Here is a 57,671-nt window from a genome sequence, read left to right on the forward strand (position 1 = left end):
GGTTCTTGCGTACTTAACGTGCTAAAATGTTAGAATGTTTATTTAGCGTTTAAGTAAAATTAATTATGAAAAGAGTCCTTACTCAACTATTAAATTTGCCTGATGTAGTGGTAGAATCAAGTCTACAAGAGGGTTATGTCTTAATTTTATCAGTAAGTAAAAAGACTAAAAGCGCAGTATGTCCGCAGTGCGGTAACTCGTCACAACATTTACACCAGAATCAAAATTACTTAGTAAAAGATTTACCGATGGGAGATAAAGAAGTAATATTAAATGTAAATAGACGAAGATTTAAATGTAAAACATGCCGAAAAACGTTTAATGAAAAGCTTGATTTTGTAGGAGCGAGAAAGACATATACGCATCGATACGCGGAAAATATTGTTAAACAACTTATTAGTAGTAATGTAAGTAACGTGGCGGAAAATAATGGATTAACCGATGAAGAAGTTAATTCGATGCTTGAAGATATAGCTAAAAATGTATTACCAATAAATCTAAATAATTTGAGGAGGTTAGGAATTGATGAAATAAGTTTAGTAAAAGGGCAAGGAAAATATATTGTTGTACTTGTAGATATAGATTCAGGACGATTAATAGGGTTAGTAAAAGAAAGAAAACAATTTGAAATAGAAAATGTTATGAAAAGTTGGGGAGAACAAGTTTTAGAACGGATAGAAGAAGTTAGTATGGATATGACGTTGCATTCCACCTGGAAAAATGGGGCAGCCTTGTTATTAAAATTTTGGGTATCACGAGATATCTCGTTCTGAAGGCTGCCCCATTTTTTTTGGAGAGACCCGTGACCGGAAATTATAAAAGCTTAATCAATAAGATTTGCCCAAACGCAGTCGTTACGGTCGATAGGTTCCATGTTACCAAAATGATACATGAAGAATTAAACCAAGCTAGAATAGCAGAAAAGAAAACAGCATTAGAGCTAAACGTTAAGGATAGAGAAAAAGTTTTTGATAGTTTAAAAGGGAATAAATTTACAATTTTAAAAGCAGAAAATAATCTGACAGATAAACAAAAAGAAAAATTAGATACAATTAGAGAAGCATCTCCTTTAATAGCAATAATGCATTCATTGAAAGAAGAATTTAAGGATTTATTTGATACGAGTGAAGATTCAGGAACAGGAATATTAGGGCTACTCGATTGGTTAGAAAAAGCTGAACCTTATTATCAGAAAAGTGTTAAGACAGCAAAGTCTGCCGGGGGAGTACTCCCCCGGCGAGCTTTGCAATTAAGCGGTGGTTTGGAGAAGTAGCCGGATACTTTGAAAGAAAAACTACTAACGGTGTAGTAGAAGGAATTAATAATAAATTGAAGCTAATAAAACGAAATGGATTTGGCTTTAAAAATTTTCGTAATTTTGAAATTCGAGTTTTACTTTCTTGGCATTATAATGTTAATTTAGCACGTTAAGTACGCAAGAGCCGCTTCTGGTTGTTCTAGCTTAACCATTAAATAATCTCTACGCACTAATAGATAAGAATAGTATTCTATTCTCAACTAAAATGCTACAATTATAGATTATAAGAAAAACGATAATGAAAAATTATGGCACTTCGACAACCGCAATTTAGTAAAGAAGAATTTGCAAGACTGGGTGATGAGATTTACGAACGCGATATTTATCCGCAGCTTCAACCCGGTAGTGCAGGTAAAATAGTTGCTGTAGATATTTCTACAGGCGCCTGGGAAATAGATGATGATGAAATTTCAGCTTGTAATCGTCTTGAAAAACGTTACCCAAATGCACAGATTTGGATTGTACGAGTTGGTTCTCGGTATGTTCGCCGATTTGGCGCCAGTCGCAGTCAAAAAAGAAAAACAACATGATTATTGGAAAAGTTAATGCGGACTATGAGCCAATTATTCGCGTTGAGATTCATGGTTCTAATGGAAGGATTGACGAGCAAGATGCAGTTATAGATACAGGTTTTGATGGTTGGCTTTCTTTACCTCCAAATATTATCACAGCGTTAGGACTAAATTGGAAAAGACGCGGACGGGCATTATTGGCTGATGGTAGCGAAAGTATTTTTGATATGTACGAAGCAACGGTAGTTTGGGATGGACAACTTTTAACAATTCCAATTGATGAAGCTGACTCCGATCCACTTGTTGGAATGTCGTTGATGGAAGGTTATGAGTTAAACATACAGGTTATTGATGGAGGTATGGTGAGGCTGATGAAGCTCAACGCTTGATATCGTTACACACAAACGCTCTTTGATGTTACCCCTTCAGAGCGCGAATACATTACCACTACTTTCTTCAAAAAAAGGTTCTTGTGTCATGCTTGTTTTTCCCTTTCTTGTGCGTCCTTATAATGTTGTTTAATCAAGTCGATGTCAGGTTGTGGGGTTTTTATCCCTTGCGTTGATTTTTTCTGAAAAGCATGTAGAACATAGCGGGTATAAGCGTAGTTACAGATTCGGCAATTAATATTACATGCAAAAATGTAAGTGCAAGATATATGCTACTCCAAATTAACCACTAAAAAGCCATCTTTGGGATAAATTCTATATTCTGGATGCTCGCGTTCAGCATAAATTAGATGATTATTCTTAATGCTCCCGTTCCATACTGCGACTATAATGCGATTGCGGGCTAGTTTCTGAAGACACCCCAGAGGGTTAAGCTTGAGGGAAACATCAAACAAAATTTCCAGATGTTCCAAGAAAATTACTTCATTATCATCATGAGCTACTATTTGCTTTAATAATTCTTCGGCTTTTAGCGCGCGTTGCCGTTGCGTCAACTCTAAAAGGCGCCGACTCAATTCAAGATTAACATTGATATATCCACTATTAGTAGTCTCGGCTATCTGCTGGAAGTTGATTTGCGAAGTATTTTGGTGTGGAATAATTATTAATCGATAGTACTGTTCTGCTGCTTGAGAGAAGTAACTAGCAAGTTGAGTTATTGTCTGTTGCTGAGACTCCGATGAAGCAACTTCTTTACTTATTGCTATATCTTCCTGTTGCAGTTGCGTTTCTATCTCAACTAAGCTTAATTCTTTATGACCCGTTTCTCTATAATTATCGTCGCAAATTTCTGCATAAGTACAGTAACTACAATTAGCATGAGATGGCGCCGCTGTATAATGCCCGTCTAAAATTTGCTGTACCAAAATTTCCGCTTCTTGTGCTGTACTTTCTAATTCCGCAGTGGTAAAGGTATGTAAATAATTGTGACGTAAATAGGCAATATGGGCAGTTTTACTATTTGTTGCTTTTGCGTAAGCCCAAAGTTGAAAACGGTGATATTTTGGGTTTATCTCTTGGTCGGTTTTAAAGTCTAATACCCAATCTTCTCCCAATACATCAACAATACCATTCAGAGTTAAACCTCCAATATTTAATGTTACTTGCTTTTCTCCTTGCCCTTTTTGAAACACAGCAAAATCCGCTACCTCATCAAATTGCTGTGCTAACCGTAAAGCTTCTTCTACATCCTCTCTTCGCAATGTTGTATCAAAACTTGCCAAAATATTAATATCACGAATATCACGTTCTAAGGCTAAGTGGGTTAAAATTCCTACTTTTCCTGACTCATCGAGTGCGTTTTGTTGTAACTCTTGTGCTAATTGTTGCCAGTTACTAGTATCTTGGAAGAATGCTTTTTCAGCACTAATTGGGTCACGAAGCAGTATTTGCAAGACTTGAGACATTGACGAATGCGATATTTGCTCGTAAAGCTTTATAGGCAAAGTATTTAATGCTTCATCTAACCATTCCGAAGCTCGCAAAACTCCTTCATACTTATCAATAACAGTAAAGTCAGCAGGTACACCCGCAGCTTCAGGATGTTCGCGACAAATTCGCATTGCTAAAGCGTGAATAGTGCTAATTTGCGCTGCTTCTAATTCTGCCAATACATCTGGATGATGTGGAAGTTGCTTTGAGACAGTAGCACGAATGCGCGCGCGTAATTCGGAAGCTGCTTTTTCTGTAAAGGTAACTGCCACTATTTCTAATGGAGAAAGTTCATGCACTTGCAAATGATGAAGATACCGTTCAGCTAGCATATGAGTTTTGCCAGTTCCCGCTCCTGCTGTCACTGCCACACTACCCGACGCAGAAGCTGCTTTTTGCTGTTGTATAGTTAAACTCATGAGTTGCCTCCTTTACGACTTTGACGTACACCTTTACGACAAACTAAGTCGTAAGCACAATAACGACAAGCATCTTGGTTAATATCCGGTTCGACTGGGTAATATCCTTTCTGCAAATAATTCTTAATTTTTTCAGCAATAGCTTGGAGAGTTTCTTCACTTGGCTGTTTTTTAGAAAGCTTTTCCCCTTTAGTTAGCGAGTAATAGTAAGCATCCTGTACAGTTTCCCCAGGAAATAAATTTGTACTAGCAACATGAGCATATAAAGACATTTGAATATCTATATTCGCTTTGCCAAATTCATCTTTGACACCAGGTGGCGCCTGGGAACTGGTTTTGTAATCTAATAGTACTAAGCCTTGAGGTGTACGGTCGATTCTATCAATACTTCCCGTCACTGTTAAACCAAACCATTGGGCAGTAAACTTGGTTTCTGGTTGTAATATTTGTGCTTCTTGCTTTATAAAATCTGGCTGAGAACAAGCATAATTCAAAATCTGAAGATGCTCAGTTCTACGTGCTTCCCAAGCTGATAATACAGGTAGTTGACAATCTTGCTCTGCTTGTAAAAACGCTGCTTCTAAATTAGTTGTGATTTGGGTTAAATCTGTTACACCTAATACAGCCAATTCTAAACTACGGTGATAAAGATTACCTCTAAGTAATGCGCTCAGTTCTAATTCAGCTTCTTCCAATTCCTGTAATCTCAATACTTTATTCGCAAACCATTTAAAAGCACACTGACCGGCATCTGTAAGTTGAGATGCACTAAATACTCGTGTTCCAGGGTCTAACGGTAAACCAATAACTCCATCGTACTCATCATAAGCTTCTGCTCCAGAGCGACGTTTTTCTACTTGCCAAGCGTGAAAAGCATGTGGTAAAACATCATCGGAATCATCTGAGAGTACACTATTTTGTCGTAAATAAATTCGCCGTGCTTCTTCAAAACTCGCAACGGGTTTTGGTGGCGCCTCAAGAGCGTTTATTCCCAACTGCGTCAGATAAGGACTTGGTATTGTAGCGTCTTTTAGCATCTGCGGATAAGAAAAAATTATCCTCTCCGTGGGAATTTGCAGTAAAGCATAAAATGAAATAGCTTCTCGTCGCGCGCTGGTTGCTGCATCTTCTAACTTTAACCCTTGCTGACGTAGTTGTTTACGTTCATAAAAATCCAACATTGGGTCATCTTGTATTGGCGCCGGTAAAATACCTTCAACTGCACCCAAAACAAAAACATATTTATATGTGGCGCCGAATAAAGAAAGCGGTGTATGTAACTCCACACCTCCTCTACCCGGTTGAGCAGGAACTGTTAATAAAGCTAAAGTACCAATAATATCAGCCGCAAATTCTTCTAAGCTAATAACCTCGTCTTCTGGTTTTGCTAAATCTACTAAAGCATCCTGAAATTTATAATAAGCAACAATTTCCTTTGCCCAACGTCCGGCGCAGGAGCGAATTTGATATTTATTAAGAACATCTTGTATCTTCTCTACCCAATTGGCACGGGTATCTTCATAACACCAATCTAAAAGCGCAAGGTTAACACCCAGATTTTGCCATTCTAAAAGTTTTGAGGGATGCTGCTTTCTAGCTTCCTGCCATACGTTTGTGGATAAAGCAGTACATAAAGGATGGCTCAACAGTTTTGCTGTAGACTCAAATGGAAATTTCTCTTGAATAACTTCTAATAGTAACTGTACCCAGGCGCCTAACCGAGTTGCATTTAAAGGCACTCCATAGAACGCGCGCACGGGTAAGTTATATTCCTGTGCCACATCTAGTACTTTAGAACCATAAAAAGCATCATCTCTAGCAACCAATACAATTTCGTTTGCTGGTGTTCCCTCATGAAGAAGACTTTTAACTCGTGCTAAAACACCGCGCACCTCTGCTTCTATGTGTGGGTAAATATGAGCCGTAACTGCTGCATGTTCACTTGTACCTTGAAGAAAGCACGCTTGTAGCTGTTCGCCAACTGTTAAAGGTGCTTCTTTCCATTCCTGTATTTCCCAACCTTGTTTTTGCAGCCAGCTAGCAGCTTTTTGATTCTCACTAAAAATATTAGATTCATTACAAGGTAGTAACATCACACTACCATCACCTGAAATCGCGTCTAAAAAATGTAGTTGGTCAACACGAGGATTAAAATAACCATATACAAGCAAACTTTGGCGCCTAATCTTAACTTGACTAGCTTGCCAGAAAACGGATGCCGAATCAACTATTCCCTGTTCTCGAAGTAAATTAGTATAATTTTTAGCTAAAGCAGCTATTTGCTTAGTCCGGAAACTGCCTACTTTCGCCACCACATCTGTATCAATTCCAGCCCGTAAAATAGCTTTTAGCCCACTATCTAAAGCGCGCTTCGTTGCTTCAATATCTGTAGTTTCTATAACATTATTCACAGCAACGCTAAGTAAGCGGGAAGATTGTAGTAAAGGAGCGATACGCAAGCTATTATCTCTTAAAATATGTTCAGCAAGAGCTTCTAAGCTGTAGTGAGATACTTTTAAAGTTCGCGCGGCTTGAGGTGATGAGGTAATTACCCTAAAATTAGAATCGCTCTTCTGTTGCTGACATAATCTTTGAGATGAGACAAGATAAAGGTATCGCTTCATTTAAGTGCGGTTATCATTTTCATTACTATGGCTCAGTATTAAGTTCGTAACTTGGCGTAATTACAATAAATACTTTATACCTACTGTAAATCATATACTTACATATATAAGTAGATAAAATAACAATATTAATTTAATTTTTATCACAAGTCTTGACAATGTTTATAAGTATTAACACTGATAAAATGATTAAATTGATTTCAATACTGCAAGCGATAGAATTGAATCCCCCCGAACTCGCGGGGGCTAGCTTATATCTTGCACCTAGAACAGAAACCGGGCTTCTTGCCAAAAATATTGGTATAAAACGTTGATTTTTCGTGATTGTTGCCCGGTTTCTTTGAGCTTATTGCAAATGGTGCATTCCGGTAAGCTAGGGAGATCAGTTATTACATTAAAAGGACACAAAAATGACGATTCAAAAAATTACAGAATTAAAAGGCGCCTCATCATTACCTGGAAACTTTGGCTTACCTTTATTAGGAGACGCTTTTGGACTGTTCGCAGGGGAAGAATTATTCTACTGGAAAAAATTACGGCGCTACGGTAATATGTTTAAAACAAGTGTTTTAGGTAAAAAGTATGCGTTTTTAATTGGCCCGGAAGCTAACTCTCTCGTGTTTAAAGAACAAGCAGATTGTCTTTCATCGCGTTTAGGTTGGTGGTTTTTAGAGCCAATATTTGGTAATGGACTTTTGATGCAAGACGGCGCCGAACATGCTGCTGCACGTAGGTTGATGTATCCAGCGTTTCACTCCAAAACAGTAACTACTTATTTTGATGTTATCAACTCAACAGTCCAAGAATATATTAAAGATTGGGGTACGCGCGGTGTTATTCCCTTGGCATCCGATTTTCGTAAACTGACTTTAATTGTTGCTAGTCGTTTATTTTTGGGCACGCAAACTATTGAGGAAGTTGAAAAAACATGTAATTGGTTTACACAACTTGTAGCGGGCAAACTAGCTATAGTACGTTGGGATAATCCTTTCACTTTATATGGTCGCTCTCAAAATGCACGCCGTAAATTACACGAATATTTACTTCAAACTATTAACACGCGCCGAAATGGTTCAAAAGAATATTCGGATGTTCTTGCTTTATTAATGAACGCGGTTGGTGAAGATGGTGTACGTTTGAGTGATTCAGAAATAATAGAGCAAACTTTATTATTGCTCGTAGCTGGACATGAAACAACAGCGAACTTAATATCTTGGGTGCTGTTTGAATTGGGTTCTCACCCAGAGTGGATAAACAAACTGCGTCAGGAATTAACTCAGGTTGCTGGTAATGAACTTAAAGTTGAACACCTAAAGCAACTTACGCAAATGACCAATGTACTGAAGGAAATAGAACGTTTATACCCTCCGCTTTACGGTATTCCACGCGGAGTGCTTAAAGATATCGAATATAAGGGTTTTCATATTCCGGCAGGTTGGGTTGTTGTTGTATCGCCAATGCTAACTCATCGTATGGAGTTTATATACTCGAACCCAGACTCTTTCGACCCTGACCGTTTTGCTTTTCCACGAGAAGAAGATAAAAAATATCCTTTTGCTTTGGCTGGTTTTGGTCATGGACCTCACAGTTGCTTGGGTTTTCAGTTTGCTCAAATGGAAATGAAAATTATTTTGAGCCAACTGTTGTATCAATATGATTGGTCAGTTACACCGGAGTATGAGAAAATTACTCCTGTTTTGGCGCCTTCTAAATTCTTGAACAAACTACGCGCTCATATTAAGTTACGGTGATAAGCGTTCAATTTTCCAACTACCGTCTTCTTCATTAAGAGTGTAACGTAAGCGGTCATGTAAACGACTTGGGCGCCCTTGCCAAAATTCAATTTCATAAGGAATAACTCGTAAACCTCCCCAATGCGAGGGACGTGGAACATAAGAGTCTAAATATTTACTTTCTAATTCTTTCAAACGCTGTTCTAATACTTCGCGGTTTTCTATAACTTCGCTTTGCTCTGATGCCCAGGCACCGAGACGACTCGATCTTGGACGACTGTAATAATACGTATCTGATTCTGTATCTGATACTTTCTCTACATGCCCGCATATTCGTACTTGACGTTCGAGTTCTGCCCACCAAAACACCAGTGCTGCTTGGGGATTTTCTGCTAGTTCTTGCCCTTTATGGCTGTTATAGTTTGTATAAAAAACAAAACCTCGTGCGTCAAAGTCTTTTAATAGTACTATTCGTGCTGATGGTTGACCTTCTTGTGTGGTGGTCGCAAGTGTCATTGCGTTGGGTTCTGGAAGTTGGGAAGAGCGCGCTTCGTCGAACCATCGTTTAAACTGTACAAATGGGTTGGTGTCTACGTCATTTTCTTGGAGACCTTGTAAGGTATAGTCTTTGCGTAGGTCTGCTATGCTTTTATCCATCAACTGCACTCCTTTTGGCTTGACTTATTATAGGTTTTGTGGTTTGCGTTTGCCTAAAAGAATTTTTCATAGCTAAATTACTATGCACCGTTCAGCAACATTTAAAAATTTACTATTTTATGGTCTGAGCGGTCCTATTATCGCTCTCAATGTTTGGATACTGTCACAACTGTTCAATTTTTTCCAGCACCCTATCACTATTTTGAGTGTTGCTGCTATTCTGGCTTTTTTGCTCAATTACCTTGTCAACTTTTTTGAACGCGCGTATTTGAGCCGCACGCAAGCTGTTACTCTCGTTTTGCTGGTTACTTTGATGGTTTTTGTGATACTAGGAGTGACACTAGTACCAGTCATAATTGACCAAGCTACACAATTATTGAACAAAATACCCAACTTATTGACTACTAGCCAATCAAACTTGCTTTTTTTAGAGAAATTAGCCAGGGAACGGCGTTTACCTCTAGATTTTACCGTTGTTAGCAAGCAGATTAATGCCAATATCCAAATTTATATTCAAAATATAGTACAGCAGGTAGCTTCTGGTGCAGTAGGCTTTGCTTCTTCGATTGTGTTATGGATATTAGATTTTATACTAGTTATTGTGCTGGCTTTTTACATGTTGCTCTATGGTGACACTGTTTGGTTTGGTTTATCTAGTCTCTTACCCGATAATATCCGTGAACCCCTGACTAAATCGATACAACTCAATTTTCACTATTTTTTTCTCAGTCAAATTTTGCTAGCTTTGTTTATCACTGCTTGTCTGATCCCCATTTTTCTTGTACTCAAGGTGCCTTTTGCTTTGTTGTTTGCAATTGTCATTGGTATCTCTCAATTAGTTCCTGTAATTGGAGCTACGTTAGGAATTGGATTAGTCACAGTGCTGGTACTGCTGCAAAACTGGAGTCTTGGACTTCAAGTCGGACTTGCTTCGGTTATTATGCAGCAAGTTAAAGATAACTTTTTGGCGCCGAGATTAATCGGTAATTTTATTGGCTTAAATCCACTCTGGATTTTTGTGGCAATATTAATGGGTTTTGAAATCGCTGGACTTTTCGGAACTATTGTCGCTATCCCTATCGCTGGTACAATTAAGGGCACATATGACACTTTCAAAGCTAGCAAACTCCAAGATCAGTAATTTTTGTATATGTGCTTATTTTAACCAGTATTTAGACAAAGCTTAAAGTTCAGTCAGTATTTACAAAATAAAAGTATAAAATTTAACAAATACTTAAATGTCAATATATCATAAAATACTTGCCTGAAAAAAACTTTTCTTATAAGATTTTGGCTGTAAGCATGTAATACTTGTACCGTTAGTTAACGAAGGCGTTTACGGCGCCAATATTAAGATAAAACGAGAAAATATAGTTTGTACTAATTAATGGATGCCTCCGAGCTATTAGAGACAATTACACAACTCATTCACCAAGCAGAGTCCGGGGACATAGACCCTTGGGATGTGAAGGTGATTGATGTAATAGACCGTTTTCTCGAACTAATGGCTACTGTAGCAACGCGAGGATATGAAACCGACTTGTCTACATCAGGACAAGCATTTCTATCTGCTTCGATGTTGGTATTATTCAAAGCCAATACTTTAACGCAATTGCAAGCGGTCGAAGAAGAACCAGAACCTGAAGACGGTGAATTTGCAGACGAAGAAAACGTATTTTTAAGAACTGCTCGATTACCATTAGAGCGTGCGTTACGTCGTCGTTCTGCTGCAATGCCTCCATCGAAACGTCGCGTTACACTTCCAGAACTTATCGAACAGCTACATGTAATGGCTGAACAGCTTAAAAAAGTTCAGCTACACAGAGAAGTCAAGGCGCCTCGAAGCATTCGCAACACAGGTAATAACGTGCGAACAATGCGGCAAGCATTGGATTTAGCACACCAAGAAAACTTGACGGAAGTCGCTCTTGAACTTGAACAGCTATTATATCATTCGGCAAGTGAGCTATCGTTAGACAAGGAGTGGATGGATTTAGAACAACTTGTCGCGCTTTGGCTTCACGCACAGCCCAATAAAACTTTATCAGGTCATCATTCACCGAACAGCGAGACAGTCGGGGTGTTTTGGGCATTGTTACTACTGTCTGCCCAGTCCAAGGTGGAGTTATATCAAGAAGAATTTTACACTGATATCAAAATTCGATTACTCACAGATGCTAGTACGAATAAACCATTGGATGCCGCCGTGTAGAGACGTTACATGTAACGTCTCTACGTCGCATTCCAAAATTTTGATACATGAATCACCAAAATCTGGGTAAATTGGATAGATGACCTAATTAATCGTCATCATATTTACACTTATGGTTAGATAAAGCGCTTGAGTACCGTTATCCGTGCTTTTCAGGATGACTTAGAGTAGAAATAAACAGATGATTAAGTTTCACGAACATCAAAGTAAACAAGCTTGTGGCTGAGGAATAACGAGGGAAAAACACATTATGAAGGCGATGATTCTTGCAGCAGGTAAAGGTACACGTGTGCGTCCTATTACCTACACCACTCCCAAACCGATGATTCCCATTTTGCAAAAACCTGTAATGGAATTTTTGCTGGAACTATTACGGCAACACGGATTTGACCAAATTATGGTCAACGTTAGCCATTTAGCAGAGGAAATCGAAAGTTACTTCCGGGACGGTCAAAAGTTTGGCGTTCAAATCGCTTATTCTTTTGAAGGTAAAATTGCTGATGGTAATTTAATTGGAGAAGCGGTTGGTTCAGCCGGAGGAATGAAACGTATCCAAGACTTCTCGCCGTTTTTTGATGATACATTTGTTGTATTATGCGGTGATGCCTTAATTGACTTAGATTTAACCGAAGCTGTTAAATGGCACCGTTCTAAGGGTTCAATCGCGACTATTATCACTAAGACAGTTCCTCGTGAAGAGGTTTCTAGTTATGGTGTGGTTGTAACTGAAGAAGACGGTCGCATTAAAGCTTTCCAAGAAAAACCTTCGGTCTCTGAAGCACTTAGCACCAACATCAACACAGGTATTTATATCTTTGAACCAGAAGTTTTAAATTATATCCCATCTGGGGTTGAATATGATATTGGTGGACAGTTATTTCCTAAATTAGTAGAAATCGGCGCCCCATTTTTCGCGAAACCAATGGACTTTGAATGGGTTGACATTGGTAAAGTACCTGATTACTGGCGCGCGATTCGCGGTGTACTATTAGGAGAAATTAAAAACGTCCAAATTCCAGGTCATGAAGTGGCACCTGGTATTTACACTGGGTTAAACGTCGCAATTAACTGGGATAAAGTAGATATTACAGGCCCAGTCTACATTGGTGGTATGACCAAAATTGAAGACGGCGCCAAAATTATTGGCCCTGCAATGATTGGCCCCAACTGCTGGATTTGCAGTGGTGCCACCGTTGATAATAGCGTTATTTTTGAATGGTCACGCTTGGGACCAGGTGTTCGCTTAGTTGATAAACTAGTGTTTGGTCGCTACTGTGTCGATAAAACTGGTGCCACCATCGATGTTCAAGAAGCACAGTTAGACTGGTTAATCACCGACGCACGTCAAGACCCCCCAGTTCAAACTCCTGTAGAACATCAAGCTATCGCTGAATTATTAGAAACAAAACCAGGTTAATTTAAAGAAACCGGGTTTTTGTAGAAACCCGGTTTCTTCCTGTGCATTAAAGCTATATCCTGTGGTATTTCTATATCCGCAATGCTTATATTTTTACTGAATATATATTTTTCAATTGTTTTTATACTGACAAGCACAACATTAATCAACTGACATTTTACTTGGTTTATAGTTTCAGAAACTGACATAATACGTGCGTTCAAATTCAATACTGCTTTGTAGAGAATTTTGATCCCCCCAACAAGAACGATGATTTTGGGGGCTAAGATTTGTTTCCTTTCTTGTTCCCCCCGAACTTGCGTTCTTGTTAGGGGGATTAAATCGTACAAAGCTACTTATAAAAATAATTTATTAGTAGGGAAAATAAAATGAAATTACATACAAACGCCAAGTTGAATTTATTTATAATCCTTACAGCAGCGATTATAATCATATCAATTACACTCTCGCCATTCAATTCTGCCACTGCCACGCGCAATGTTAACTTATATCAAAAAGCTCAACAGGCTCAGTTAGAGTTCTTAAAAAAGCTTGAACCTCTTGTTAATATCGATTCTGGAACAGGTTATGCAGACGGAATTACAAAGGTTGAAGATATTGTAATTGAACACTTAAAATCAATAGGCGCCGAAATTGAAATAACGAAAGCAACTACAGGTGTTGGAAGAAACATTATTGCAACAATCCAAGGAAATGGTAAAAGTAATAATAGAAATATATTACTCCTTGCTCATTCCGATACTGTATTTAAAGAAGGAACCGCAGCCAAACGTCCATTTAAAATTGTAGCAGGAAAAGCTTATGGGGCAGGAGTAATGGACGACAAGGGAGGAATTCTGCTTGGTATTGAAGCACTTAAAATCTTAAAAGAAGTAAATTTTAACAATTTTGGCAAAATTACTTTTTTAATCAACCCCGATGAAGAAAAAGGTTCTAAAGGTTCGCGAGATTTAATTAAGCAAATAGCGAAACAGCATGATTATGCTCTAGTTTTAGAATTTGGTTCCCCACAAGATAAAGTTACATCATGGCGAAAAGGAATTGGTAACTATGGATTTGAGGTGAAAGGAAAAGCTGCCCATGCAGGCGCCGAACCTGAAAAAGGATGTAATGCTTTACTCGAAGCAGCTCATCAAAGCTTACAAATGAGGAATCTTAGCAACCCAAGCAAACAAACAACGGTCAATTTTACTTTGTTTCAAGCAGGTGAGCGCGCCAATATCATTCCAGACTCAGCAAAAGTTCAGGCAGATGTGCGCGTATTAGAAGCAGTTGAATTCGATAGGTTAGAGCGCGACTTTACAAAGATATCCCAAAAGAAACTTCTGCCTTGTACTCAAATTAAAGTTGTTGCAGAACGAGGACGACCACCTTTTCCACCTAACTCGAAAACCGATGCGCTAGTTAAAAAAGCCCAAGCTATTTATAAAGAAATTCAACTTAATCTTGGAGTCGAAGGTAGTGGTGGGGGTACAGATGGTAACTATGCTGCTGCGGTCGGTACTGCAACTCTTGATGCGCTTGGTCCTGTCGGAGGTGGCGCGCATGGTGTTGATGAATACATCGATTTAGAACGTATTGCACCCCGCATTTACTTGTTAACAAAACTTATGATGGATTTGGGAGCAAATTGAACAAGATAATATTTAAGGACGGTAGAATCCGTCCTATAAAGATTTATTTGTATAGTATATTACTACTTTATTTAAGCAGCCTAGTTATCCTAATGTCATACTCACTAGCTTTTGGATACTCACTTCTAGCTTTATCGAATGCCACTACATCAACTATTGACCTCGATTCCGCATCAATTTCGTAGCGCGTACTGCCAAAACGCGCATCGTTGCTTTTGTAATCAGTAAATTCTTTAACATCAACGAACACCTCGTAGGTATGAACCATGTTTCTACCTCGCACTTGTGTAATGAAAATTAGGAATAAATTCAGTATATGAAGATTTGATGATAGAGAGTTATCTATAAGGTAAATAAGAATAATTCTTTATAACAGTTAAAGTCCTACTTACTCAACTTAAACTAATGAAACATTTTATTAATTGTTCTATTTGCACAATAAATTACGAGAATATGCCAAAAATGATTATTAAAGCACAATTTCCAATATTAAGATTAACAACAAAATGTAAAGTTATGTATAGTAATCAAATACTTATGTTTAGCAATTATAATTGATTGCAACAACTTGATCCCCCCCAACCCCCCTTGATAAGGGGGGCTTTAAATCTTCTTCCCCCCGAACTCGCGTTCTTGTTAGGGGAAATCAAAATCTTACGAAGACAGGTAAGTATATCTACTCAAGCTTTGTTCATAAGTTTGTAACAACCTTTGTGACTCAGCCAAAGTAATACGCTTTTCTTCTAGTGCTTTTTCACAGCGCTGGCGAATGTTTTCCACCATGTCCTCAGAGTCATACTGTACGTAGCTAACGACCTCGCTCATGGTGTCACCTTTGACAACATGTTCGATTTGATAGCCTTTTGGTGTTAGCTGAATGTGAACGGTGTTTGTGTCGCCAAACAAGTTGTGTAAGTTACCCATAATTTCTTGATAGGCGCCATTTAGGAACATGCCAAGATAATAAGGCTCGCCTTGTTTAAATGGATGTAACTCTAATACAGGTTTAACATCGCGTAAATCGATAAAGTTGTCGATTTTTCCATCGCTGTCGCAAGTTAAATCTGCCAATATCCCCCGTCGCGTTGGTTCTTCTCCCAAACGATGTATGGGCATAATGGGAAATAATTGGTCTATTGCCCAACAATCTGGCGCCGACTGAAACACCGAAAAATTGACGTAATAAATGGAAGCCATTATTTGTTCGAGGTCTTCCAATTCATCGGGAACGTACTCATGCTGCCGAGTCAAATAAAGTATTTTATGGCAACATGCCCAGAACAAACGTTCGGCTTTGGCGCGTTCAGTGAGGCTAAAAATTCCCAACTTAAAGCGGCTAATAGCTTCATCTTTAAACTGGGTAGCGTCGTGATAAAGTTCTTGATAATTATCGTTGTTGATTGATTGGTAAGTTTCCCAAAGATAGTTAATAATGTGGGACTCACCTTCTTTTGGAGGTTCGGGTTGTTCGTGGGGGACTTCGCACGTACTAAGAACATCAAAAATCAACACTGACTGATGCGACGCAATTGCACGTCCACTTTCACTAATTAATGTTGGTACTCCTATACCACGCTCGCTACAGGTATCTTTTAACTCTGCAACAATATCATTGGCATAGTTTTGCATGTTGTAGTTTTTCGAGGCGTAGAAGTTCGTTTGCGAGCCATCGTAGTCTACACCTAAACCACCACCAACATCGAGATACTTCATGTTGGCGCCGAGTGCTGCTAGTTCTACGTAAATTTGACTAGCTTCTTGAATGGCATCTTTTATTACATGGATGGCTGAGATTTGTGAGCCAATATGAAAGTGTAAAAGCTGTAAAGAATCTAACAAATCTGCCGCACGTAGTTTATCAACAGCTTGGATAATTTCGGGGATGCTTAAACCAAATTTAGCACGGTCGCCCGATGAAGTTCCCCAACGTCCCATTCCTTGCGTACTAAGTTTTGCGCGTATACCTAAAATTGGTTTAATACCCAACTGAAGATTCGCTTCGATAACTAGGTCAACTTCTTCAACTTGTTCAAGCACAATAATTGGAGTTTGCCCAAGTTTGATTGCCAGCATTGCGGTTTCAACGTACTCGCGGTCTTTATAACCGTTACACACTAATAAGGCGCCTGGAGTATCAAGTAATGCTAAAGCAATCATTAACTCTGGTTTAGAGCCAGCTTCTAAACCAAACTGATGGGGTTTGCCGAACTTGACTAAATCTTCAATGAGATGTCGCTGTTGGTTGCATTTGACTGGGAATACACCACGGTATACACCTGGATAATTATAGCGGGCAATTGCTTTAGCAAAACAAGCATTAAGACGCTCGATTCGGTCTTCCAAAATATCAGAGAATCGAATCAGTAACGGTAAACCAAGATTACGCTGCTTGAGTGCATTAACCAAATCATATAAATCTAGCGAACCACCTCTGTCACCTTTGGGGGAAACCGTAATATGACCAGCAGCGTTAATCGAAAAATAAGGCTGTCCCCATCCGTCAATGCGATATAAATCTTCGCTATCTTCAATAGTCCAATGACGACGGGGGGTATTTGGCGTACTACTCGTTAAAAGCAACTGTTTTTGCTTATTGTTTGAATTATGACTCAATGCAGCTTTTTTACCGTTGGACGGAGGTTTCAACACCTCATCAGTCGTAGCAGTTGACTCAACACCCATTTTTTACTAAACCTCTATATTCACCCACGAAACTACAATTTAGCAAAATTCCACGCTATGTCCCGCACCATAAAGAAGATTAACAAAAGATTAAGAGGCGCCTGTTGGTAAAGGGTTGCATGTTTTTCCTTTTCCCCTTTCCGCTTTCGCCTTTACCCGATAAACTTTTATTGGTCAGTTGAATCACGATTACCCATATTTGAGGAGTACAACTTTGGAGCGCACATTCTTAGCAATTAAACCCGATGGCGTACAGCGTAAGCTTGTTGGCGAAATTATCCGCCGCTTTGAAACAAAGGGTTTTACCCTTGTTGCGCTGAAGTTCATGAATGTTAGTCGCGAATTAGCTCAAGCGCATTACGATGTTCACCGCGAACGCCCTTTCTTTGCAAGCTTGATAGATTTTATTACCTCTGGCCCAGTTGTCGCGATGGTATGGGAAGGTGATGGTGTTATTGCCTCTGCCCGCAAACTTATTGGCGCCACCAACCCTCTCAACTCTGAGCCAGGTACTATTAGGGGTGACTTTGGTGTAAATACTGGTCGTAACATCATCCACGGTTCCGATGCTCCTGAAACCGCAAAAAACGAAATCGCTCTATGGTTTAAAGAAGAAGAACTAGTCAACTGGGCGCCTGAAATTAAAGGTTGGTTGTACGAATAAATCAAGTTAGGAGTTAGGAATTAGGAGTTAGGAGTTAGGAGTGCTGAGTGCTGAGTGCTGAGTGCTGAATGCTGAATGCTGAGTGCTGAGTGCTGAGGAACGGAGGAACGGAGGAACGGAGTTGGAGTTGGAGTTGGGAGTTATGAGTTATGAGTGCAAATGAGTAAAATGTAAATTTGTGTCATGCTGAGGAACGTTAACGCAGTTTTCCCGTTATCCGGAGGATATCCCGAAGGGTAGGGTAGCATCTTAAAGATTTTGACGCTTTTATAAAAGTAAAACTCTAACCCGTTTTAAAGTGAAAGAACTTAAAGATTCTTCGCTGCACTCAGAATGACACTTCTAATCCGTTTTCTATATAACCCCTAACCCCTAACTCCTAACTCCTAACTCCTAACTCCTAACTTTTACTCTGCAACTTCCTGTTTCTTCAATTCAGGCGCCGTTAAAACTTCTTCTACTACCTCTGGTTCGTTACGTTTAGAGAATCCCCACATTAGAATAACTGCAATTGCGCTAATTACAATCCACTGTGGAGGAACAAGCGATTCGTTAATGACTTTGAGAAGTAAGCGTAAACCCACAAATGCCACGGTGATATAACCAGCATCTTCTAAATGAGTAAACTCATCCAACCAGCGAATAAATAAACCTGCCATGAAACGCAGGGTGATAACGCCAATGGTAGTACCTGTTAAAACTAACCAGGTTTCCTGACTTACGGCAATAGCTGTTGTAACGCTGTCTAATGAGAACGCTAAATCAGTAAGCGCAATTACGGGAATAAGCCGTAAAACTGAACTAAACTTGGGACCGTGATGCTGATTTTCTTCATCTTCCTCTGACGTAAAATGCTGGAAAACTAACCACAGCAAGTAAGAGGCGCCGATTAATTCAAACTGCCAATACTTTTGTACCCAAGTAGCTGTAAGCAGCAGTGTGATACGAAGCACATAAGCTATCACCAAGCCATAGTTAAGAGCTTCTTTCTCTTTTTCCTTATCGTCAAGCCCTTGGGCAATAGCTGCAAGTGCAATAGCGTTATCAGCAGAAAGTACTGCCTCTAAAAATATCAGCAGTAACAGCACGATAGATGCTTCTACGCTGAAATGAAATTGGAGGTTATCAAAAATTCGGTCTAACATTACAGTTTCTTGAGTTGAAATAAAAAATTAACACTTAGGGCGAAATTTATATAAATAGCGCTGAAAAAATGCTACTCTCTTCCAGCTTAACCTGTGGTAGCAAAATTATGACATGCGGTTTCTACCATACTTACATGAAGACGCTCCGGTAGAGACGCGATTAATCGCGTCTCTACTTCTTAAATCTTTGTTAATTAATTAGTTTTGTTGAACCTATTTTTAGGCTGTGTAGCTTCAGCCAATGTATAAATTTACTCAGTAATAAAATAGTAATTCGTAACTTTAAGTGGCGTTAAATATATGTAGAATAAGCTTTATTAAAAAATATTACACCAAAATTAAGTTGTTAAAAATGGTAACAAATATAACTTTAAGATGATTGGGAATCGTTAGATATTTCTAAGTACGATTGTTGGTACATTTAACGGCACTGTGCTTGGTAAGGAGTGGCAATGGAATTGCTCTTGCGCTGGAATATATTAATTATCATGGGATTTTTATTATCGGGAGTTCCCACCGCACTTGTGGGAGCGCAAACTCAAAAGCAGCTACCACCCCCGAACTGTAAAGACCCCCAAACAACAAGGGATATGATTGAGTGTGGCGAACGCACCTACAAAGAAGCAAGTAAAAAGCTCAGTTCCATAAATAAACAGTTGCTGGACAAGGTAAGTGTTAGTCAAAGAAAGCGTTTGGTCGCATCACACCAAAACTGGTTGAAGCATCGCGATACATTCTGCGCGTTTGAGGCAGGAATGTATGAAGGTGGAACACTTGAACCAACGACACGAATTAATTGTTACGCACGCATGACAAACGAGCGAAGTCAAGAACTCAATACTTGGCTAATTGAATTAAATCGACGCTAGTTTTTAGTGATTTTAACTCGCCCTAAATACATCAGCTTTAAAGCTATTTGGGGCGCCATTAACTACACAAAAGTTCACCCAACCAATTCTCGACTTGCAAGCGCAGACGGCAAGCAGCACCATCGTTACTGTTTTGTGAGGTTGGTAGCTTCTCTAAAGCACGACGATAATCGGCAATAGCCCAATTCCAATCACCCCAAAGATGATAGGTTCGTCCACGCTCTGCGAAAATGTGACCCTCGTATTGGTCAAATATCAACGCGCATTCAAAATTATCTGTCGCTTCTTCATATCGTCCCAAGTCACGTAGCGTAATTCCACGGTTTATCCAAGCACGCGCATAGCTAGGATTTAAGTCTAATGCTTTGTCGTAATCATCGAGTGCTGCCGCTAAATCACCAATGGCAGCGTAATAGTTCGCACGGTTATTATAAGCACTGGCTAAATTGGGGTTAAGCTCAATTGCTGTGTTATAGTCGCAAATAGCCTTTTGTCTTTCGCCACATTGATAATAAATTAATCCCCGATTATTATAATCAATCGCGTTTTCAGGGTGGCGCTGTAAAAGTAAACTTAACAGTGATATGGCTTCGCGGTAGTCCCCTAGTTTCGCAGAACGCAGCGCACAAGAACGTAAGTTCCCATCTCCCACATAGAAGTTGTCGTTACTCGATGTTTCTTGATGTCGAACCTGGTTTTTCGTACTGGCAACAAACTGGTTGGAGTAGTGTTGCTCATCGTCAGATGCGAGAAAAGTGTGAGTATTCATGTCTTCCTGCCTGTGGTGCTGCTTTGATTGTTGTTGGTTTGTATCGGTACTGCCCCTGTATCAAGAATGAATCTGGTGAAAGTGTACGAGGAGGAAGTATCTTTTTAGAACAGTCACTGCGAATTGACGCGCGTTCATGCTCTAATTCAATTAATGGTCGAATCTATTAATAGATACTTCGTCCCCTGGTTCAATTCCAGAAAAAGTAAACCTCAATCTGCCAGACTAGGCAAGTGGTGAGAGTTACAGGTTGCTAAAATCCACCTATTGGATGTATTCGAGCAATTACTCTACAGGGCTTTTTAACATTCAGGGTTAAAAGTCGCCTTTCAACCCCTTCGCTTTTATAGTTCCCACCTATAAGCTGGTAGTCTCAATTTTCTGTTAAATAGTTTCTATTTGTTTATTAAGTTTTCATAAATTTTTCTTATGTCAGGAACTTCTTATCCCAGCGCACCCGACTTAACTCAAGACGACTATATTGTTCTAGGTTTAGCAACATGCTTCGTCAAAGAAGATGGTGAAGTCCATCAAGTCGAAGTTATCGAACCAATACCATCAGCAGCATTAGAAGCACTAGTTAAAGGAATTCCCACTTCATATAAATTTGCCTGTGGAACAACCCTAGGAAGTATTATAAGCGGCAGTAACTTTCAAATTCCAAGAGAATTTCCCGAAACAGCTCAATTGAGTGATGAATTTGAGCAAAGAGTCTTCTCTGCTGCACGTACTTACAAACGACGCGAAAGTGCTAAATCTCTTATTCCTGAAGGTACATGTTACCAAGACTTTCAGTACTCCATCGACCGTAAGCGTGTACTAAACGCTGCACGAGTTGTCACAAAAGACGATAACGTTAAACAGCATCCAAATACCCACAAAATCCTCTGACTTGTAAGGGCGGGTTAACCCATATCCTAGTTAATAATAAAGATTTAGCTAAACCCGCCCCTTACACCAATATATATAGGAACTATCATGCTTAAACTATATGCAGGTGCCCGCAGTCGCGCATCAATCGTCCAGTGGTATCTTGAAGAATTGAGTGTTCCTTATGAGCTAGTCATGCTCGACATGGCAACAGGAGAACATCGTCAAGATGCTTTTTTAGCTATCAACCCATTTGGCAAAGTCCCAGCAATAGTAGACGGTGACTTTAAACTATGGGAGTCAGGCGCCATTTTAATGTACCTTGCCGAAAAACACGCAGGAATTACATCAGTAGAAACACGTGCAGTACTTAATCAATGGGTATTATTTGGTAATTCAACTTTGGCAACAGGAGTTTTTATCGAAGCAAGCAGAGAAAAAGAAATGCCGCGTTTGATGACGGCACTTAATAACATGTTCGAGAAGCAACCTTTTATTATGGGTGACGAATTTACGGTTGCGGATGTCGCTGTTGGCTCTATCCTTTGTTACATTCCAATAATGCTACAACTCGATTTAAGTGCCTACCCAGCAGTACTTGATTATATGAAGCGCATGACCGAACGCGATGGCTTTAAAAAAAGTATTGGCGCCCGCTAGGCAACGGATGATAAACGGATGTAACGGATAAGTTGTTTGTGACATCCGTTACATCCGTTCTATCCGTTGCCAAGGTGGTCTTCTATTAGAGATGCAATATCAGTGGGTTTAACTTGGCTGTATTTTTTATTACCAAGTTGTACAATACAGTTAGGCGCCTTGGAGCATTTCTTTAAACAGCCAGTGCTTTGAATTTTAACTTTATTTCGCACTTCAGATACTTGCTGTTGTGATAGCTTAGTTTTACTAAGGGTTTTTTCTATCTTTGATAATAATTCTTTGGCGCCTCGTTTACGACAACCAGAACCTTGACATACCAAAATTTTGGCTTTTTTTGGACATTCAGGGTTATGAGTTGTGTGGTCGGGTGATTTATTTATAGCGCAGACAGGTAAAGGTGTGACATCATATGCTTTGAGCTTGATATCACCTGTACGTGTATGTAATTTACTATAGCCGATGACGCGAATGTGGGCGCCTGGTATTAAAGAACCAAAAAGTGCTTTTCGTAATTCTTTAGGAAGTTTGATTTTCAAATTTCCGGCTGTAAGTGCGGTAACGGCGTTACACTTGGTTAAAGCAAATTGTAGATATTTGAATTTTTTGGGATGTTTGTCTGCGAAACCCAGAAATTCACCTTCAATGTCAAATTCTGATAGTTTGAGATAGTTGTTACCCATTTGTGGTGGTTGGTAATTGGTAGGTAATGCGTAATCAATAGACAAATTAAGACTGTACATGTACAGTCTCTACATTTTTAATTTACTCGTCTTGCTTCGTAGGTTTGAGGAATTTTGAGAGGTTCGGCTAAATTTGAAATCTCTAATTCCCAACCGTTTGCTAAGGTGAAAACTTTACCTGCTTCTGAATCGATTTGTTTGACAACTTCTTCCTCTAGGTCTTTTTTGGGAACGTAGACTGTCAACTTGCCAGCAGAATTTTCACGCAACATTACTTTCATCTATTTGCCTCTTTATCTGGATTTTTTTCAATCAGTTCAAGTTCCTTTTTTTTACAGCCAACGACAAAGCCTGACTGTAAAAAATGCACTGCGTATATATATGAGCTTTGCAGAAATGTACCTATACTAACGACGTATCCAATTTCTCCCTTTTTGGCAAGAACAGTACCAATTTCTTGACCGGGAAAGGTTCCATCGTTTTTTAGAAGCTTACGAGTACGAACTTTGTCGCCAATATCAAATTCTGGTGGCGAATGTAGTTCCATTTCATCAGATTGTTGCATAGCTTTATACCTCTATTTACGTGCTAAATTCAACAGTTCTTGCGTAGTTAGGCTACGTTTTTTGTGAGTTGATTCTTGCCGTACAGCGTCTAATACTGTTTGAGTTTCTTCATGATTTAGGACAATGCCATGCTGTTTTAGCACGTTCATTAGTAAATGCCGTCCAGAATGCTTGCCAACAACTAGGCGCCGTTCCCAACCAACTTCTTCTGGTGCAAACGGTTCATAAGTGCTGGGGTTTTGTAATACACCGTGGGCGTGAATTCCTGACTCGTGAGCAAAGGTATTGTCACCCACAATTGCTTTCCAAGGTGGAACGTTGCAACCAGATGCTTTTGCAACTAATCGGGAAAGTTCTAACAGTCGGCGTGTATCTATACCCAAGTCAATGCCGTGCAAACGTTTGAGTGCCATGACGACTTCTTCTAATGCAGCATTACCAGCACGCTCACCCAACCCATTTACGGTAGTGTTAATTGATGTTGCACCAGCTTTGACACCTACGAGTGCATTTGCTGTTGCTAGTCCAAAGTCATTGTGGGTGTGCATTTCCACAGGAATCTGCAAACCTGTAACAAGTTTTTTAACACGTGTGCAGGTACTAAAAGGGTCGAGTATTCCTACTGTGTCGCAAAATCTAAATCGTCTGGCGCCCCATTCTTGAGCATATAATGCAACATCTTGAAGGAAGCATTCATCAGCCCTAGAAGAATCTTCACCACCGACGGCAACCCATAGTCCGTTATCAACAGCATAGCTGATAGAATTTCTGAGTTGGTGTAACGTTGTACGCCATTGTCCCTGAAATTTAGCTGCTATTTGAACTCCAGAAACAGGTATAGATATGTGAACTCGATGCAATCCGCACTTTATCGAAGCTTGAATATCAGAAATAACTGCACGGTTCCAGCCAAGCAGTTTAGCTTTTAAGCCAGAATCTAATATTGCACGAATTGCATAGGTTTCTTCCTGACCCATTGCCGGAATACCGACTTCTAGCTCATGAACACCGATTGCATCTAAAAACTTAGCAATCGCAACTTTTTCTTGCAAATTAAACGCAACGCCAGCAGCTTGTTCGCCATCACGCAGCGTAGTGTCGTTGATCGAGATTTGGTTCATCTAATAAATACCTAATACAATTAACTAACGCATAAACTAGTGCATAATTTTGATGATTTTAATAATTTACACATTTATACATATTCCTACTGCTATTAATTTTCCTTCGCTAAAGTCTTTATATAACTTTTGCCTAGTAATAATAATTTATCTGTATACTAACCGACCATAAAGCTAACTATTTATGAATCATTTTTACTTTAATATATTGCAATTTTACTGATTAGCATGTATCAACTTAAAATTCTATAAACTCACTTTATGTAAGTATAAAAAATCACATATATATTTATAACACTTGCTTTTCTAACCAATCAAAAATACGTGCTAATTCTTCAATATTAACCAATCCATATTGCCAAAGTAACATCGGAAAAGGTGCATTTTTTGACTCTGGATGCTTTAGAACTACTGAAATATCATCTGTTGAAAGGTTAATTTCGTTTTGCAAAAAATGAATTAATTTTGTGTCACTATTACAACTTATCATACTTAACTAAACTCCTCTAATTGCCTCCCACTAACTATTGACCTGACAAAAAGTTATAGGCGCCAACATTGTTCAAGCCAATCAATTAAATCAGCTCGATTCGCAAAAAACTGCATCAAAGTGCTACGGACAAGAATAGCTGTAAGGACGCTGTTAATATGCACTCGTAACGAACCATCGTCTGGACACCAGCAAGCAATTGTTAACTCTTGTAAGCGATGATAAATTTGCCAACGTTCTGCAAACGGAATGTTGATAATTTGCAGCTTTTGATTTCCTAAATGATTAATAAGAAACATGTCTGATTTGGGAGCTATGTGCTAGTTTTATGCTTATATCAGGCGCCTTGAACTAGCTAGCTGAGGACATGCGTGTTAAATTTATTGAACTAATTAATAATGTACTCAACTGCCCAAACATATATATAAATATAGACTTAACAAAACTTAAAAATCTTTCTTAGGGTAGGGGCACGAGCATTTATAGGGTAAGGGACTAGATTTTTTGGGATAAGGGATAAGTATTTTTGCACTCAATCTCAAAGTCAGAACCGCCTAAAATCATCATCTTTGAGCCAATTCGTTCTTAAAATGAACTTGTACTCACACATAATCAAGCAATACAAATAAGTAAAGTTTTGTATATCTAGCCACTCTTCGCCATCATATAGCGATATTGACTAGAACATATGATTTCTTTAGGTTGTTTTCAGAAACCAAGAAACCCGGTTTCTTTTTAAAGAAACCCGGTTTCTGTAATTTTTTTAACAATAAAATGCTACGAGATGATAAAATCAAGCAGTTTATCGACAAAAATTAAAAACTAAAAGGGCTGTGTGAAAATGGCAGAACAAAAAAAACCTGCGTCTCGAAAAGTTTCCTCTACGTCTAAACTTTCTTCGGCACAAAAGCGTCCGTTGGCAAGAAGAACATCAAGTGCCTCGAAGGTTTCCTCGACGGGGAAAAAAACGCACATAGCACAAGTTGCTTCTGCCTCAAATGCTTCAGATGATGAATTAGTAACAGCAACAGTTGAAGACACAACTTCTGCAACTGAGACTACAACCCAAAAAGACTCGACCCCAACTCAGGAACCTGTAGCAAAAAAGGCGCCTGCAACTAAAGCAATAGGGATGTTTTTACAAGACCCTAGCTTGCCAAAACTAAGAGGTAACTATAAATTTCCTCTAAACAAAGATTATTTAATAGCAACAGGTTCAAGTCGATTTACGATTCGAGATACCAATGAAGATGGGCAACCAGTTTTTGCTAGTCCTGATTGGTCAAAACAAGAGGACTTATCGTTTGAGCATTTCGAGCAAAACGGTTTAGTAGATAACCCAGCATTCCATCAGGTAAATGTATTTGGTGTATTAAGTCGTACCTTAGATTTAGTAGAAGAAGAAGTTGGCCATCCCATAGTTTGGAAAGATGGTGGGCCTCTTATTATTCGTCCTCATGCATTTGAAGGGATGAACGCATATTATGACCCAATGAATCCTTCGCTAAATTTTGGCTACTTTAATTCTCCCTTCCGACGGGCGCCAGTTTGGACATGTTTATCGCACGATATTGTTTCGCACGAATTAGGACACGCGATTTTAGATACCTTCCGTCCTCTATATTTATATAGTAGTGATATTGATGCATCGGCATTACATGAATCTTTTGCTGATATCTTAGCAATGTTCGCAGCACTGCAATATCCAAGTGTAGTTGAATATATATATAGAGAAACAGGTGGTGATATGCGCCATCCTAGTTTAATTACTCGACTGGCAGAGGAATTTGGTGTAGGTATTTTTGGTGCAGGTGTACCTTATTTACGTTCTGCACTCGAAGGAGCAAAATATGCTGCTGACACACCTAAAGAACCGCATGTACGTTCAACAATTTGGACTGCTGCGATTTACGAAATCATGCAAAAACTCGTCGAAGCTATACAACCAAATGTTTCTGACGATACAGCATCCGGGTTTGCAGGATTTATCACTGCACTTGTCAAAGCTACGCACGTATTAAAAGGAATGCTCATTCGTGCGCTGCATTACACTCCACCAACTTCGTTATCAATGCCAATGTTGGCACGATTAATATACGAAGCTGACGCGCGTGTTTATCCTACTGACAGCAAATTTAGAGATATTGCGAAAGAAGTATTTACAGCGCGCAACTTGTGGAATGAAAAAATAGATTTGAAGGCGCCTGATATTGGTAATGTATTTAAAGACTTACACTCCGGCGCCGATACACGCGCATTAATGCGGGCACTTGTTCATAACGCTCCAGCATTACGTATACCAGAAAATGCCTCACGTTTTCTCAAACCACGTTTAATTACTACCACCCGTCGTATAGACAAAGTAAAAGAAGGCAAAGAAACCACAATCAAAGAAATTACAGAACACTACCTTGAATATACTTATGAATATTCACAAATGGTGTCAGATTTTCTCTCAGGTGGCATGAGCGCATTTACCGTCTACGGTGGTGGAACTTTAGTAATGGATGAAAACTGGAACGCCATTTGTCTCGCAGCTTACCCAGAACCAATACAAGAAGACCCAGCAGGCGCCGAAGGAGGCAAAGCCGCATGGAAACGTGTGCGCTCCGAGTTCGATAAAATACACGGAGGCAGCATTCAACGCACACTAGCATCCAAAGACGAAAACCGCAGTCTTAAAGACCGTCCCGTCGTTCCCGGTTGCCCATTTGTAATTCAATCAACATCAACAGGAGGATACCGACTAGTCCGTCGTTGTTGCAACCTACACGAACACATCAAAGGCATTTCAGTAACTCAAAATGGACTAGCTGACTTATAAACAGTTTAATTTTAATCTTCATCTTGTGGAACGGGCATCCTGCCCGTTCTTTTACATAATTAGCTCATATTTTAGCCTACGAAGCAATTTGAGTAAGTAGTTCTGCAAGACGCGCGCTTTGGGATAAGTATGGGCAGTGTCCACTTGGAAACTCTATTGCTTCAACTCCCAAGCGTTTGCGTGCTGCGTATTTAGACCAAGCAGGAGAAATTACCCTATCTTCAGTGCAAACAATATATGATGACTCCACATCTGGTAGAGCTTGTAGAGGAAAAATCTCTGTTAAATGTGCAGATGATAAATGATTTCGCAATTTAGATACACCTAAACGCGCAACCTCTGGTTCACAGTCGTGAAAGAGAAATTCCATTGCCACTGCTTCATTTTCTAGTAAGCTCTTTTCCAACGAACCCGAATTAAATATATCAGGTTCATCGCGTATCTGCTCAAATTTACTTGAATAAGGCGTCTCAAAACCAGCTGCCTTCCACATATCAGGCACAACATCCTCATACATTTGCTCAATTACGCTCATTCCTGGATATGGTATCAAAGCACCAAGATATACAAGTTTCCGAACTCGACGCTGTGCTGCCACCAATGGAATAACAGTACCAGCCATTGATGCTCCCACAAGTATTACATCATCCTCGTTTGATGGGAGCGCTTGAACTGCAACTTCTGCATAGTCTAACAAAGTAGCTTCGGGGTTTTCAATTGGCAAATCCATTGCTACCGAAAAATGACCCTTTGCTTCTAATTGCGGAATTAGCAAATCCCAAGACCAGGCGCCTTGAAAAGCTGCATGAACTAAACAAAAAACACTCATATGATTTTTAACTTTTATATTTAAGCGATTGCTTAAATATAAATTAGCACATCAAAACAGATGGTCAACCAAATCAAAATTAGGAACCTTTCCGTAATACCGCTAGCACATACTGTAGATATGAGTAATAAAAATCACGCTTACTTAGGAAGTATAAAATGCAAGTTCGTACACAAACAGTATCTAAATTTTCTTGGCGCCAGTTGGTTTTAGTCGCATTAGGAGTTTGTTCATTATCATTACCACTGGTTCAAACAGTTGATGCAAGCCAGCCAAAAAAGGTACGTAACTACTGCCAAAAGCAAGAAAGTATGTTTTTATCAGTCGAGACAAAGAGCTTTTGGGTAAATATTTGTGGTGGTGACTTAGCACACACTTACGTTGGTGTAAATAAAAAGACTGGTAAATCTATACGTTTACCTCTTAAAGATGTTGACCAGCAAGGTCGCTACTTTGAAGCTGTTAGTGAACCCTATACATATATACTGGCAGATTCTACTAAAGGTAAAAATTTGACCGTAAGTAAAGGAACTCGTGAACTGTTGCGTGAACCCGTTTTGAGAGGTTGGTAATTTCAAAGCTACATGATTTTCCTAGAGGATATATTAATGTAATTTATCCTCTAGGAATTTTGGAATATGAAACAAAGTATCAAGTCAGTAACATCATATCTAATCTAACTCCTATCCGCAGGGTAAATCAGTGTTTTTTATACTGGGTTATTAATTATACCTAAGAATGGTGCGAGAATTAAGCAGTTTGATTTTTCGTGAAATTAAAACTTTTAATCTACAACGCCTGTTCTTTTGAGAGCATTCATCAATTCCTGCATAAACTCAACAAAAGCGTGAACTTTAGCAGATAAATGGCGCCTTTGTGGGTAAACAATAGAAATGGGAGAACCTGGTAGTGCATAATGCTGTAAAATAGGTTTTAGTTTTCCTTCTGCTATGGTGCCTGCTGCAACATAGTTATATAGTTGTGCAATACCAACTCCAGCAATAGCAGTTGCCAAAATTGCCTCACCGTTATCTAAACGAATATTACCTTCTACTGCTAATGAGATTTCTTCCCCATCCTGTTGTAATCGCCAATCATAACTTTTCCCTGTCCAAGCTGAGATAAAGTTGATGCAGTTGTGGTTATGCAAATCTGCAATTGTTGTGGGTGTTCCGTATTTTTGCAGATAGTTAGGCGCCGCGCAAACGATAAATTTTGCAGTTGCTAATCGCTGCATAATCAAACGGTTATCTTTTCCAATACCAATTCGCACTACCGCATCAATACTCTCTTCAATCAAATCTACCATGCGATTAGTTAGAGATACATCGACTTTTAAATCGGGATATTGAGCAAGAAAACGAGGCAAAGCGGGAATGATATGTAATCGTGCCAATTCGCTGCTTAAATCTATACGCAAAGTTCCAGTGGGGGTAGTTAGCGAACGCTTAACTTCTAATTCGGCTTCTTCTAGTTCTGCCAATATTTGCCGACAGCGATTATAGAAAGCCTCCCCATCCGCCGTAAGGGTAATGCTGCGGGTAGTGCGATTCATCAATCTAATACCCATATCTTCTTCCAGCCGTAGAACAGCTTTACTTACGGTGGAAGGAGACGTACCAAGTTGTCGTGCAGCTTCAGAAAAGCTCAGGTACTGGGCAGCACGGACAAAAATGACAAGACTATTTAGTTTATCCATATTTCCTATTATAACTCATTTGTGAAGTTGATTCACAAATATTATGAAACCTAGGTACTTTTTATCTTTAACTCCACAGATTACATTAGGTTCAACAACGAGTTGAGGACAGCGAGATGAAGAAGTTACTAACCACTATGACAATATTTAGCAGCCTTTTATTATTACCTGGAAACCGAGGAGCGGTTGCCGAACCTACTGTAAAGGTGCCAGTTTCCTCTTCAACAGAAGTATCCTCCTCTAACAAGGGTTTGCGATCAATGGGATTCTTTAATATTGCGATTTCAACTCCCGACATTAACGCAAGTGTCGATTGGTACCAGCGTGTCCTAGGCTTTCGCAAAGTTTCCCAATCAAATTTATCAAATGGCGTATCTATTGCCATGATTGAGCGTAACGGCATGGTTATCGAATTTTTGAAAGTTCCAAATCAAAAACCCATGCCCATGTTAAATCAAGACCCACCTAAGCATTTACAGTTTCTCGGTATCAAAAATTTTGTGCTGTGGGTTGATGATATGGACGCAACAGTTCGCGAGTTGAAATCCAAAAATGTGAGCTTCGTTTGGGAAGCACGCACACTACCAGAAGTTGGCACGCGGGTTTCGATGATTCGCGATAACAACGGTAATCTTGTTACGTTTTGGGAGCGTCGTGGCTCTGTTTGGCAGTCTCTCAATCGCCCTTAATTAATTTAAAACATCAATTTTTCAGAAAACATTACGTAAACGCAGGAGTTAATAATATGATGCGTCAACCTTTTAAATCTTCAGGTTTTTCTAATTTACGTCGGAAATTGCTGTTTGGGGGTACAACGGCTTTAGGTGCAATGGCTGTTACGGGAAATAAGGCTTCGGGACAACCATCAACGCAACCCGATCCAATTGTGGCAGAAAAACCAGCTAACCAAATTTCTCAATCTCCTGGTAGACTTGCTGGAAAAGTTGCCCTAATTACAGGCGCCGCTAGAGGCATTGGTAGAGCTTGTGCGGTGTTAATGGCACAGCAAGGAGCAGATATTATTGCTTGTGATATTGCCCAACAAATAAAATCAGTTCCTTACCCATTGAGTAAGATGCAAGATTTGCAAGAAACCGCACGATTAGTACAAGCAACAGGTCGTCGGTGTTTAGCATTACAAGCAGATGTTCGCAGCCGTGAGCAAGTTCAAGAAGTTGTCGAGCGTGGCATTGCTGCATTTGGAAAAATTGATATTTTGGTTGCCAACGCAGGAGTTTTATCATTCAATAGTATCGAGAAAGCTACCGAAGAGGAATGGCGTGATATGTTAGATATCAACGTCATGGGAGTTGGAAATTCTATACACGCAATCGTTCCTCATTTGCTCAGTCGTAAGTCGGGTAGAATTATTGTTATTGCTTCAGATGCTGGACGAAGAGGAATTCCTGGTGTGGCGCCTTACGTTGCAACCAAATGGGCAGTTATTGGTTTAGTAAAGTCTGTAGCCCAGGAATTAGCAAAAAGCAATATTACAGTCAACGCTATTTCTCCAGGACTTACCAAAACGGGGATGTCCCAGAACCCCGCCACATTTCGCTTTTTCCGTCCCGACTTAGCCAACCCAAAGGTTGAAGATGTAATTCCTGCTGTCACCAAAATTAATACCGAGAATAACGAACTTCCTATTCCTTGGCTTGAACCTGAAGATATTGCGTCTGGTGTTTTATTTCTGGCCTCTGATGAAGGACGATATGTAACTGGCGCCGCACTCGACATCACTGCTGGTAAAAATTCTCACTACACTGCTTAAAAAGTTGTTACGACTTCAGCTAGAATCACTATGCTTAAAATTAACTTAGTTAAATTGGCGACCGCGCTCACACTGACTTTCTCAATTCAAAGTATTCCAACTATTGGCGCCAATTTAGTAACTCAAGCACAAACGCGCGCGTCAGGTCAAGTTTCAAGTAACCCATTACGGGGTTTTGCTCTAGCAAACATTGCCATATCTACCCCAAACCAAGACAGAATGATTACTTGGTACAGAGAAGTTTTAGGATTTCGTTTGGTTGAGAAAACAGAGGGTGCTGGTGGCATTAAACTAGCAATCATGGAAAAAGATGGCGTTCAACTTGATTTAATCCAACCCCCCAAAATTCAACTATTAATCAAACCTCAAGCTCCACCAATGCATTTAGAAACTCCAGGAATTAGAAACCTTGTGTTTTGGGTAGACGACCTAAAAGCAGCAGAGGCAAGTCTAAAGGCAAAAAAAGTCTCGTTACTATTTGAGAGCTTCTACGTTGAAGGAATCAAAACAACTATCTCTGCTTTTCGAGACCCAGATGGTAATCTTGTCGCACTGTGGCAAAAGCGATAGTAATTTATAACTTATATCCAAAAATCCGAAAAAGTATGGCACTTACACGCACTACGCTTGCAACTGGATATTTACAAAAGATGGTACAACAGTCTCCAGAATTAGAGGCACATATACTGACTCAAACAGAGTTGCAAAAATCGATTCAACAAACGCTACAACAACGTCTCTCGCATGATAATATTTGGATTTTTGCCTACGGTTCTTTAATTTGGAATCCAATTTTGAAATATAGCGAGCGCATTACGGGAAAAATTTATGGTTGGCATCGTCGCTTCTGTTTACGGATGCCAGTCGGACGGGGAACACCAGAACAACCTGGACTTACACTTGCGCTAGAGAAGGGTGGTAGCTGTTGTGGAGTGGCTTATCGCATCACCAAAGAACATCTCGACTCAGAACTACTGTTATTATGGCAACGAGAAATGGTGGTTGGTTCTTATATTCCTCGCTGGGTAAAAGTATTTGCAGATGATAAGGAATTAGAGGCAATTGCTTTTACTGTTAACCGAAAACATCCACTTTACGCACCTAATCTTTCGCTAGTACAGATAGCTGCTGTAGTTTCCACCGCAAAAGGAGAATTAGGGTCTTGTGCCGATTATCTATTACAAACTATAGAAGGGTTATCTGGGTGTAACATCACTGATCGGAATTTGGTTATGGTGCGCTCTGGATTGAAAATGGCGCCTGTTAAAATATCTTGAGAAAACACTGTTGGTTGTGGCTGTGGAGTTTGAGACACAACAGTTGGTAATGATTGTTGCACTGGTATAGTAGGCGCCACAGGTACCTGTTGTGTTTGCAGTGCCCGCATCATTTCTCTGGCATTTGAATAACGGTCGCGTGAAAAAGGCTGTATTGCTTTATCAATAATTGCTGCAAACGATGGTGTGACATTCCAAGCAAAGTTTCGCCAGACAATTTCCCCTGTAGTAGGGTTCGTCGGTAACTCCTGCAGTAGTTTACCTGTAAGTAAATAAATAGCTGTTAAAGCTAGACTATATATATCGCTGGAAAATACTGGCCTTCCTACCGATTGTTCCATTGGCATAAAACCAGGTGTACCGATAACTATTGACTGTGCTGAATTACCAGAAGCTGTCACAGTCGTACCCATCGTTTCTTTAACGGCGCCGAAGTCAATTAAAATTGGTTTACTATCTGAACTACGAATCAAAATATTATCAGGCTTGATATCACGATGCACCATGCCTCTAGCATGAACATAATCAAGCACAGGCAAAATATTAATCAAAATTTCTTTAACCGTACTTTCACTCAGTGCCCCTTGTTGCTGCAACTGCGTAAGTGTTTGCCCTTGTATATATTCTTGTACTAAATAAAATTGTCCATTCTCAACAAAGTAAGCATACAATGCTGGTATTTGATGGCTACCTTCACCTAATTCTTCTAAAATAGCGGCTTCCCGTTGAAAGCGCTCTTGCACCAATTGGTAAATTTGAGGATTATTAGCAACAGGTTTAAGTTGCTTAATCACACACCGACGACCCGATGGCATCTGAGTATCTTCTGCTAAAAAAGTTTCTCCAAATCCCCCATCGCCTAGCACGCGCAAAACCTTATAGCGATTGTTTAATAGCGTTGGCGTAATCATACGTGTTACCCAGAAGCTCATATCAACAATAACTACACTGCCTTCTAAGTGAATTCCGGTAATATAGTAAAGTTTTTACATATGTTCGTAGTTGGCGCCAATCTACCTGCGGTACACTGCGTGAACAAACTTTTTTAACACGTTAAAAGAAAAGTACGGTTAGATTATTGGTTACTGCTAGCTGTCATCTAGTTACAAATGTTTCTCTAACATGGGCAGTATAATTGGCGCCGTCAGTAGTTTTTACAATCACGCTCCCATTAAGTTGGTCGTAGTTCGTCAATTCACCTTTGGCTTTTACGGCGCCATTAAGTTTCCGAACTTCTACATCGCAACCAATCAAATCACTCACATCACCGTCTATTTCTACTTGTAACAATGAGATATCGTTACTAGATTGATTATCTTCTAGGTTTTGTTCGGTATTTTGATGAGTATCCTGAAACTCTTGTTTCACCGGCTCTTCATTGCTCTGTTGGTTATCTTCTTGGAATTCTGTAACTAGTTCCTCTTGAGAGCTAATTGTATATAAAGTGACACGATTATCACGGTTAGATGTAACAGTAGAAATTAGGCGCCTAGATTCCATGCGGTTAAGTTCGTTATAAACAAGGCGCTCTTCTTCTTTAGTCATTCCCATAAGTTCAATAATTTCTTGTCCGCTTAAACCGTTTTTGTTAACACGCAATACAGCAAGTATTTGGTCACGCAGTTTATCTTGCTCGTTAATTAGTTCTTGGTCAGTACGTGCATAGGAGTTGTTTTCAGGGTTAAATTCCAGCTTGAGAAGTTGTCCCTCTATGTCACGAGGAAAAACTGTAAGCAACCGACCTGGGTCTGCTGGGTCAATAACTAAACTTTTACCACCGTTTGGAGAGGGTTTGGGGATATGGTCAATAATCCAAGTACCCCAAGTAGCCGCAACAATAGAGGATGAGCCACGTAATTTAGCAACACCCATTGCGTCTTTGTTTTTATTCGTATGGTGAATCAAAATGCCCGCACAGTTAAAACGATTTAGAACAGTTTTGAGATTGTAAATAATATTGGCAAATTCTGCGGAGTTTTCGCTAATTCGAGAATTTGTGCTGATTGATTTTAAAGAGTCAATAATTACTAAGTCAGGTTGAAAATCTTCCATCGTCAGTTCGAGTTCGTACAGTTGGTCAACTTTCCAGTCGCTGACAACAAATAAATTCTCCCCGTCCCCGTTTCTAAATCCACGTCTTAAAAGTTTTGCTTTAGTAGAACGAACTGTTTCATCATTAGATATAACCAAAACCTTACCACGTTCACATTTAAACCCAAGAAAATCATCTTCACCTGTGGCAATTGCAAAAGCCGCATCAATCGCCATCAACGTTTTACCACTCTTAGGCGCCCCACCAAGCACAATCAATTCTCCGCGCGGTAGTAGTTCAGGAATCAGCCAAGATAAACTTTCTGACTCAAGTTCGAGTAACTCATCGAACGAGTAAACTTTTAGGCGCCTCGGCTGAGTTTTTTGTTCTGTTTCTTTAACTAAAGATTCAAGCTCTTTCTTCGTAATTTTGTAGTGCTTACAAATATGTGAGCGTTTAATAGCGCGCGCGACTGAATCCGTCTCCTGTACTAAATCAAGCAAATCTAACCGTAGGCGCTCGGCATTGCTCATAATATTCTCTTCTGTAACAGTTTTCGATGAAGGCTTAAATGTTTCAACTGTTTCTAACTTCTCTCCAATAGCTGTGATGATGTCTGATACACTGGCACCGTCGTTAATCCAGTCTTTAATATCCAAGCCGTTTGACTTTGGTAATTTGCTCCAGTAAAACTCACTTGGAGGAGCATATAACCATTGAGCATCGGGGAAATCTTTGTAGATATCCTCCATATGCAAAACACCTGGTTCATCGCGGTCGGGACAGAGAATTAATTTGGCGCCGCTCAAAGAAAATCGATAAGCAATTCCGTATGCACGATATTTTCCGGTGCCTCCAATTGTAGTGGTAGCAGGTAAACCTAAATCCCATAGAGCATCAGCAACACCTTCACCTTCTACAACAAATATTTGTTTATTTTCTACAACGGCTTGTAGTACATCTGCATATCTATACCAGGTAATTTGCTGTTGGTACTTTTGCTTTGTTGAACTATCAATACTTGTAGCTTTAACCCAACGGCGCCCATTCCAGTATTCCTGAAATACGTCTTTGTCTCTAATTTTACCTGGACGCACAACAACTACTTTGATTAGTGGATTGCTATCGCGGTCAGTATAATAAAACTTCCCTCAACTTATAGGCTAACATAGTCTGGTATAGTAAAATATTCCTGACTCGCGATGAAACTATCAGATTATGCCAAGTTCATGGGTATTGCTTACCACACAGCATGGAAGCACTACAAAAACGGCTTAATTCCCTACCCAACGCGGCAACTTCCATCTGGAGCAGTAATTGTAGATTTTGATCCAAAAAATGAGCCTGGGTACAAAAAGCACACCAAAGCAGCAATTTATGCGCGCGTATCCAGTGCTGAAAATAGGAAGAATTTAGAATCTCAGTCTGAAAGATTATCTAGATACTCAGAAGCAAAGGGATATCAAATTATTCACGTCGTCAAAGAAGTAGGTAGTGGTTTAAACGATAATCGTAAAAAGTTAGAAAAACTTTTAAAGCGGGATGATTTTGATGTTCTAGTAGTTGAACACAAAGATAGCTTATCCCGCTTTGGGACAAACTATATGGATTTACTTTTATCCCGACTTGGTATCAGGTTGGAGATTATGAACATGGCAGAAAATGGACGGGATGAATTAATGACCGATTTAGTAGCAATTATCACTTCTTTCTCTGCACGGTTATATGGACAGCGTAGAGCAAAACGTAAAACTGAAAAAATTATTGCAGAACTTGAATCGGAAACTGAAGATTAAGAAATATAACAATATATGCAAGAATGTGTTTTTGTTGTAAAGACCTGCTAGATTTATTTTAGGTCGATAAAAAACAGCAAACAAGACAATGCAGCTAGTAGAAAGGAGAGTAATAAAATCAAATCATCAAGTTTTTTCGCAAGTTGATGAAATGTGCTTTGCATCCAAGAATTTATACAACAAAGCAACTTTTATTATGAGACAAAGTTTTCTAGCTTGGGGACAGTCTAATGTTCCTCAATATAATAGTTTGTACCATATGATGAAAGACTTTGAAGAGTATAAAGCACTTCCAGCAAAAGTATCTCAACAAGTTCTAAAAATGGTGGCTCAAAACTGGACATCATTCTTTGCAGCCAGTTTAGAGTATCAAATCGAGCCATCCAAGTTTACTGGCAGACCATCACTACCTAGATACTTAGATAAGGATGGACGATACTGTGTAATATTTACTTCACAAGCTACTTCTAAAAAACAACTAGGTCAGGAATTAATCAAGTTATCCGAGATTGATTACTCTTTTGAAACTTGTGTGAAACTTGGTAATGTAAACAAATATTGTCAATCTAGAATTATTCCCAAACTCGACCACTATGTTTTAGAAATAGTTTATGAAGTCAGTAATGTAAAAGTTTTGGATAATGATAAAATAGCAGCGATAGATTTTGGTGTAAATAACTTGATGGCTATAACTTCAAATGTGCCTGGTTTTGAGCCAGTTCTCATTAATGGTAGACCGTTAAAGTCAATAAACCAATTTTATAATTCAAAGCGTGCTACAATTACTTCTAAGAACTCCAATAAAAGCTCAAAACGTCTTAAAAGGTTTACTACCTCTCGGAATCACTTGGTTAAAGATTATCTACACAGAGCATCAACCTATGTAATTAATCTTTTATCTGAGTTGGGAATCAGTAAGCTGGTTTTGGGTAAGAACAAGGGATGGAAGAATGGCATTAACATAGGAGGCATTAATAATCAGAACTTCGTACAAATTCCTCACGCTCAACTCATCGACATGTTGACCTATAAGGGCGCTATGAAAGGAATTCAGGTCATTATTCAAGAAGAATCTTACACGTCCTCTTCTAGTTTTTTGGACTCGGATTTTATTCCGGTATATGGTAACAAACCTCTTAATTGGAAACCATCTGGTAAACGAGTAAAAAGAGGTCTTTATGTTACTAGTAATGGTATAGCTCTTAATGCCGATATTAACGGCAGTTATAAGATTTTAGTCAAAGCATTTCCCAATGCCTTCTCCTTCGGAGACACTAGCGTGAACGGGATAGGGAATAGAGAGGTGTTAGTTACCCCTAGGAAGGTAAATTTAGAAGGTCATGCGCCCTTAATGGTGATTCCCTTCTAAGTAAGGATTCAATTCCAATCCTTCTACAAGGTTTTGCGAAGAAGTAGAAGTTATCTATTATAGAAAACTACGTCTGACTATATTTGACTATACAAAACCGAACTATAAATAAATTCTTCACGACCTGATAGACGTGGCGCCTTCTTTGATTCAGGTGCATAGTACGGCACACCAGCTTTATCGCACTTCGAGGTTTTTATCCAACCATCGGCAGGAATGGCGCCGCCTTCTTTAAATGAACGGGCAGGATGCCCATTCCACAAGAAGATATTGGAGATTTTTTTATTTGGAAGTCCCTTATGTCTTGTGTTTTGATTTTAAGTCTATGTATGTGATTTGATAATTATAATATTGTATTGAGATTTTAATAGATGCTTCACTACGTTCAGCATGACATAACATGTTTTTATTCACTTTATTATAATTAAATCTAAAATAATATCAAGCCGAAAATTTTCAACTAAATCTTTTAAACCTTGAATTAAACAAGTTTTACTTGCTGGTATTTGGTCAATTAGATTTAATACAAGTTTATCATCCAGTGTTTTTGCTGCTTCAGCTAATTCTAACAGCCACTCTCTTGGCATTATATTCAAATCATTACTCGTTAGTTTAATTCTATGTGTCGGCGCCTCTATTACTTCAGGTAGATTATTTTTATTTTCGTAAATATATTGCACACCCAAATGTTGAGCGATTTTTTCTAAAAGTTCTTCTTCTGTAAATGGCTTATATATTAGGTCATCACAACCTGCTGCGAATATAGCTGCGCGCTGTTCTTCAAACGCATTAGCTGTTAAAGCAATAATAATGCATGTACTTTCTTGTTTAATTATTCTAGTTGCTTCGTATCCATCCAGTACTGGCATTAACATATCCATACAAATAAGATGGGGTTGCCAATTTCTATATTTTTCAATTCCTTCATAACCATTTGCTGCTGTACAAACTTCAAATCCTACTAAAATAAGCATTTTTGTTAGCAATACACTATTTTCTAACATATCTTCTACTATTAATATACGGTATTTAGGTTGATTTGCTTCTATACCAGTAATGCGACGATATGCTAATTTTTGTATTAACTGAGAGTCATCTGCTAACTCAACAGGAATATGAAATGAAAAAATCGACCCTTGCTTATAAATGCTTTTGACGCTGATATCTCCTCCCATTGCTTGAACAAATTTTTGGCTAATAGCCAACCCTAAACCTGTTCCTTCAATTGATTCTCTTCCGCTCTGAGATTGAACAAAAGGAACAAACAGTTTACTTATTTCAGCTTCTACTATTCCCGCTCCTGTATCTTGTATTTCAAAGTATAAAGTTGGTTGAAAATCATAATTAGAATAATTTACTTTTAAGGTAACACTACCCTTACTAGTAAATTTTATAGCATTACCAAGTAAATTAATTAAAATTTGACGTAATTTACTTTCATCTGTTTTGATATATCTTGGTAAGTTGTCTTGAGGTTGAATAATTAATTTGATATTTTTAGATTTTGCTCTAAATTTTAACATTTCTTCTAATAATTTTATAAAGTTTAACAAATCAAAGCTATTAGTTTTTACGGTGATTTTTCCAGCTTCAATTTTAGACATTGATAAAACATCATTAATCAGTTGCAGTAAATGATTTCCACTACGATGAATAATACTTATATTATTTCGATGTTCTTGTGTTAAGCAACTATCTCGCTCCATGATTTGCGTAAAACCTAAAATCACATTTAAAGGTGTTCGTAATTCATGACTTACCTTTGAGAGAAATTCACTTTTTGCTTCAGATGCTGCGTTTGCTGCTACTAATGCTTTTTGCAGCGCTATTTCAGCTTGTTCTCGCTTTTGTAAGGCAGATTGTAATTCTTTGGTACGGTTTTTTACACGAAAATCTAATTGATTGTTGGCGTTTTCTAGAGCTATAAACGCATTATAAATTTCTTGCGCCATGCTATTAAATAAATCTGATAATACTGAAAATTCCTTAATTTTATGAGTATTAAAATTGTTTGTATATTTAAAGGAGTTACTACTATTAAAGTCGGAGTTTACTGCTTCTTCTGTTAATATTTCTGCTGCTAAACTTAATTGCTTTATCGGCGCCGCAATCCAGCACGATGTCAAAATTCCAATTATAATTGCTAATATCAAAGTTAGTAAGCATAATAAAATTGTCGTCTGATTATTGGCATTAATTTTTGCCATAAAGTCACATTCAGGCACTACTATAACAATTAACCAATCTATGCCATATTTATCCTGCCAAGGAGTCACTTGCACAAATTGCTTTTGATTATTAAATGTAAAATCAAGTTGAGTTGTAGTAGTAATCTTATTAAGATTTGGAAATTGTTTATTTAAAAAAACTGCTGTGCCTCTAATTAAAGGAGTGCTAATTTGAGACGCTTTAATTCGTTTTGCTTGATTGTTAATAATAATGTATCCAGGTTCTTCTGAAGAACTTGCTACTAACATGCCATTGCGCTCAATAATAAAAGTTTGTGCTTTAGGACTAATACGAATGTTACGTAAAAAAGCGCTAAGTTCTGATAAAATTAAATCTACTCCCAATACGCCAATTAATTTTTTATTACTGTTATATACTGGATAACTCGCAGAAATAGCTATAACATTACTGTTATCTTGCCAATTATAAATCTCACTCCATATCGGTCTTTGGCTTTTTACTGCATCCGTATACCAAGATGCATCATTTGGATGTCCACCCGGCTTAATTGTAACTGTACTAAGGCGCCTACCATTTTCATCAACTGAAAAAATTTCGTAATCTTTATTGCTTAACTTTTCAGAAATGCGCTTATAATCGTCCTCTAGCCCGGCGCCGATGAATTCACCTTTTGTGTTACCAAAGTTAATATAGCTGACATCAAAAATTTGAAGTTGATTCCAAAAATATTGTCCTGTTTTTTGAAAGTTGTTTAAGTCCAACATCCCTAACTTCACAGCTTGCAAGTTAGTTTTGTTAACTTGGTGCGCTGTTTCCAAGTAACTGTCGAGTTTTTGGTCTATACGCTTACTAATTTCACTTCGCATTTGTGTCGCTAAGTTGTTAACTGCCATTTGCCCATTGTGGTAAGAAAAATAACCAACTAGTAACACCGCAGTAAAAGTTTGCAGAACAAATGGTACTGACAAAACCGTCGTTAATGAAAAAGAACGTTCAAATTTAGGACGGAAAAAGCGATTTAGCCGTTTGATAGACATGATATTACTACACTATCAAGCTCAAGTATGCCGTTTGTTAATTTGCTTACATTAACACGTCAGAAACCGGGTTTCTCTGTAAAATTGTTCTTTATTACAATATATTAATAAACAAACCCGGTTTCTATGGGAAATTGTTTTTTCATTACAATATATTAATGAATAAACTCGGTTTCTATGGTTCCTGTATCAATAAATAATTCGATATATTAAGAGTTCCCTAATAGTTGTGTCATGTTGTCCAATAATACCGGACGTTTTCAAATCAATTGTGTATCCTGAAAAAATCAGTCGATTATTTGGAATGGAGGTAAATGTGACTCCGAATCTTATGCGTCAGTTTTGGTCGGTACTAGAAAGCGCTCAGAGTAAAACGCTTTTACAAATGGATGATGCAAGCTTGGTACAATGGCTCGTAAGACAGACCAAGATGCAAACATCCCTCGATTACAGCGAAACTGCTTTTTTGAACGATTACATTCAATCACGGCTAGCTCTTATTCGTGACATGGCTTACGAACGTTCGTACAATTAAATGTTAAGAGGTAAATACCCCTCAATTAAACAGTCAGTTCCAACTAAACGCATTTCAACACGTTCTAAAGCAAGTGCCTCAGTCATAGTGGTAAAGCCTAAATCTCCGACGGGGGTAGGAGCAGCACTGCCACCTATGATTTTAGGGGCAATAAAAGCTAAAACCTTTTGTACAGCATTTTCTTTAATTGCACTTGCTGCTAATGTTCCACCACACTCCCACAACACGTTACAGAAACCACGCTCATAAAAATATGCCATTGCTTTATCGGGTGTAAGTAAATCTAATTCAATTACTTCTACCCCACGACGACGTAGACTTGCCTGAAAATCGGGGTTTGCTCCCTTACTCGTCAGTACCAAAGTGGGAGCTACCTCGGTTTGCCACAGGTGAGCTTCTGCTGGTAAGTCAAGACTACGACTCATTACTACCCGTAAAGGATTGCGTGCGAACTCGTTATGACTTGTTAAATATGGATTATCTTTTCTAACTGTATTTCCACCTATAACTACTGCATCACATGCTACTCGCGTTTGATAAACTACGCTGCGAGCTTCCTGATTTGTAATCCAAGCGCTATGACCTGTATTTGTGGCGATTTTACCATCTAGAGTCATGGCATATTTTAATATACCCAACGGGCGCCGATGCAATATTCTATGTATAAAACCTTCATTTAATTTTCGACAAGCAGCTTCTTCGACTCCAACTATTACCTCAATACCGCCGGAGCGAAGTTTAGCAATACCACCACCTGCGACTAAAGGGTTTGGGTCAACCATCCCCACTACGACTTTTGCAACACCTGCTTTGATTAAGGCGGACGAACAAGGTGGAGTGCGTCCATAGTGGTTACAAGGTTCAAGACTAACATAAGCCGTGGCGCCACATGCATTTTCACCAGCTTCTCGCAACGCAAAAACCTCCGCATGAGGTTCACCAGCTTTAGGATGATACCCTTCTCCAACTATTTTGCCATCTTTAACAATAACCGCTCCAACCATCGGGTTTGGCGCTGTGCATCCCAAAGCTTTACGCGCAAGTTCCAAGCATCGCTGCATCATGCGCGCGTCAAAACTCGTTCCAATATTTTTAGATTGTGAGTAATAACCCATTGAAATATTAATAGTATTTTCCTGACTTTGGAGCGCTTCGGCATTGGCATGTTGCACTATTGGGGAGTTATCCATAACCTATATACACCTTTATTTCCGAAACTTCCTGCTACTGTATAACGAATAAAAATGACAGGCTTAAGCCAAGTTTAAAGCGTCATGCTTAACAATTCCAGCAAAAAGGTAAAATTGATTCTGCTTACTTCTTTCTTTGTGTCCTAAGAAAGCGGGAAAACTCCGTTTACGTTAACGGATAATGTGCCTTTGTGGTTAATTACTCATAATAATTTTGTATTTTTAGTATGTTTTTTTACATAATACGTAGAGACGTGTAAACCTTTATGTTTTCCCGTAGGGATTAATCACGTCTCTACATATCACCTATAAATATATTAAGAGTCCCATCTTCACCAAAGAAAATGGGACTCTAATTTATCACCACACTCCGCCCAATGATTAGGTGTTAACAAGTAAAATACCAGCTAACACCTTTAATAACGTTAAAATTGGATTTAAAAATTTAGTTTTGCTCTGCAAGCTTAAGCTTTTGCCACCAGCGGTTTAAAGGATAATAAACGACAGGCGCCCAAAGGCTACTAAGAATAGCAGAAGCAAGAGCGACTCGCTGAAAATATGCCCAAATAAATGTGACATTTCTACCTCCACTCAAAGCTAGTTGTGATGCAAAAACAGCTTCACTAAAAACTGCCATTACAAAAACAATTAAAGCAATAGAGATAAAGTCCTCTTCTATAAATCTAGATTTTTGAATTCCACCAGTGATTAATCCTACCAAACCCAGAGGCAATGCATGAGTCGGTTCAGAATATGTCATGGCATCTTGAAGGAATCCTAAAATGATACCAGCGAAGGCGCCTTGCCATGCATTACGCTTTACACTCCAAGCGACTACCCAAATAAGCAGCCAATTTGGCGCAATTCCGAGTAACTCCATACCAGGTAAACGGTTGGGTAGCAACATCAAACATAAGAGTACACTGAAAAACATCAAAGAGTAATCTACGATTTGACGAGTTCGGGGTTTCCAACTAGCAATTGGCTTGAAGTTGAATTTAAATAGTGGTTTTGATTTTGGTTTTGAGGAAGGTGCCTCTTTTTGGCGCGCGGACTGTTTTCTTTTTTTAGGTTTGGCGGAATAAGAGCTAGTGCGACGCTTGGAACCCTTCCATGAAAATAGCTTCATACTCTTTGAGGTGATGCGTATCTTAAATGTTTAATTTTTGATTGGTTAATTAGGTTTGGCTTGTGAAACAGATTTTTGTGATTCTTGAGTTTCTTTTTGTTTATCAGCGTTTACTGGAGCTTCTGGTTGCGCTTCTGGCTTTGAATAAATTTCAACCCAATCAAGCGAACGAATTGGTGGGAAAAGTTCGATTTTGGCAATCGATGCAGGTAAGCGCTTTAAATCTAAAGATTTTATACGACCAACCGCAATTCCTGATGGAAATTTTTGGCTGTAGGTGGATGTAGCGATTAAATCACCAATTTTGACGTTGGGGACTTTTTCGTAAAACTCAAGTACAGCTTCAGTAGAACCATCACCGCGTAATACACCTTTGGCGCCAGTTCGACTAACGGTTACACCAACTTGGCTTTTGAAGTCGCTAACTAACAGCACGCGGCTAGAGTTTGGAGTTACATTTTCTACAAGACCAATTAACCCACCTTCGGCACGAACAACAGAACCCTCTTGAACTCCATTGGAACTGCCACGGTTGAGAGTTACTTGTTGCCACCAATTGTCAGCACTGCGCCCAATTACACGAGCTACAGCCAGAGGTTTTGCGGCTTTTTCTTGTTCGTTATAATTTAAAATTTGTTTAAGCTTTTGATTTTGACTTTGTAGATCAACAATCTGGGTTTGCAATTCTAATAACTGGGCATCACGTAATCTTTCTTCTTTAGTTGGGCCAGAACTCATAATTTGTAGTGGACGAGTTATGCCTTGATAGACCTCAAGTAAAAATGAACCTTGAGTTTGTCGCAGTACAAAAGCACCACCAACTACTAAACCGAGTAAACCTATTTGTAAGCCCCTGCGCTCCCACCACCGTGCTGTAAACATACGTACCTTTCTTATAGCTATAAATAATAGGGATACTGGATTCTACCGAGAATCCAGTAACACTTGCTGCATTCTGCTTTACATATTTCGTGAACGAGCGCTAAATACTCGCTCATGCTGTTTAAAGTTCTCCAATACACGACCAGTACCAAGAACTACACAACTTAATGGGTCAGATGCTACGTGTGTAACAATACCCGTTTCATGACTAATTAAAGTGTCAATACCCTTAAGTAACGCACCGCCACCAGCAAGCATGATACCCCTGTCGATAATATCTGCCGCAAGTTCCGGAGGTGTACGCTCCAAAGTTCGCTTCACTGCTTCAATAATTACGCTTAAAGGTTCCGACATGCTTTCGCGAATCTCTGGCCCTTTTATTGTGACAGTACGTGGTAATCCTGAAAGCAAGTGCAAACCGCGAACTTCCATAATTGCTTCTTCGTCATCAGAAGTAGGATAAGCCGAACCAATACGAATTTTAATATCTTCGGCAGTTCGTTCGCCAATCACCAAATTATGAACTTTCTTCATATATCCGATTATCGACTCGGTTAACTCATCACCTGCGATACGTACCGATTCGCTCAATACTGTACCTTGCAAGCTCAGAACTGCTACCTCTGTGGTGCCGCCACCAATGTCAATAATCATATTACCTGTTGGGTCAGCAACTGGTAATCCGGCGCCTATTGCTGCTGCAACAGGTTCGTCAATCAAAAACACTTCTCTGGCGCCTGCTTGGGCAGCAGCATCCATCACAGCTCGTCGTTCAACACCAGTTACACCGCTAGGAATACCGATGACAATTCTTGGTAAAACCAATGACTTGCCCTCGTTAACGCGCTGGATAAAGCTTTTCAACATCAGCTCGGCGGTATCAAAGTCAGCGATTACACCGTCACGCAAGGGGCGGAGAGCAACCACATTACCTGGTGTCCGACCGAGCATTTTTTTTGCTTCTTCTCCCACTGCCAATGCGACCTTTTCATTTTGGTCGATGGCTACCACCGAAGGTTCTTGGAGAACAATACCTTTACCACATACGTAAACGAGGGTGTTGGCTGTACCTAAATCGATACCCATATCCCGCGATAAGGAAAACTTTTTAAAAAGACCCACGCGCTTCTACGCCCCCTATTTGCGATACTTTTGACTACGAGTTTTTGACTGAATCGTGCTGGATTCTATTACTTTTTTTATCCTGAGTCTAGTAAAGCAGGCTATTTTTTATAGAACTTTTGGTAATCTTTACTAAACATGAGCTGCACTACTTTTTTCTATTCTATGGCTACATCAGTATATCCGTAAGGATTCACTCCGGCGCCGAAGTAATTTTTACCAATTTTCCTGCATAGAGCGACAGTTGCTCTTTATCTAAACATATATTTTAGATAGTGACAATTCCTATATGATACAAGTAATATATATAAAGTACCTTTGTACTGAATAGGTAGCATTAGTATGAGTATAAATTCTATCACTCTTATCGGTCGTGTCGGCACAGACCCAGATATTAAATACTTTGATTCTGGCTCGGTGAAGTGTCGGTTAACATTGGCGGTTAATCGCCGTAGTCGTGATGCAGAACCAGATTGGTTTAGCTTAGAGATATGGGGTAAAACAGCCCAAATAGCTAAGGATTATGTAACAAAGGGTAAACAAATAGGAGTTAAGGGTTCTTTAAAATTTGACACTTGGGTTGATAACAAAACAGGTGCCAACCGTTCCACACCAGTTATCTTAGTAGAACAGTTGGAGTTACTAGGTTCTAAGCGCGATACCGATAACTCAGGAAGCGACTTCGACAGTCCTGATAATTTTTAACTTGTAGCACAGGCATCCCTGCCTGTGCCACAATTCAAGATTAATAACTGATTTGTAAAGTAACTGAAGCTTCAACTTGTTGCTCACCACCAACAACAGGAGTAGGAGGCGCCGCTACATCTGCCCTTACGCTAGCAGCAGCCATTTCTCGATATACAGGTCTAGGAGGAACGGCGCCATTAATTTGTACGTTAACGACTTCTTTCGGTTTCAAGCCAAGGGTCGTGAATACTGCATTTGCTTGTTGCTGTGCGTCTTGAGTTGCTTTTTGTAAAGCTTGTCTTTGCGCTTGGGATATCGCTTCATCACTTGCAACAAAACTTATGCCATCAATACGTGTAGCGCCTGCTTTGACTACATCATCAAGCAAGTTACCAGTTCTATCAGTAGGAATACGGAAATTAACAGTGTTAGTAGCACTGTAACCAGTAATTCGCTGTACGTTGTTAGTGTAACTGTAAACTGGGTTGAGGTTAATGTTTGTTGTTTGTAATTTTTCAACCCCAGGACGCGATTTTATTAACGTTACTACAGCACTTGAACGACGCGCCGCTTCTTGCTGAACTTGTTTTGCGTCTTTTCCTTGCACTTCTACACCCACATTGACCTGAGAAAGAGTCGTTGGTATAGACTCTACACCACGTCCACTTACCGTTAGTGTCCGTAACATCCGCTCCTTTTCTTGAGCTAAACTAGGCTGCACAAAACTAGCGCACAATAATAACGCTACAGGGAACGCTTTCCAAAAATTGCCATTAATGCTAGGCATAACTAACTGACTCATCACTCTTCACTCCTTATAAATATACACACGAATTTTTACAGATACTTAAGTCAAATCAATAGTACCTGAAATAGATTAAATGCCAAAAATATCAACAATATATCTATTTAATTAGCAAAAATTTACATATAAAATCTTTACCAATCTATTAGATAATTATTGCTTTTACATTATTTCACTTGAACTTATCAATCACAAAACTAATTATATAGCAGGAGTTTGAATGTAATCGCGACATGTTATAAGATACACTTTCATTCATAACCTTTGCCTATTTATTTTTCTTTGTGTACTGTTTTTCAGTTCATTTGAAACCTAATTTATCATGTTTCTACTTTGGCATGGTGCCTTCTTAAAACGATGCACGGTTACGTTTTTTGAAACTAAAAAATTACCAGAAACCGGGTTTCTTACGTTTCTTACAAGTTGTAATTATTGGTAATAATTTCTATTAAATTAACTAAATAACAATTAATCCCCTAGCAGTTGGTAGAGTAGAGGGATGATTTCGCGTCTTTTACAATGCAATTAGACTTAATGACAATTTTTTTTCAACCGTTACATTTACTTGCATCTACAACTGAGACTGCCGATAGTTCTTTAGTATTAGCATCAGTACTACTAAGTTTAGTGGTAGTTTACTTTGCTAGCAAGTTGGGTGGAGAGCTATCTAACCGCATCGGGTTGCCTCCTGTTTTAGGAGAACTTGTAGGTGGTGTAGTAGTAGGTGTTTCAGCTTTACACCTTTTGGTATTTGGTGATGCTGAAACTTCAAGCTCAGTAATAATGCAGTTCTTGACCTTTACAGGTAGTTTAAGTCCCGAAGCTGCAAACAGCGTATTTCATGCACAATCGGAAGTAATATCTGTTTTGGCAGAATTAGGTGTTATTATCCTGCTGTTTGAAATTGGCTTGGAGTCTAATTTAAAGGATTTATTATCTGTTGGACTGCAGGCAACGGTGGTAGCTTTTGTTGGAGTGGTGGTTCCCTTTGCAGCGGGTACTGCTGGGCTAATGTTGATATTCGGTGTGGGTGCGGTTCCTGCTATTTTCGCAGGAGCGGCACTGACGGCAACAAGTATTGGTATTACATCCAGGGTACTATCAGAGTTAGGGCGCCTCAATTCTAAAGAAGGGCAAATAATTTTGGGGGCTGCTGTTATTGACGACGTGTTGGGTATTATTGTTCTGGCTGTCGTAGCTAGTCTTGCTAAAGATGGTGCTGTAGATGTTGGCAAAGTCATATACTTGATTTTTAGTGCTGCTGGCTTCTTAGTAGGTGCCATTGCACTGGGTAATTTCTTTAACAAATCGTTTGTAGCGGTTGTTAATGTTCTCAAAACCCGGGGTGAACTGATATTACCCGCATTTATTTTCGCTTTTCTAATGGCATATTTTGCCGCGTCTATTCAGTTAGAAGCAATTTTAGGTTCGTTTGCTGCTGGTTTAGTTCTTGAAGAAACTGAAAAACGCAAAGAGCTACAGCAACAAATAATTCCCATTGCTGATATGTTAGTACCAATTTTCTTTGTAACTGTAGGCGCCAAAACTGACTTAAGCGTTCTTAACCCCGCTATACCTAGCAACCGGGAAGGGTTAATAATGGCAATATTTTTAGTAACGGTAGCTATTCTCGGTAAACTTGTTACAGGTTTTAGTGTATTCGGAAAAGAAAAAATTAACCGCTTGGCTATTGGTGTAGGAATGATACCACGTGGAGAAGTTGGACTAGTATTTTTGGGTATTGGTTCAAGTGTAGGTATTTTAACCAAGCCATTAGAAGCGGCAATCATCGTCATGGTGATAGTTACAACATTTTTGGCGCCGCCATTTTTAAGGATTGTATTCCCAGACCCAGAACCAGCTGCTTTGAGCAATACTGCCGAAAATCCATAATCAGCAAAGAAACCGGGTTTCTCAACTTAGAAACCCGGTTTCTAAGATTTAGCTATTAATTTTAGCTATCAAAGAGTGAACAATTTGTATAAAAAGCTTATATGTTACGGCACCTTCTATTGGTGCCTTTGATTTTATGTTTAGATTTATATTTTGGCGGAAGTATTTTAAATGATGCCGTGGATGTGCGGAGTAGTTTGTGATAGCATATGACGCTACGTGCTGTTTGCCAGAATTCTTGAGAAATCTCAACGATTGGGTAACAACAGATGCTAGAGTATCCGTGCGTTGACTGCATAAGGATTTGCCAATGCTGTCTTCAGATTGCACTACTACCAGGAACGTTTTGGTGGAGAAAATATTGTGAAACTACATTGGTTGTTATCAGGTACTTTTATAACTTCGATTTTGATACTGCCGTCCGAAGTTCGCGCTCTGAACGGTTCAATTATATTTGATAACGATAATGGAGCAAAAATAATACAAAAGTATCAACTAGTTCAAAAGTTGAGAACAGATCAAGCTGGAACACAAATCGAAAATGTACGAGTTACGGGTGACGGTTTCTTTATCCGTACCAATGGCGGAAATCCTTTGGTTCGTATTTCTCGTAGTCGTGATCAAAAAACTATCAATATAGATATATCGGGAGCATCGCTAGCACCAAGTTTAACGCCAGAGATGATGGTAAATCGTTTTGGTGTTAGCCAAGTAATTTTATCGCAACTTGAAGGTAATACTCCCATTGTTAGGATGTCTTTACAAGTTGAAAGAAACAGCCCTAACTGGAGAGTTTTGAAAAATGCTAACAATTTGATTTTTTTACCTGACCGTTTTGGTGGTGGCGCCAATACTTCAGTGTCTAATAGTGGTGGTTCAAATAATCCTGCTCCTTCCCCTTCACCTTCCCCTCCACCTTCTCTTCCGTTCCCTGGTATTCCACCGACACCAGGTCGCAGTAATACTCCAGCAACAATTCAATCAGTAGAACTTGCAGGTGGTGGAACGCAATTAATTATTCGTGCAGACCAAAACTTTAGTGCCACAAGCGGTTGGGATAGAGCAACAGGAATGTTCCGTATTACCGTAACAAACGCGCGTCTTACCAACAACGTTCGTGGTCCAGCACTTGATAGTAATAGCCCTATTCTTCGGATTCGGTTAACCGAACAAAAAGAATCAAATACTGTAGTAATTTTGGTGCAACCTGCTAGCGGAGTCCAAATTGGGCAACTAAATCAAATTACTGGGCAGTTTTTAGCGCTCGAATTGCGGCGTAATAGACCAATACCACCGATTACGCCGTTCCCTGACCCAATTAGACCAGGTGGTTCGGGGCCAATTATTGGTGAACTTCCACGTCCTCCTGTAGACCCTATACCTGGGCGAAGACGTAATGATGGACGTTTAGTCGTAATTATTGACCCAGGACACGGAGGTAAGGACTCAGGCGCCCTTGGAATAGGGGGTTCTATGGAAAAAGATGTAATTTTGCCAATAGGTATTAGAGTTGCCCAAATTCTTCAGCAAAACGGTATACAAGCAGTAATGACGCGCAATGCCGATTATTTCGTGACGTTGCAAGGTCGAGTGGATATGGCGGAACGAATCAACGCCGATGTATTTGTTAGCATCCACGCAAACTCAGCCGGTGTAAGTCGTCCGGATGTGAATGGATTGGAAACGTATTATTACGACAGTGGTCTAGAACTTGCTCGCATAGTCCACAGTACCATACTTCAGAGTCTCAGTGTCCGAGACAGAGGAGTACGACGAGCGAGATTTTTTGTTTTGAGAAAAAGCTCAATGCCTTCAATTTTAGTAGAAACCGGGTTTATGACAGGTACTCAAGACGTATCGCGGCTCGTGACACCACAATACCAAGCTCAAATGGCTGATGCCATCGCGCGCGGTGTTTTGCAATATCTCCGACAAATTCGATAGCAAATAGACTCATATGTTTAAACCGAACACCAAGTATTTTGTACTGCCATTACAAATAGCATTGTAGAGACAAGGGTTCATCGCGTCTCGGTTATTGGTAACTGGTTTTATTGGTCAGCATCAAATATTGCACCCCTGACCAAGAACAAAATTCCAATAATCAACGACTACATAGACAGGGACTTATATAACGATAGCCGTGCATCAGTTACTCAAACCGTCCTATTCCTCGCTACTTCCATCAACTTTACCTTTCGCGATTATTTTTATTTTTTTATGCTTGGGTTGACACTACGATTCAAAACTGGATAAATTGTTTCAAAAAATACAATTCTTATTTTGGGCAGTTTGTTAAACGTAGGTCTTGTGCGCCTGTCCGTGTCGCTGTTCTCAAAATCTCAAATAACACGTGGTGTATGTTACAACCAATGATTGACACTTACTGTTAATTTTGGTTATCTCATTATTGGCGTAAGAATAATGCTGTAGCGAGCAATTTTTGATACAGCTACGTATCGAAAGTTAATTTTCTCTTCTGAGCATTCATCTGTGGGTGTGGAGCCATATAACCGCGATAGCAATACAAAGCGTGTGGTGGCCAGAACGCCTGTAATAACTGCTTCTCGTTGGGTGACGGTGTGAGGAATAGCTAAAAAAAACAAAACATTATATTTGACCGATTGACGCAAAGCGCGTTACATCAATGGATTCAGGAGAAAACACTGTGAGATTACACTGGTTACTACCCAGCACCCTTTTTACTGTCTTCATACTTCCGTCGCCCGCCCATGCAGCTAAACTTAACTCTTGGCGGTTTGATGCCAATCAAAACCGATTGGAAATCGTTACCGACGGCGCCGTGCAACCAAAAGCACAGCTAATTTTTAACCCAACACGGGTAGTTATCGATTTACCAGGAACGCGGTTTGGACGTCCCCAGCTTACGCAACCAATAGGTGGGGCAATACGTTCGCTTCGTATCGGACAATTCGACGAAAATACAGCGCGTCTTGTCGTTGAACTTGCACCTGGTTTTACGCTTGACCCTGCTCAAGTCAAATTTGTCGGGGTTAGTCCCAGTCGTTGGAATGTTCAATTACCAAAACCCGAACGTGAACAAGTTGGAGATTCCTCTGATAAAGGTATCTATAATGTAATCACTACTCCTTCCAATAACACGCCTCCTAGCAATGCAAATAACTCAAGACCCTTACCCCCATCAACAGTAGTTGCCGCTTCGTCCGTACCAACCACTGTTGAGAATGTTCAAATTACGGGTGATGGTTTTTTTGTTCGCACTAGTGGGGCTGGAAATCCACAGTTGAGAGTAATTCGTAGTCTCGATAGACGCTCGATAGATGTAGACATTACTGGCGCCACAATATCATCGCAAGCGCAACGCGACATTTCAGTTAATAAACATGGTGTTAACAGAGTTTTATTATCTCAACTAAATTCTAGAACTCCAACTGTCAGAATGCAGCTACAGGTAAATCAAGACAGTCCTAACTGGAATGCTTCATTAAGCGGTGCAAATGGATTGATTTTAATTCCTAGCGCTACCCCAGTTGTTAGACTCCCAAGTCCAAATACTCGTCCTCCTATCAACCAACCAGACCCAAATCCACCAATAACTGTTAATACAGTTGCCACAATTCAATCGGTTGAGCTTAACGCTACAGGTACACAGCTCATTATTAGTGGAGACCAGCGTTTAACGGGAAGCGGTGGGTGGGATAGGTCTACTGGACAATATCGTATTACTATTCCTAACGCCAAGTTACAACAAAACGTTCGCGGTCCAAGTTTTGGCGCCAACAGTCCAGTCTTAAAAGTTCGTTTACAGCAGCAAGACCCTAACACTGTCGCAATATTAGTACAACCTGCCGCAGGAGTACAATTTGGACAAGTTAATCAGCTTAGTGGTCAACTACTATCACTCGACCTCTCTCGTGGACGTATAAGTACCCTACCACCTATTAATCCACCGTCCCAACCTATTAAACCTCCTGTAGTTCTTCCATTACCGCTTCCACGTCCTAACCCCCAACCGTTACCTCCCGGTGGCAACCCTGTACCTACCCCACAACCTCCAGTACGTCAACCAACTCCCAAAGGCAAAATCGTTGTGGTTGTTGACCCAGGACATGGAGGTAAAGATTCAGGCGCCCCAGGTCTTCGTGGTTTACTTGAAAAAGACGTAATTCTACCTATCGGTCTACGAGTTAGGTCAATCTTGGAACAAAATGGTATTCAAGTTGTCATGACTCGTGATTCTGATTACTTTGTTGACTTAAAACCACGGGTAGACATGGCAGAACGTGTTAACGCCAATTTATTCGTCAGCATCCACGCTAACTCTATCAGTGGGCGCCCAGATGTCAACGGTTTGGAAGTTTACTATTATGACAGTGGTTATCGTCTTGCTGAAGCAGTTCGCCAAAGCGTTCTCCAAAATATCTCTACTATTAAAGACCGAGGCACCCGTAAAGCCAGATTTTATGTTTTGAGAAAAAGCTCAATGCCTTCGATTTTAGTAGAAACAGGTTACATGACAGGAAGAGAAGATAACCCCCGTCTCGGTAATCGTGAATATCAAAATCGCATGGCTGAAGCTATCGCACGCGGTGTTCTCAGATATTTAGGAAGATAAATACACGACTGTAGAGACGTTACATGTAACGTCTCTACAAAAAATTCCCTGTTTGTAAAAAAACTCCTTGGCTAGATATTTGTGTAATTGCTATAAATCCTGTATTCTTATTCAAAAATAAAAAGACTAACTAGCTGTGTTTCTATCCTCAAACTTTGAAACTAATCTTGGACAAGAAAACTTTAACTATTACACAGAACCACAGCGTGCCCCGATTGGGGTATTTGATAGTGGGGTGGGGGGTTTAACTGTACTACGCGAACTGTATCGCCAAATTCCAAATGAGTCGATTCTCTATTTTGGAGATACGGCTCGACTACCTTATGGTATTCGCTCTCAAGCTGAAATTATTCAGTTTAACCGCGAAATTCTAACTTGGATGCAGCATGTTGGTGTTAAGATGGCAGTAATGGCTTGTAATACAAGTTCTGCACTTGCCCTTGAAACTGTACGCGAAGAATTTGATTTTCCGATTATTGGTGTTATTCTTCCAGGTGCCTTAGCCGCAGTTCAATATGGAAAACGTATCGGTGTTATCGCGACTCCAGCCACAGCAAAAAGTAACGCCTATAAAAACGCTATCCTAGAAATTGATGCAATAGCTCAAGTTTGGCAAGTTAGCTGCCCTGAATTTGTCCCTTTAATCGAACAAAACCGTATTCATGACCCCTACACTGTTGAAGTAGCAACGTCATACCTAGAACCACTAATTCAACAACAAATCGATACATTGGTTTACGGTTGTACTCACTATCCTCACTTGGCGCCAATTTTACGCTCGCTTTTACCAAGTACAGTTAACATTGTAGACCCAGCAGTTTACGTTGCTTCTGCTTGCGCGACTGAACTTGATATACTCAACTTACGTAACAACTTCCCGCCAATGCCAACTCGCTTTGTCGTCAGTGGTTGCCCAGAAACCTTCGCACTTACTTCTGTAAACTGGCTCGGTTGCACTCCAACAGTTGAAGTCGTAAACTGTGGGTCAGGTATTTTGGCTTAACTACTGCACAGGCATCCTCGCGCTTTGTATTGCACTAGCAGGATGCCTATGCTATTAGTTACACATCATCAATTGGCGAAGTTTTGTTTCCAGAACGTTTCGCTAATGCCAATAAGAGGTATACAGTAAATAAATATCCAGAAGCTAATATAAAAATGATCATCGCCGTTCTCACATAAACTATTTTTTTTTACGAGTTATTTGTGTTTAATATTAAGCAAACGCCATTAGCTAACCGCGTTTCGTGCGAATACATCTCACGATTAAAGCAGCACTCTGTTTCGTACTAAAAATAATTAGCACGGTTTAGTTTGCCTAGAACTAAGTTCTTTGCTTTTTGGCTTTATAGTTATTTATGTTTACAGACTCACTGCTGTTATTCAGCTGTCTAAACGCCATACAGCAATTTAGAGCGTTGCCTGGACAGTCTCTTCAAGTCTGCAAAATTTTTGCCTTTGTGTTTATTTACAAGAAAGGACATATAAGCCTTTTAATTAAGCGTTAAAGGCTTACTGACTCCTTTACCGAAATAATTTCGCTCTTCCGGCAAGAAACTATATGAACCTACTGTCAAACCACTGAAATTGCTAAAAACAGCTTCCCTAGTTCAACGAACGGTATCTATTTGACTCACGACTCTCAAAAAGTAAAACACGCTTAAGCGCATTACTTTTCGTGCGGTGATTAACAAAAAACTTTTAAGTCCCTTAATTTTAGCGTAACATAACCACCGGGACTTTTCATCTCAGTTCTGAGTTATTTTTCAAATATTTTGGCAATCACAAAAATAAGTTTTTCTTTTGTTTTTTGCCTATTGTATAAATAATAATTATTCTACTTACGTAGATATTAATAATTTTGCACCCTTCCCTTATGTAGTAAATAATATAACAATAATTATCTCACTTCAGCAAATGTTTTAAAGTATTTTTTTATACATACAGGTCTTTTCGGTAGGATTTTACCTCAAAATGCCTTTTTGGGGGTTGTGGGTAGAAAAAATACTGCTGTTGCTATTGATTAATACAATGATTCTTCACAATAAGCTTTGCAGTCTACCTGCGTTATCTTAAAATGAGTATAGAATATGTAAACTTTCGTAACTTAAGCCAGAGTCCGCCCATCCATGACCCCAGCAACCTCCCTTTTTACTCCTGTGGAAGCAGACCTGCGATTACTAGCAGACAATCTGATACAGTTAGTTGGAACAGACCACCCCATCCTCTATGCGGCGGCAAAACACCTATTTGGAGCTGGGGGAAAGCGTATCAGACCAGCGATAGTTCTGCTTGTATCGCGCGCTACCATGTCCGAAGATATTACTACTCGTCATCGGCGCCTAGCTGAAATCACAGAAATGATTCACACAGCGAGTTTGGTACACGATGATGTCGTAGATGAGTCGAACGAGCGACGTGGAGTTCCAACAATTCATAGTTTGTTTGGCAACCGCGTTGCTGTATTGGCAGGAGATTTCTTCTTTGCCCAATCTTCTTGGCACTTAGCCAACTTAGATAATTTAGAAGTTGTAAAACTTTTATCACAAGTATTGATGGATTTCGCGGTTGGAGAAATTCAACAGGGACTAAACCGTTTTGATGCGAGTATCACAATCGATACTTATCTTCAAAAAAATTATTATAAAACTGCAACATTATTTGCTAACAGCGCTAAAGCTGCCGCAGTGTTGAGCGAAGTTTCTGCTGAAACCGCAGAACGTTTGTATTGCTATGGACGTGACATCGGTTTGGCGTTCCAAATAGTTGATGATATTTTAGACTTTACGAGTTCGTCAGAAGCGTTAGGCAAACCAGCTGGTTCAGATTTGAAAAGCGGGACGTTGACGGCGCCTGTTTTGTATGCGTTGGAAGAAAAGCCAGCTTTGTTTATGCTAATAGAGCGAGAGTTTGCCCAATCCGGAGACTTAGAGCAAGCGTTGGCGTTAATTTCGGACAGTCAAGGTATCGCAAGAGCAAGGGAGCTAGCAGCACATCACGCGAAGTTGGCTGTAGAGCATTTGGTAGATTTACCATATTCGGAGTCTCGTCAAGCTTTGATAAACATGACTGATTTTGCGCTGAG

Annotated in this window: 51 protein-coding genes and 3 pseudogenes (1 of these 54 running past the window's edge); 28 read left to right on the forward strand and 26 right to left on the reverse strand. The window is 39.5% G+C overall.

Annotated features, from left to right (window positions below; translation table 11 throughout):
• Positions 1 to 65 precede the first annotated feature (65 nt).
• The 4 genes and pseudogenes from DSM106972_RS55125 to DSM106972_RS37170 all read left to right on the forward strand — a co-directional run.
• Positions 66 to 698: pseudogene (locus tag DSM106972_RS55125) on the forward strand (transposase family protein); the annotation flags it as partial.
• Between the two features lie 107 nt (positions 699 to 805).
• A pseudogene (locus DSM106972_RS55130) lies at positions 806 to 1,431 on the forward strand (ISL3 family transposase); the annotation flags it as partial.
• 135 nt (positions 1,432 to 1,566) lie between these two features.
• Positions 1,567 to 1,848, forward strand: a complete 282-nt coding sequence (locus DSM106972_RS37165) for a hypothetical protein (RefSeq protein ID WP_127085401.1) — start codon at positions 1,567 to 1,569, stop codon at positions 1,846 to 1,848.
• Positions 1,845 to 2,219, forward strand: a complete 375-nt coding sequence (locus tag DSM106972_RS37170) for a clan AA aspartic protease (RefSeq protein ID WP_127085402.1) — start codon at positions 1,845 to 1,847, stop codon at positions 2,217 to 2,219. The genes DSM106972_RS37165 and DSM106972_RS37170 overlap by 4 nt, the downstream gene beginning before the upstream one ends.
• A gap of 86 nt (positions 2,220 to 2,305) precedes the next feature.
• Here the strand turns inward: DSM106972_RS37170 and DSM106972_RS37175 are convergent, their stop codons facing one another.
• From DSM106972_RS37175 to DSM106972_RS37185, 3 genes are read right to left on the reverse strand one after another with little or no spacing between them, the layout of a single operon-like run.
• Positions 2,306 to 2,488, reverse strand: a complete 183-nt coding sequence (locus tag DSM106972_RS37175; protein WP_325052256.1) for a type II toxin-antitoxin system RelE/ParE family toxin — start codon at positions 2,486 to 2,488, stop codon at positions 2,306 to 2,308.
• 3 nt (positions 2,489 to 2,491) lie between these two features.
• The gene (gene brxF / locus DSM106972_RS37180; RefSeq protein WP_127085403.1) at positions 2,492 to 4,129 is read right to left on the reverse strand and encodes a BREX-3 system P-loop-containing protein BrxF; all 1,638 of its coding nucleotides are present in this window, start codon (positions 4,127 to 4,129) and stop codon (positions 2,492 to 2,494) included.
• The gene (locus DSM106972_RS37185; protein ID WP_127085404.1) at positions 4,126 to 6,753 is read right to left on the reverse strand and encodes a PD-(D/E)XK nuclease family protein; all 2,628 of its coding nucleotides are present in this window, start codon (positions 6,751 to 6,753) and stop codon (positions 4,126 to 4,128) included. The genes brxF and DSM106972_RS37185 overlap by 4 nt, the downstream gene beginning before the upstream one ends.
• A 410-nt stretch (positions 6,754 to 7,163) precedes the next feature.
• Between DSM106972_RS37185 and DSM106972_RS37190 the strand changes: the two genes are divergently transcribed.
• Complete coding sequence (locus DSM106972_RS37190; RefSeq protein WP_127085405.1) at positions 7,164 to 8,504, forward strand: cytochrome P450; 1,341 nt, start codon at positions 7,164 to 7,166, stop codon at positions 8,502 to 8,504.
• Here the strand turns inward: DSM106972_RS37190 and pdxH are convergent.
• Entirely contained in the window at positions 8,496 to 9,143 is a 648-nt protein-coding gene (pdxH, locus tag DSM106972_RS37195) for a pyridoxamine 5'-phosphate oxidase (RefSeq protein WP_127085406.1), read from the reverse strand. The two genes, DSM106972_RS37190 and pdxH, sit on opposite strands and share 9 nt — an antisense overlap.
• Positions 9,144 to 9,225: 82 nt before the next feature.
• Here pdxH and DSM106972_RS37200 point away from each other — a divergent pair, with 82 nt between their 5' ends.
• The 3 genes from DSM106972_RS37200 to DSM106972_RS37210 all read left to right on the forward strand — a co-directional run bounded on the left by DSM106972_RS37200 (position 9,226) and on the right by DSM106972_RS37210 (position 12,772).
• Positions 9,226 to 10,284, forward strand: a complete 1,059-nt coding sequence (locus DSM106972_RS37200; RefSeq protein ID WP_127085407.1) for an AI-2E family transporter — start codon at positions 9,226 to 9,228, stop codon at positions 10,282 to 10,284.
• 246 nt (positions 10,285 to 10,530) lie between these two features.
• The gene (locus DSM106972_RS37205; RefSeq protein ID WP_127085408.1) at positions 10,531 to 11,355 is read left to right on the forward strand and encodes a segregation/condensation protein A; all 825 of its coding nucleotides are present in this window, start codon (positions 10,531 to 10,533) and stop codon (positions 11,353 to 11,355) included.
• 250 nt (positions 11,356 to 11,605) lie between these two features.
• Positions 11,606 to 12,772, forward strand: a complete 1,167-nt coding sequence (locus tag DSM106972_RS37210) for a nucleotidyltransferase family protein (RefSeq protein ID WP_127085409.1) — start codon at positions 11,606 to 11,608, stop codon at positions 12,770 to 12,772.
• On the opposite strand, the gene DSM106972_RS37215 is transcribed toward DSM106972_RS37210, so the two are convergent.
• Positions 12,769 to 13,101 carry a hypothetical protein gene (locus tag DSM106972_RS37215; RefSeq protein WP_127085410.1) on the reverse strand — a complete coding sequence of 111 codons (333 nt, stop codon included), beginning with the start codon at positions 13,099 to 13,101 and terminating at the stop codon, positions 12,769 to 12,771. The genes DSM106972_RS37210 and DSM106972_RS37215 overlap by 4 nt on opposite strands.
• Positions 13,102 to 13,140: 39 nt before the next feature.
• Here DSM106972_RS37215 and DSM106972_RS37220 point away from each other — a divergent pair, with 39 nt between their 5' ends.
• The gene (locus tag DSM106972_RS37220; RefSeq protein WP_127085411.1) at positions 13,141 to 14,406 is read left to right on the forward strand and encodes a glutamate carboxypeptidase; all 1,266 of its coding nucleotides are present in this window, start codon (positions 13,141 to 13,143) and stop codon (positions 14,404 to 14,406) included.
• 67 nt (positions 14,407 to 14,473) lie between these two features.
• Here the strand turns inward: DSM106972_RS37220 and DSM106972_RS37225 are convergent, their stop codons facing one another.
• Positions 14,474 to 14,674 carry a hypothetical protein gene (locus tag DSM106972_RS37225; protein ID WP_127085412.1) on the reverse strand — a complete coding sequence of 67 codons (201 nt, stop codon included), beginning with the start codon at positions 14,672 to 14,674 and terminating at the stop codon, positions 14,474 to 14,476.
• Between the two features lie 386 nt (positions 14,675 to 15,060).
• Positions 15,061 to 17,088 (reverse strand): biosynthetic arginine decarboxylase, encoded by a 2,028-nt coding sequence (speA, locus tag DSM106972_RS37230; protein ID WP_127085413.1) that lies wholly within the window; start codon positions 17,086 to 17,088, stop codon positions 15,061 to 15,063.
• Between the two features lie 214 nt (positions 17,089 to 17,302).
• On the opposite strand from speA, the gene ndk reads away from it, so the two are divergent.
• The gene (ndk, locus tag DSM106972_RS37235) at positions 17,303 to 17,752 is read left to right on the forward strand and encodes a nucleoside-diphosphate kinase (RefSeq protein WP_127085414.1); all 450 of its coding nucleotides are present in this window, start codon (positions 17,303 to 17,305) and stop codon (positions 17,750 to 17,752) included.
• Positions 17,753 to 18,159: 407 nt separating this feature from the next.
• Here the strand turns inward: ndk and DSM106972_RS37240 are convergent, their stop codons facing one another.
• Complete coding sequence (locus DSM106972_RS37240) at positions 18,160 to 18,897, reverse strand: MeeY/MeeF family manganese export membrane protein (protein ID WP_127085415.1); 738 nt, start codon at positions 18,895 to 18,897, stop codon at positions 18,160 to 18,162.
• Positions 18,898 to 19,349: 452 nt separating this feature from the next.
• Between DSM106972_RS37240 and DSM106972_RS37245 the strand changes: the two genes are divergently transcribed.
• A complete protein-coding gene (locus DSM106972_RS37245) occupies positions 19,350 to 19,766 on the forward strand; it encodes a lysozyme inhibitor LprI family protein (RefSeq protein ID WP_127085416.1) in 417 nt (138 codons plus the stop codon).
• Positions 19,767 to 19,824: 58 nt separating this feature from the next.
• Here DSM106972_RS37245 and DSM106972_RS37250 read toward each other — a convergent pair whose 3' ends face one another.
• The gene (locus tag DSM106972_RS37250; protein WP_127085417.1) at positions 19,825 to 20,535 is read right to left on the reverse strand and encodes a tetratricopeptide repeat protein; all 711 of its coding nucleotides are present in this window, start codon (positions 20,533 to 20,535) and stop codon (positions 19,825 to 19,827) included.
• 429 nt (positions 20,536 to 20,964) lie between these two features.
• Here DSM106972_RS37250 and DSM106972_RS37255 point away from each other — a divergent pair, with 429 nt between their 5' ends.
• Both DSM106972_RS37255 and DSM106972_RS37260 read left to right on the forward strand, forming a co-directional pair.
• A complete protein-coding gene (locus DSM106972_RS37255; protein WP_127085418.1) occupies positions 20,965 to 21,426 on the forward strand; it encodes a hypothetical protein in 462 nt (153 codons plus the stop codon).
• Between the two features lie 87 nt (positions 21,427 to 21,513).
• Positions 21,514 to 22,065 carry a glutathione S-transferase family protein gene (locus DSM106972_RS37260; protein WP_127085419.1) on the forward strand — a complete coding sequence of 184 codons (552 nt, stop codon included), beginning with the start codon at positions 21,514 to 21,516 and terminating at the stop codon, positions 22,063 to 22,065.
• 59 nt (positions 22,066 to 22,124) lie between these two features.
• On the opposite strand, the gene DSM106972_RS37265 is transcribed toward DSM106972_RS37260, so the two are convergent.
• From DSM106972_RS37265 to DSM106972_RS37290, 6 genes are all read right to left on the reverse strand, one after another.
• Positions 22,125 to 22,805, reverse strand: a complete 681-nt coding sequence (locus DSM106972_RS37265; RefSeq protein ID WP_411675377.1) for a (2Fe-2S) ferredoxin domain-containing protein — start codon at positions 22,803 to 22,805, stop codon at positions 22,125 to 22,127.
• Positions 22,806 to 22,822: 17 nt separating this feature from the next.
• Positions 22,823 to 23,026, reverse strand: coding sequence for a putative nitrogen fixation protein NifT (gene nifT, locus DSM106972_RS37270; protein WP_019492403.1), 204 nt, complete (start codon positions 23,024 to 23,026; stop codon positions 22,823 to 22,825).
• Positions 23,023 to 23,310 (reverse strand): nitrogen fixation protein NifZ, encoded by a 288-nt coding sequence (locus DSM106972_RS37275; RefSeq protein ID WP_019492404.1) that lies wholly within the window; start codon positions 23,308 to 23,310, stop codon positions 23,023 to 23,025. Before DSM106972_RS37275 ends, nifT begins: the two co-directional genes overlap by 4 nt.
• Positions 23,311 to 23,322: 12 nt before the next feature.
• Positions 23,323 to 24,432 carry a homocitrate synthase gene (gene nifV, locus DSM106972_RS37280; RefSeq protein ID WP_127085420.1) on the reverse strand — a complete coding sequence of 370 codons (1,110 nt, stop codon included), beginning with the start codon at positions 24,430 to 24,432 and terminating at the stop codon, positions 23,323 to 23,325.
• 289 nt (positions 24,433 to 24,721) lie between these two features.
• The gene (locus tag DSM106972_RS37285; protein WP_127085421.1) at positions 24,722 to 24,922 is read right to left on the reverse strand and encodes a DUF2949 domain-containing protein; all 201 of its coding nucleotides are present in this window, start codon (positions 24,920 to 24,922) and stop codon (positions 24,722 to 24,724) included.
• A gap of 53 nt (positions 24,923 to 24,975) precedes the next feature.
• A complete protein-coding gene (locus tag DSM106972_RS37290) occupies positions 24,976 to 25,221 on the reverse strand; it encodes an Asr1405/Asl0597 family protein (RefSeq protein WP_127085422.1) in 246 nt (81 codons plus the stop codon).
• 542 nt (positions 25,222 to 25,763) lie between these two features.
• Between DSM106972_RS37290 and DSM106972_RS37295 the strand changes: the two genes are divergently transcribed.
• Positions 25,764 to 27,746, forward strand: coding sequence for a gluzincin family metallopeptidase (locus DSM106972_RS37295; RefSeq protein ID WP_127085423.1), 1,983 nt, complete (start codon positions 25,764 to 25,766; stop codon positions 27,744 to 27,746).
• A 76-nt stretch (positions 27,747 to 27,822) separates the two neighbouring features.
• Here the strand turns inward: DSM106972_RS37295 and DSM106972_RS37300 are convergent, their stop codons facing one another.
• Positions 27,823 to 28,575, reverse strand: a complete 753-nt coding sequence (locus DSM106972_RS37300) for an alpha/beta fold hydrolase (protein WP_127085424.1) — start codon at positions 28,573 to 28,575, stop codon at positions 27,823 to 27,825.
• A 158-nt stretch (positions 28,576 to 28,733) separates the two neighbouring features.
• On the opposite strand from DSM106972_RS37300, the gene DSM106972_RS37305 reads away from it, so the two are divergent.
• Entirely contained in the window at positions 28,734 to 29,147 is a 414-nt protein-coding gene (locus DSM106972_RS37305; protein ID WP_127085425.1) for a hypothetical protein, read from the forward strand.
• 212 nt (positions 29,148 to 29,359) lie between these two features.
• Here the strand turns inward: DSM106972_RS37305 and DSM106972_RS37310 are convergent, their stop codons facing one another.
• Positions 29,360 to 30,274 (reverse strand): LysR family transcriptional regulator, encoded by a 915-nt coding sequence (locus tag DSM106972_RS37310; protein WP_127085426.1) that lies wholly within the window; start codon positions 30,272 to 30,274, stop codon positions 29,360 to 29,362.
• 116 nt (positions 30,275 to 30,390) lie between these two features.
• Between DSM106972_RS37310 and DSM106972_RS37315 the strand changes: the two genes are divergently transcribed.
• From DSM106972_RS37315 to DSM106972_RS37330, 4 genes are read left to right on the forward strand one after another with little or no spacing between them, the layout of a single operon-like run.
• The gene (locus DSM106972_RS37315; RefSeq protein ID WP_127085427.1) at positions 30,391 to 30,963 is read left to right on the forward strand and encodes a VOC family protein; all 573 of its coding nucleotides are present in this window, start codon (positions 30,391 to 30,393) and stop codon (positions 30,961 to 30,963) included.
• A gap of 56 nt (positions 30,964 to 31,019) precedes the next feature.
• A complete protein-coding gene (locus DSM106972_RS37320; protein WP_201800838.1) occupies positions 31,020 to 32,045 on the forward strand; it encodes a mycofactocin-coupled SDR family oxidoreductase in 1,026 nt (341 codons plus the stop codon).
• Between the two features lie 30 nt (positions 32,046 to 32,075).
• Entirely contained in the window at positions 32,076 to 32,615 is a 540-nt protein-coding gene (locus DSM106972_RS37325) for a VOC family protein (protein ID WP_127085428.1), read from the forward strand.
• Between the two features lie 35 nt (positions 32,616 to 32,650).
• Positions 32,651 to 33,322 (forward strand): gamma-glutamylcyclotransferase, encoded by a 672-nt coding sequence (locus DSM106972_RS37330; protein ID WP_127085429.1) that lies wholly within the window; start codon positions 32,651 to 32,653, stop codon positions 33,320 to 33,322.
• A gap of 5 nt (positions 33,323 to 33,327) precedes the next feature.
• Here the strand turns inward: DSM106972_RS37330 and DSM106972_RS37335 are convergent.
• Together DSM106972_RS37335 and DSM106972_RS37340 are read right to left on the reverse strand one after the other, a co-directional pair.
• Positions 33,328 to 34,233, reverse strand: a pseudogene (locus DSM106972_RS37335) (protein kinase domain-containing protein); the annotation flags it as partial.
• A gap of 184 nt (positions 34,234 to 34,417) precedes the next feature.
• Positions 34,418 to 36,451, reverse strand: coding sequence for an AAA family ATPase (locus tag DSM106972_RS37340; protein ID WP_127085431.1), 2,034 nt, complete (start codon positions 36,449 to 36,451; stop codon positions 34,418 to 34,420).
• Positions 36,452 to 36,556: 105 nt separating this feature from the next.
• Between DSM106972_RS37340 and DSM106972_RS37345 the strand changes: the two genes are divergently transcribed.
• Positions 36,557 to 37,150 (forward strand): IS607 family transposase, encoded by a 594-nt coding sequence (locus DSM106972_RS37345; RefSeq protein ID WP_127085432.1) that lies wholly within the window; start codon positions 36,557 to 36,559, stop codon positions 37,148 to 37,150.
• 88 nt (positions 37,151 to 37,238) lie between these two features.
• Positions 37,239 to 38,519, forward strand: a complete 1,281-nt coding sequence (locus DSM106972_RS37350; RefSeq protein WP_127085433.1) for an RNA-guided endonuclease InsQ/TnpB family protein — start codon at positions 37,239 to 37,241, stop codon at positions 38,517 to 38,519.
• A 77-nt stretch (positions 38,520 to 38,596) separates the two neighbouring features.
• On the opposite strand, the gene DSM106972_RS37355 is transcribed toward DSM106972_RS37350, so the two are convergent.
• Together DSM106972_RS37355 and DSM106972_RS37360 are read right to left on the reverse strand one after the other, a co-directional pair.
• Positions 38,597 to 38,782, reverse strand: a complete 186-nt coding sequence (locus tag DSM106972_RS37355; RefSeq protein WP_127085434.1) for a hypothetical protein — start codon at positions 38,780 to 38,782, stop codon at positions 38,597 to 38,599.
• 147 nt (positions 38,783 to 38,929) lie between these two features.
• A complete protein-coding gene (locus DSM106972_RS37360) occupies positions 38,930 to 41,746 on the reverse strand; it encodes a hybrid sensor histidine kinase/response regulator (protein ID WP_127085435.1) in 2,817 nt (938 codons plus the stop codon).
• Between the two features lie 316 nt (positions 41,747 to 42,062).
• Between DSM106972_RS37360 and DSM106972_RS37365 the strand changes: the two genes are divergently transcribed.
• Positions 42,063 to 42,281: a hypothetical protein gene (locus DSM106972_RS37365; protein WP_127085436.1), complete on the forward strand. Its 219-nt coding sequence runs from the start codon at positions 42,063 to 42,065 to the stop codon at positions 42,279 to 42,281.
• On the opposite strand, the gene ribD is transcribed toward DSM106972_RS37365, so the two are convergent.
• From ribD to DSM106972_RS37385, 4 genes are all read right to left on the reverse strand, one after another.
• The gene (ribD, locus tag DSM106972_RS37370; protein WP_127085529.1) at positions 42,278 to 43,396 is read right to left on the reverse strand and encodes a bifunctional diaminohydroxyphosphoribosylaminopyrimidine deaminase/5-amino-6-(5-phosphoribosylamino)uracil reductase RibD; all 1,119 of its coding nucleotides are present in this window, start codon (positions 43,394 to 43,396) and stop codon (positions 42,278 to 42,280) included. The two genes, DSM106972_RS37365 and ribD, sit on opposite strands and share 4 nt — an antisense overlap.
• Before the next feature lie 520 nt (positions 43,397 to 43,916).
• Positions 43,917 to 44,600, reverse strand: coding sequence for a rod shape-determining protein MreD (gene mreD, locus DSM106972_RS37375; RefSeq protein WP_127085437.1), 684 nt, complete (start codon positions 44,598 to 44,600; stop codon positions 43,917 to 43,919).
• 45 nt (positions 44,601 to 44,645) lie between these two features.
• On the reverse strand, positions 44,646 to 45,482 hold the full coding sequence (gene mreC / locus DSM106972_RS37380) for a rod shape-determining protein MreC (protein ID WP_127085438.1): 837 nt from the start codon (positions 45,480 to 45,482) through the stop codon (positions 44,646 to 44,648).
• A 78-nt stretch (positions 45,483 to 45,560) separates the two neighbouring features.
• Positions 45,561 to 46,568: a rod shape-determining protein gene (locus DSM106972_RS37385; RefSeq protein WP_019492420.1), complete on the reverse strand. Its 1,008-nt coding sequence runs from the start codon at positions 46,566 to 46,568 to the stop codon at positions 45,561 to 45,563.
• A gap of 378 nt (positions 46,569 to 46,946) precedes the next feature.
• Here DSM106972_RS37385 and DSM106972_RS37390 point away from each other — a divergent pair, with 378 nt between their 5' ends.
• Positions 46,947 to 47,309: a single-stranded DNA-binding protein gene (locus tag DSM106972_RS37390; protein WP_127085439.1), complete on the forward strand. Its 363-nt coding sequence runs from the start codon at positions 46,947 to 46,949 to the stop codon at positions 47,307 to 47,309.
• A gap of 40 nt (positions 47,310 to 47,349) precedes the next feature.
• Here DSM106972_RS37390 and DSM106972_RS37395 read toward each other — a convergent pair whose 3' ends face one another.
• Positions 47,350 to 48,093, reverse strand: coding sequence for an SIMPL domain-containing protein (locus tag DSM106972_RS37395; RefSeq protein WP_127085440.1), 744 nt, complete (start codon positions 48,091 to 48,093; stop codon positions 47,350 to 47,352).
• Between the two features lie 537 nt (positions 48,094 to 48,630).
• On the opposite strand from DSM106972_RS37395, the gene DSM106972_RS37400 reads away from it, so the two are divergent.
• The 5 genes from DSM106972_RS37400 to sds all read left to right on the forward strand — a co-directional run.
• Entirely contained in the window at positions 48,631 to 49,989 is a 1,359-nt protein-coding gene (locus tag DSM106972_RS37400) for a cation:proton antiporter (RefSeq protein WP_127085441.1), read from the forward strand.
• A gap of 363 nt (positions 49,990 to 50,352) precedes the next feature.
• Positions 50,353 to 51,933 (forward strand): N-acetylmuramoyl-L-alanine amidase family protein, encoded by a 1,581-nt coding sequence (locus DSM106972_RS37405; RefSeq protein WP_233787013.1) that lies wholly within the window; start codon positions 50,353 to 50,355, stop codon positions 51,931 to 51,933.
• Positions 51,934 to 52,636: 703 nt separating this feature from the next.
• The gene (locus tag DSM106972_RS37415; RefSeq protein ID WP_411675378.1) at positions 52,637 to 54,586 is read left to right on the forward strand and encodes an N-acetylmuramoyl-L-alanine amidase; all 1,950 of its coding nucleotides are present in this window, start codon (positions 52,637 to 52,639) and stop codon (positions 54,584 to 54,586) included.
• A gap of 136 nt (positions 54,587 to 54,722) precedes the next feature.
• Positions 54,723 to 55,589, forward strand: a complete 867-nt coding sequence (murI, locus tag DSM106972_RS37420) for a glutamate racemase (RefSeq protein ID WP_127085445.1) — start codon at positions 54,723 to 54,725, stop codon at positions 55,587 to 55,589.
• 1,126 nt (positions 55,590 to 56,715) lie between these two features.
• On the forward strand, positions 56,716 to 57,671 hold the 5' portion of the coding sequence (sds, locus tag DSM106972_RS37425) for a solanesyl diphosphate synthase (protein WP_127085446.1). 13 nt of this gene lie beyond the right edge of the window; the window shows 956 of its 969 coding nt (coding positions 1-956); the start codon lies at positions 56,716 to 56,718; its stop codon lies off the right edge, out of view.

Origin of the sequence: Dulcicalothrix desertica PCC 7102 (assembly GCF_003991905.1) — a bacterium.
In the GTDB taxonomy this organism is placed as follows: Bacteria; Cyanobacteriota; Cyanobacteriia; order Cyanobacteriales; family Nostocaceae; genus Dulcicalothrix; species Dulcicalothrix desertica.

Bases quoted from the DNA above. Each gene is read 5' to 3' on its own strand.
- DSM106972_RS37395 (WP_127085440.1), bottom strand. From the start codon at position 48,093: ATGAGTCAGTTAGTTATGCCTAGCATTAATGGCAATTTTTGGAAAGCG.
- DSM106972_RS37200 (WP_127085407.1), top strand. From the start codon at position 9,226: ATGCACCGTTCAGCAACATTTAAAAATTTACTATTTTATGGTCTGAGC.
- DSM106972_RS37240 (WP_127085415.1), bottom strand. From the start codon at position 18,897: ATGTTAGACCGAATTTTTGATAACCTCCAATTTCATTTCAGCGTAGAA.
- DSM106972_RS37250 (WP_127085417.1), bottom strand. From the start codon at position 20,535: ATGAATACTCACACTTTTCTCGCATCTGACGATGAGCAACACTACTCC.
- DSM106972_RS37390 (WP_127085439.1), top strand. From the start codon at position 46,947: ATGAGTATAAATTCTATCACTCTTATCGGTCGTGTCGGCACAGACCCA.
- DSM106972_RS37310 (WP_127085426.1), bottom strand. From the start codon at position 30,274: ATGGATAAACTAAATAGTCTTGTCATTTTTGTCCGTGCTGCCCAGTAC.
- DSM106972_RS37325 (WP_127085428.1), top strand. From the start codon at position 32,076: ATGCTTAAAATTAACTTAGTTAAATTGGCGACCGCGCTCACACTGACT.
- DSM106972_RS37260 (WP_127085419.1), top strand. From the start codon at position 21,514: ATGCTTAAACTATATGCAGGTGCCCGCAGTCGCGCATCAATCGTCCAG.
- ribD (WP_127085529.1), bottom strand. From the start codon at position 43,396: ATGGGTTATTACTCACAATCTAAAAATATTGGAACGAGTTTTGACGCG.
- DSM106972_RS37190 (WP_127085405.1), top strand. From the start codon at position 7,164: ATGACGATTCAAAAAATTACAGAATTAAAAGGCGCCTCATCATTACCT.
- DSM106972_RS37295 (WP_127085423.1), top strand. From the start codon at position 25,764: ATGGCAGAACAAAAAAAACCTGCGTCTCGAAAAGTTTCCTCTACGTCT.
- DSM106972_RS37290 (WP_127085422.1), bottom strand. From the start codon at position 25,221: ATGTTTCTTATTAATCATTTAGGAAATCAAAAGCTGCAAATTATCAAC.
- DSM106972_RS37330 (WP_127085429.1), top strand. From the start codon at position 32,651: ATGGCACTTACACGCACTACGCTTGCAACTGGATATTTACAAAAGATG.
- brxF (WP_127085403.1), bottom strand. From the start codon at position 4,129: ATGAGTTTAACTATACAACAGCAAAAAGCAGCTTCTGCGTCGGGTAGT.
- speA (WP_127085413.1), bottom strand. From the start codon at position 17,088: ATGGGTGTTGAGTCAACTGCTACGACTGATGAGGTGTTGAAACCTCCG.
- pdxH (WP_127085406.1), bottom strand. From the start codon at position 9,143: ATGGATAAAAGCATAGCAGACCTACGCAAAGACTATACCTTACAAGGT.
- nifV (WP_127085420.1), bottom strand. From the start codon at position 24,432: ATGAACCAAATCTCGATCAACGACACTACGCTGCGTGATGGCGAACAA.
- DSM106972_RS37315 (WP_127085427.1), top strand. From the start codon at position 30,391: ATGAAGAAGTTACTAACCACTATGACAATATTTAGCAGCCTTTTATTA.
- DSM106972_RS37400 (WP_127085441.1), top strand. From the start codon at position 48,631: ATGACAATTTTTTTTCAACCGTTACATTTACTTGCATCTACAACTGAG.
- DSM106972_RS37205 (WP_127085408.1), top strand. From the start codon at position 10,531: ATGGATGCCTCCGAGCTATTAGAGACAATTACACAACTCATTCACCAA.
- DSM106972_RS37285 (WP_127085421.1), bottom strand. From the start codon at position 24,922: ATGATAAGTTGTAATAGTGACACAAAATTAATTCATTTTTTGCAAAAC.
- DSM106972_RS37360 (WP_127085435.1), bottom strand. From the start codon at position 41,746: ATGTCTATCAAACGGCTAAATCGCTTTTTCCGTCCTAAATTTGAACGT.
- DSM106972_RS37300 (WP_127085424.1), bottom strand. From the start codon at position 28,575: ATGAGTGTTTTTTGTTTAGTTCATGCAGCTTTTCAAGGCGCCTGGTCT.
- mreD (WP_127085437.1), bottom strand. From the start codon at position 44,600: ATGAAGCTATTTTCATGGAAGGGTTCCAAGCGTCGCACTAGCTCTTAT.
- DSM106972_RS37225 (WP_127085412.1), bottom strand. From the start codon at position 14,674: ATGGTTCATACCTACGAGGTGTTCGTTGATGTTAAAGAATTTACTGAT.
- DSM106972_RS37255 (WP_127085418.1), top strand. From the start codon at position 20,965: ATGTCAGGAACTTCTTATCCCAGCGCACCCGACTTAACTCAAGACGAC.
- DSM106972_RS37165 (WP_127085401.1), top strand. From the start codon at position 1,567: ATGGCACTTCGACAACCGCAATTTAGTAAAGAAGAATTTGCAAGACTG.
- DSM106972_RS37320 (WP_201800838.1), top strand. From the start codon at position 31,020: ATGATGCGTCAACCTTTTAAATCTTCAGGTTTTTCTAATTTACGTCGG.
- DSM106972_RS37275 (WP_019492404.1), bottom strand. From the start codon at position 23,310: ATGCAACAATCTGATGAAATGGAACTACATTCGCCACCAGAATTTGAT.
- DSM106972_RS37265 (WP_411675377.1), bottom strand. From the start codon at position 22,805: ATGTACAGTCTTAATTTGTCTATTGATTACGCATTACCTACCAATTAC.
- DSM106972_RS37305 (WP_127085425.1), top strand. From the start codon at position 28,734: ATGCAAGTTCGTACACAAACAGTATCTAAATTTTCTTGGCGCCAGTTG.
- DSM106972_RS37245 (WP_127085416.1), top strand. From the start codon at position 19,350: ATGGAATTGCTCTTGCGCTGGAATATATTAATTATCATGGGATTTTTA.
- DSM106972_RS37415 (WP_411675378.1), top strand. From the start codon at position 52,637: ATGGATTCAGGAGAAAACACTGTGAGATTACACTGGTTACTACCCAGC.
- nifT (WP_019492403.1), bottom strand. From the start codon at position 23,026: ATGAAAGTAATGTTGCGTGAAAATTCTGCTGGCAAGTTGACAGTCTAC.
- DSM106972_RS37345 (WP_127085432.1), top strand. From the start codon at position 36,557: ATGAAACTATCAGATTATGCCAAGTTCATGGGTATTGCTTACCACACA.
- DSM106972_RS37210 (WP_127085409.1), top strand. From the start codon at position 11,606: ATGAAGGCGATGATTCTTGCAGCAGGTAAAGGTACACGTGTGCGTCCT.
- DSM106972_RS37350 (WP_127085433.1), top strand. From the start codon at position 37,239: ATGCAGCTAGTAGAAAGGAGAGTAATAAAATCAAATCATCAAGTTTTT.
- mreC (WP_127085438.1), bottom strand. From the start codon at position 45,482: ATGTTTACAGCACGGTGGTGGGAGCGCAGGGGCTTACAAATAGGTTTA.
- DSM106972_RS37220 (WP_127085411.1), top strand. From the start codon at position 13,141: ATGAAATTACATACAAACGCCAAGTTGAATTTATTTATAATCCTTACA.
- DSM106972_RS37185 (WP_127085404.1), bottom strand. From the start codon at position 6,753: ATGAAGCGATACCTTTATCTTGTCTCATCTCAAAGATTATGTCAGCAA.
- DSM106972_RS37170 (WP_127085402.1), top strand. From the start codon at position 1,845: ATGATTATTGGAAAAGTTAATGCGGACTATGAGCCAATTATTCGCGTT.
- DSM106972_RS37385 (WP_019492420.1), bottom strand. From the start codon at position 46,568: ATGGGTATCGATTTAGGTACAGCCAACACCCTCGTTTACGTATGTGGT.